This window comes from Candidatus Auribacterota bacterium (genome assembly GCA_026392035.1).
Classification (GTDB): domain Bacteria; phylum Auribacterota; class Tritonobacteria; order UBA1439; family UBA1439; genus JAPLCX01.
In genome coordinates, this window is record JAPLCX010000097.1 from 57,672 (window position 1) to 115,342 (window position 57,671).

Genomic DNA, 57,671 nt, shown 5'->3' on the forward strand with positions numbered 1-57,671 from the left:
TGGACGGAAGTAAAATTCCCTGAAGGCCTTTTTGATCCATCGGGCGTGATCGAAACCGGCTATTTTCAGCTTCCCGCCCTCTGAAGAGAGCCACGTGGAAAAGGATGTCAGCTCGCCGCGGTAATGTTCCGGATGCCACCAGTTTTCCTGCACCGTGTGATCCCTGAGGCCTTGAGTGTAAATTGCAGTGCCCGGATATGCGGTCGTGAAGAAAAAAACCGCAATGTCGGGATTCAACTTCTTTGCAAGGTCGATAGTCTGCTGTGCGGTTTCCTGCGTCTCACCCGGGTTGCCGAGCATGAAGGCGGCATACGTTTTAATGCCGGCCTCATGTGTCATCCTGAAGGCCTCAATGATCTGGCCGACCGTGGTCCCCTTCTGAAGGTTGTCGAGTATCGTCTGAGAACCGGACTCGGCCCCGTACAGTATCATGCTGCAGCCCGCCTTTTTCATTTCACCCAGCAGTTCTCGATCCACACAGTCAACCCGGCTGTTGCACCGCCAGGACATCTTGAGATTAGCCCGCTGAATTTCTTCCATGAGGTGCATGCTATGCGCGCGATTCAGAGTAAACGTGCTATCCTTGAATGAAAAATGTCGTATGCCATGATCCTGCACAATAGATCTGATCTCGTCAACGATCAAGGCAGGTGTTCGGAGTCTCAATTTCTTCCCCTGGCTTATGTAGGCGTCGCAGTACGAGCAGTGGTACGGACACCCCCGGCTTACGATCATGGAGGCTACATTCTTCCCCGGTAGATAGGGCATGGAATAGGAAATCATATCGAGCATCCGGTAACTCAGCGGGTTCAGCTCGTCAATGTCGGGAATAAAAGCTCTGTGTCTGTTCTTTTGGATTTTACCCGTGCCGTCTCTGTAGATCAGTCCCTCGACAAGAGGCCAGTGATGATTATCCGGTTTTAAGCACAATTCCCACAGCGGGTATTCCCCCTCGCCGTAGATGACGAAATCGAGCTCGGGGCAGATGGTGAGGCTCTCTTCCATGGTGGCATTGGCATGGGCGCCGCCGAGACAGGTTTTGATATTTTTTTCGAGCGACTTGATTTGCCGCGCGATGGTGAGGGCTACGGGAAGCTGTGGCGTCATCGCGCTTATTCCGATCAAATCTGGAGCTGAAGCGGCAATCCGCTGAACGATCTCATCTACTGTCAGGCCCTTGATTTCGCCGTCGATCACGCCTGTCTCGATGCCGCGCCTCTGGAGAAACGTCGCCAGGTAGAGCGCGCCAAGCGGCTGGAGGCCGTAGCGTGGTTTCTGGCCGGGAATAAGCGGGGGATAGACGAGTTGGACTTTCATTGCGCGTTATGTGTCTCCTCGTCCGCGGTGATCTTCCGGCACCAGAGGATGCGGCGGAGACATATCCAGCGCCTTATTATTTCGGGAAGCAGGTTCTCGATCCACTCGCCGGTTCGCGTGATCCAGCGCGGGCCATAGGGGATGAGCACCGTGCTCTCTTCACGATCGATTTTAAAACCGGATTCCGCGAGGGATGACATGAGCTCTTTCCTGGGGATGAAACGGTGCGGGCCCTCGCCGTGGTGTAATCCCGTCGCCGCCGCGAACGTATGGAGCGGGTCCCAGAGCACATTCGGTGTTGTGAGCAGAAGTCCCCCCCCGGGTTTGAGAACACGGCTGAGTTCGGAAAGGAACTCATGATAGGCGAAGATGTGTTCGATGGTTTCGAATGAGACAATGTGGTCAAACAGAGCGTCATCGAACGGCAGGCGCATATCACGCCAGAGAAGCACCTGGTAGGTCATTCCTTCCCGCGAGAGTCTGTCCCTGCAGATGGAGACCATTGAAGCGGAGGGATCGAGGCCGGTCATTCGTATTCTCTTCCTCTTGCCGAAGTAGAGCGTCCCGTTGCCGGTGCGGCATGCGATGTCGAGTATGCGATCGCCTTCCCTGATCTCACCGGCGCACACGCGATATCCGTCCGAAAACCGCCGCCCGTAGGAGTAGGTTTTTACATTGATCTCATCGTAGTCCTCTGTTGCATCCCAGTGCCGTCCCACATCATCGAGCGACCAGTAGCGATTCCCTTTGCCCCCGAGCCGCTTCTTGCTCCGCCCCCTGAATCCCCTCGCCAGCCAGCCCAGGGCGGTCAGGGGGAGGAGGCCGAGCATAATCCGCGCGGGGCGGCTCCTCCCGATGTGGAGTGTGACGAAGAAGAGGGCAGCAGAGATTTTTTCTGGCATCGAGAGTGGGAGATGTGGCAAATTGAATGCGGGAGTAGTGGGGGAGAGACTCAGCCGGACCGAGATCGCGCGTTTCTTGTACTGGATGAGGTGCGCGTGTGAGCGATAGAGCTGCGCGGAGGTCAGATCCTTGATTTGCAATGAGCTTCCTGCTGCTTGCAAAAGCTCCTTTCCTTTTTCTGTACGCACGATGATTGAGGAATATCCACGCTCCGCATCGTTGTCAGGCCAGTAGTCTCCGATCGAGATGTCGGCGAGTTCGGCGAAGAGGTCAGGGCAAACAGCGCAGCGCGGAGGGAGATGAGTGAGATGGAGAAAGTTGTAGCTTTGTTTGGGGATAGAGAGGATTTTCCCATCCCTTGTCGAAACCGTGAAGCTGCCCGGCCACTCCCCCCCCCGGTAGCTGAGTGAGGAGACCTTGTGGGGATCGATACCCAGTTTCTTGAGGAGGAAAGGGGTCGCCTCCGGTGTGAGGTTAAAGCCGCAGAAGAGTCCGATGGTGTGGGTGATCGGTGAGGCCGTCATGGCTCCTGACTGCTGCAATTTTCGAATGCCGTGAATGTGACAGGGAAGTCCGACAAGCGCAAGCGGGCCTCGCAGGTTTCCCGTTTCGGCGAGTGCACTGTTGATGGGAAGGAGGGTGTACTTTGACCCCGCAGCACCCGATATTTCCCCGACCGTCCTCGCAATCCTGATCTCCGGCTGGAATGGCCGCGCTTCCGACATGGCGCAGACGATGGCTCCCTGAATGAGATTGCTCCCCAGAGCGGAACAGAGAATCTCCGTCACGGCGCCGCCGGAAGAAAATGCGCCTGTGAGGGCACGACTGTCGGAACGGCCGATATACATGGCCCGGAAGCATCCGAAGTAGGGGTCGGGCACATGATCCGGGAACAAGCGATGATTCATCTCTTTGAAGTCAACGGCGATGCCGGGGCACGCTAGATAGCACGCGCCGCAATGATCGCACTCTTCGACGAGCTTCACATGACCCTCGATGTAACCAAGAGCCCTGTGGGGACATGCAGCGATGCAGGTGCCGCAGCTGTGGCAGAGAGCCTGAGGGATATCCAGGAAACTGGGCATGGCTACCTTCTCTTGATGATGATGTCGGCGAGCAACCCGAGCAGGGCTATCTGGAGGGAGAAGAGTATCAGGATGATCGTGGTCACATCCATTACCCTGTGGAACGCGAAGAGGCTGTAGAGCCCCACCGCAAGTCCGGAGATGAGCAGGATCGCGCTCACGGGGAGGAAAATCTCGAGCGGCTTGAAATATGTGGCAAGCCGCACGATAAGAAGGAGGAAGTTTAAGAAATCGCGGATGGGGCGGATTTTGCTCTTCCTGCCCCTGCTCCGGTAACAGATGGGAACGTACTCGATCTTATGGCGATTGACCAGGTACGCAACCGTGAGCGTTGTGGTGAGAGAAAAACCATCAGGGAGGAGATGGAGGTAGCGCAGCGCCGTCTCCTTGCGAAAAACCCTCAGTCCCGAATTGAGGTCCGGCACGCGAGTCCTCGTGAGCAGCCAGACTATCTCGCGGAGTATCGTCTTGGCGAGCCGGTTCAGCGGCGGGAGCGGGCTCCGGGCCCCGACGACCATTTCACACCCAGCGAGTTTCCCGAGGAGCAAGTTGATCTGTTCAGGAGGGTATGTCGCATCAGCGTCAATGAGGGCAATCTGCTCGCCGGAGGCAGCTTTGATACCGTCTTTGACAGAGCTGCCGTAACCACAGTTGGCCTCATGGCAGATCAGGGTGATGCCGCTCATTGAGCGGAGGAGTTCAATTGAACCATCATTGCTCGCATCATCCACCACGATGATTTCATATTTTTGGCCGTTGAGGGCGTGAGTAAGGCCATTGATGGTCGCCTGGAGTGTGTCACGTTCGTTGTATACCGGTACAATAATACTGATCAAGAAAACCTCCGTACATTCCACTCCATTATAGCATTACCGCAATCGATTCGCTAAGACAATGCGGCACTGGAGAAGAATCATTATAGACAAAACAATATCCAGAACATAGAATTAAGCACATAAGGGCGGGGAGGATAATAATAATGATGGGTCCGCTCATCCTAACTCCTTATCGCTGGGTGAGATAGGGCAGTTCTTGAGGATGAGTAGGGCTTCTATCTCTTCTTTGCGCTAATGAAAAGAGTGAAATGCATGCGCTATTTTTGTGATAGAGCACTCGTAATCCTTGTATTCTTCTTTATCTTGACCCGCTTGTTACTATTGCTCTTCGACTTTTCGGATCTGACCCAGGTCGAGGAACTCTATAACGGGACGCTGGCCAGAGAGATCGTGCGCGGGCCGTTCTTGCCGTTGCTGCAATTGCGCTATATCGAGTACCAGAGCGGCTCTCTTATCGTGAGTTTCATCGCCATCCCCCTTTTCTATCTCTTCGGCGAAACCTACTTCACGCTCAAGCTGGTTGCCCTGCTCTTCTCCACTGCCACATTGATTATATTCTATCTATTGCTGAAACATTTCTACTCTCAGAGGGTGGCCACATGGGGCGGGATCATGTTTGTTTTCCCACCGCGGATTTTTGCGCTGCTCAACCTCAAGGTTGAGGGCGCAAATTCGCAGGCCATTCTCATCACGTTCGTTATCTGGTATCTATTCTTTTCCCTCCTGCGCTATGAGAACGATCGTTCTCCGGGGGAAAAGCGTGAAGGGATGGGAAACGCGCGTGCGTTTCTTATCGGTCTCCTCTCCAGTTTCGGGGTATGGTTCTGCCCTGTGGTGCTCATCGCCATTGTCTGCATTGTCATCATCAGCTTTGCGCGCGATAAGCTGTTTTATTTCAGGAAGCGATTCGTATATTCATTCGCTGGGTTCTGGGTCGGCGCCATCCCTGCGATCATTGATTATCGAGCGACTGGTTATGCCGGATTGAAATACCTCCTGACACAACCCTATCAAGGCAGGACGTCCCCGTTCATCTCATTGATCACTGAACTGTGGGGGCGCGGCCTTCTCGACTCGGTTTCGTCAAAAAGCGTTCTCATTTCTGCGAGACTGATCAACATGTATTTCTACATCCTCGTGATATTTTCTATCGTCCTCTATCTTTGTTTCCAGCGGGGGCGTATAGTCTCTTTTCTGCGTGCCATGGTTTTTCCGGCGCGCTCCCATCCGCTGACGTTCGAAGTGGTGAAGGGCATTGCGTTCCCTCTGTACATCGTGGCGTTCTCGCTCGCGTACGGGGCGAGCAAGTACCATATCTCAAAGAGCCCTAGCGCAATAGACGCGTATCGATACCTCGTCTCGCTCTACCCATTCCTCTTTATTGTGGTAGTGCTTACAATGGATGAAATATGGGTGAGGGGATCGAGAATTGCCGTGGGGATTGTCACCTTAGCCATGATTCTCGGAGTCGCAGAAATTGCTGTTTCACTCAATGGAAAGGACTACGGAAGGGGATTTCGGCTAAAGGGATACGACTACGAGATGCTCGGCCTGCGACTGTATGAGCAGATGAGTACGGCGCCGAATAGCGCCCTTGCGCTCGCCTCCGATAAAATAGCCGAGTATGGTAATCGTGATGCGTGCATAGGTGGTTTTGCGTTCATGTTTACCAAAGATTGTCTCAAGGAAAAGGGTGAGGGTGATCTCCGGTCCTTTGTGAGCCGGCTTGGATCGGTAGATGAGAGATGGCGTCCTTATTTTTATCGCGCCCTCGGGCAACTGCTCCCATTTGACTTTTCGACCCGGGATGGCATCAATAAGTGGCACGCGATGCTGAATGCGATAGATGAGAAATATCTCACGTATTACTATGAAGGGGTGGGGAGCGTGGTGCGGAGTTGCTACCAGGACAATAGAGAGAAACAGATGGAGTGCGGGGGACATGTTCCTCCCCGGTTCAGCTCCGCGTTTGAGGCCGGCATGAGCATCCCGTATCCCGTTCTGTAGCGAGGGAAATCTTATGCGGAAATCACATGTGGCAGGAGTGGGTCTCCTCCTGCTTCTCCTCTACATGATTTCGAACACGGTCTGGTTCCACTGTGGAGCATCATTGTACGGCAGGGATGTCGCAGGGCACTTGCTGCTTGTCGAGAAATTTTACTATCGGATACACGATCCCATCGAGAGAAGCTGCTCTCCCGTGAAGATAGGGAAAAATATCCTTTCTTTGTTCCACGAGGATGCCCTCTCATTCCACCATACCTACATCTGGCCCAAACTGGTTCACATCACTGCCTCATTGGTGTGCTGTGTGGTGGGGCTGAGAACGTTAGTGATAATCCACTGCAACCTTGTTTTTTTCGGCATACTCCTTATATCCACCTACCTCATCGGCATGCGCTGCGCCTCCCCCCCGACCGGCATACTGGCCGCGCTGCTCGTCAGCCTCTATCCGGCGATATTCGGGCAGTCCAGGAAATTTGGCCTTGATTTCCCGCTCACCGCGATGACCGCGCTCAATATCTGTATGCTGCTCCGCACCGGCTATTTTCGAGAGCGGCGGGGCTCGCTGCTGCTGGGTTTGACCATGGGACTTGGCCTGTTGACAAAAGGCCAGATCGTGATCTACATGGCGGTGCCCATCGTGTATTCCTTGCTCAAGGGGATCCGGTCAGGCGGGGGAACGGGGAAGATACGTATGTGGAATTTTATTCTGTGTTTCCTGGTTGCGTCGGGCGTGTCGGCAATCTGGTGGTGGGGAATCGTGCGCCCTCTCTGGAGGGCATACTTTATCACGGTGACTGATTACCCGTTCTCATGGGCGTATGAGTATCAGCGCCAGCAACCGTTTACGGTCCGGTGGCTACTCTTTCACGCCGTCCACTGCGCGATAAGCGTCAGCCCGTTCTTCTTCATGGTCTTCATTATTTCCCTGGCTCCATTCTTCTGCGGTAAGGCTCGAAATAAAAATATTTTGCTGCTCTGGATCCTGAGCGCGTATGCGATCTGGACTGCATCCAATATCAAGAGGGATACCGATTTTCTCCCATGCCTCCCCGCCATTGCCCTTATCTCAGCAATTGGAATAATGTCCCTGCAGCGTGCCGCACTGAGGCGACTCGCGGTGGCGTGCTGTTGTATTTTTGGCCTGACCCAGTACTTTTGCGTCTCGTTTTCCCCCGCCGGCTACAGATTTTGGACGATGGAGAATCCGTACCACAAACCGTGCGAACCAGATGAGTACAGCACGCTGTTCCAGCCGCCATTTCCCAACAACTACAGGGAGATCATCAATGCATTTGCTGACAGGATGCAGATGCGTGGAGAATGGGAGAAGTACAGCAGGCTTGGTTTTGTGGAAACGACCGGTTCGGAACGGTGGTTGGAGTACAATCCGGCAATCCTCGAGTATTACCTTCGATTGAAAGAATCCGGGGGGATCATCTATCGGAGCCGTTACAATCCTGAGGCCTTTCTGGAGCGCGCGCGCTCTTTCAGGTATCTCATTGTGATGGACAGGCGCAACGGAAGTTCCGCGGATTGGAACGAGTTGCGCGGCTTTTTCTCTGATGCACGGTGGACCGAATTTATCACGCGCGCCTTTGGTAGTCGGGAGGAGTTACTCGGGATATTTGAATCATATGCGCGGTACCCTGTTCTGGCGCATAATACCATGTTGCCGGACAGGTGCGGTATTTTCCTCTGTGAAAAGGGGCCGATCAGGGTTACTCCGGGTGGGGAGATACCGGCGAGCGCGTACGCCCTCAGCAACCTCATTACGACGCCGCCTGTCATTGGCGCGGGCGCTGTGCCTCGCCACTCACCTCTGATACCCGAGTATGATACCTTTTTCCCGTTCTGGCTTCGGTTCCCGCTTGTGGATTCCGACATCAGGTATCCCGGCGATCCTTACTTCTGTGAGTATGAATTGGAGTTCGGGAGCGGCGGCTATGTCCTCTGGATAAACTACGCATGGGAGAAGGGGGGAGTTGTTTCGGTATCGCTGGATGGGATCTCGGCTGATGTGACGTTGGAGTCTGCGGGGGGGCCCGGCAGCGGCCATATGTTATGGAAGCGAGTCTGGGGGGGAGTGGTTTCGAGCGGCCAGCACAGAGTACGGCTTGAGGGAAGAGACAGTTTCCCTCTTCTTGCTGCAATAAGGTTTGATAAACTGTAGTGCGGCAGGGCTCAAGAAAATCGCTGCCTCGGAATTTCAATAAAGTTTGACATTAGCACTTGATTGACCTGATTTATACGCGCACCCTAAAGGGTGCGCTACAGAATATCAGGTTAAGCAGAGAAATCAGGTGCAAACAAAAAGTTGCGAAGCTAACTAAATACGCCGGGAGAGAGGCACACTCTATGATCGTGACAAGAACACCGATGAGAATCACACTCGGCGGGGGAGGCACTGACCTCCCGTCATATTATTCCCGCTTCGGATGCAAGATGGTGAGTGCCGCCATTGACAAGTATATGTTTATCACGGTGAATCGGCGCGTGTGCGATGATCTCCTGATGATAAAATACTCCCGCGTGGAGATTGTGGATAGGATCTCCACGGTAGTTCATCCACTCGTGAGAGAAGCACTGAAGCGGGTTGGAATCGAAAAGGCCATAGAGATTACGTCAATGGCCGACGCTCCGGCGGGGACGGGGCTCGGATCATCAAGCGTGTTTCTCATAGGCCTTCTCAACGCGCTCCACACGTTGAAGGGGGAACAGATCCCGCGCCATGAGCTTGCCGAGGAGGCGTGCCACATTGAGATAGATGTCTTGAAGAAACCGATTGGCAAGCAGGATCAATATATCGCATCATTCGGCGGGATAACCGTGCTGGAGATTGACAGAACCGGCAAGGTTACCGTGAGCCCCGTAAGAATTTCGCACGAGGCAATCAGGGAGCTGGAGCATAATGTGCTTATTTTTTATACGGGAATAAGGCGTGAAGAGCTGGACATACTTGGGGAGCAGAATAGCGCGACGAAGAGGGAGGAGAAAAAGGTGATTGCCAATCTTCACCACATACGTGACCTGGGATTGAAAAGCCTCGAAGCGCTGGAAGCTGAGAATCTGCGGTTGTTCGGAGAGCTCCTTGACGTCCATTGGGAAACAAAGAAGAGACTCTCCGGCAGGGTGAGCAATAAGAAGATCGATCGCTGGTATGAGACTGCAAAAAAGAACGGAGCAGTCGGGGGAAAGATCATGGGGGCGGGCGGAGGCGGATTCTTCATGTTCTACTGTGACCACAACCGCTCAAAACTGAGGAAGGCGCTCCAGGGAGCAGGCCTGCGCGAGATTCCCTATGCGTTTGACATGGAGGGGACCAAGGTTCTGGTGAATTTTTGAGGGCCCTCGCACGCACTGCAATTCCGGCCGCGGTGGGTGGGGGGGAGATAGTGCGGCAGTTTGCCAGTGAGCTGCCGGGGTCTTCCAACGGTAGATCGAGCGGCCGAATGCGATGATGTATCCCATGCCGGACTCATCCGCTCCTGATATCTCGGCCAGAACACTCACCCTGTCTCCATCCTGTAACCCCTGTGCTGATTGCCTGTCGCAGATGATAAGCACCTCCCCCTCACCCAACTTTGATGGGTGGTCGTAGGATCCGACCACAAATCTGATAAAGAGAGGGTGCGTGTCGCGAGGGCCCGCGAGCTTCCAGGCTTCCCTGTAGGGAGGCGGCTCATCCTGGAGCTCTTCGAGAGGCAGCTCCCGGATATAGGTTGCCTCTCCCGTCCAGCAGACGATTGTGCCGCGATAGCCTCCGATATCTCCCAGATGCGCCATCTGATACTGCCATACATCGTGGAAGCGAATATCCCCTCTCTGTCTCCTGTATTCGTTTGGAGCGCTCGCGGCAAAGAACGCCTGCGCTCCCTTCTCCTGAGACGGAGCCTGGCAGATTACCCGTATCTGTTCACTGTATTTCCCGATGGCATGGCGTATCGTGATAAGGAACGACAGAGCGACTATCAGGGTAACCATGAGGATCAGCGGGCAATGGGATGGGGGAGGCACCTGTCTCTCTTCATCCCTGTCTCTGAGAGGGGAGATGAGATCGATGATACTTCCAATCCCCCAGCCGGCGTAGATGATCAGAATCCACTCGAGCGGGAACCGCAGGCGATGATGGGAGTGGCCGAGCAGGCTGAAGAGAGAATAACCTGCGGTGAAAATGATGAGCAGGGAGCTCTTTCGCCAAAGGGTTGCGAGGAGCCGGAGGAGGCGGCCTCGCGCGAGTATGAGGGAGGCGATGAATCCAAAGGCAAAGATATCGAATACGCCCTCGAAGGTAAGGAGGGGGATCCATATGCCCCGCGCCATGAGCCTCTTCTTGAATTCCATAGTGACCCAGACATTATCCCTCATGTATGTCTCCGGCTTCCAGAATCTCTCATAGAAGTAGAGGATGCCGTAGCGGTTCCTGCCGCTATCGGGATAGATCGTTCCCTCACCGTCCATGACGCCTGCCGCGAGCCAGTGTTTCTTGAATCTCAGGAGTGCCATTTTGAGATTATGCAACGGTGTTTCCGTAATGAATTGTTTCGTTTGCCTTTTCAGAAGGTCGATCCATTCGCTTTCGCTGAGGGAGTAGTTATTGTAGCGGAGGAGGTTTACCTTCTCAAATCCCCGGTTGTCCACCTCGTCTCCCATCGAGGGGGTATGCGCCATCCACATGTTGACGGCCCCCATCGTCGTGGTGAGCGAGTCGTTCGGTCTGATATGCCGTGCGAAAAGGTTGTAGCAGGGCCATGGGGTAATAGTTATGATGAAGGCGCAGGTGAAGAGCGTGGCCGCGGCGGTACGCTTCACGAGGGATTGAGCGCGGTTGGTCCAGAGCCAGAGTACGAGCCACGGCGCCGCGCCGATGATATTCGGCCTGATGAGGTAGGAGATGCCGAGGAAGAGGGCGCTCACGGCCGTGGGCGCGAAGCTCCCTCTGCGAGAATCCGCGACGAGAAAATAGAGGGAGAGCATCAGGAAAAAGATGAAGATGGTCTCCGCGCGATATGTTCCCGACCAGAGTACCGATCTCCAGTAGAAGGCGGCGATGCATGCAGCGCCCCACGCCGCCCTTCTGCAGAAGATGCGAAAAGTGAGGAAGAAGAGCAGTATCACCGTAGCTGAGGAGAGGGCTATCTGAACGAGGTTGACGGCGCCATAGTTGAAACCGAGAATCGAGTAAATGCCGGCGAGAAAGAGCGGATAGCCCGGAGGCCTGAAGAGATCATACCGGTGGCCGGTGGGCCAGAGTATGGAGTAGCCGCGCCCCCTGAGGACGTTCTCCGCGAGGCGGTGGTAGTAAAAGCCGTCGGGCTGCTGGGGGGAAAGGGCAAGCGTGTCGCGATGGTAGTAAAAGCGTATGGTGAAGGCTGCGACGAAAAGTAGGAGCAGTAGAAGTTTCTCGGTCCGTGAGGTCATTGTATGAGAACCGCATTGCTATTCAAGCAATCATTATAACACAAGGCGGTGTAAGGGGAAGAGCAGCCAGTATGGAGGGGAGTTGTCGAGATAGTGATTGACTGGCATTTAGGAATTGCAGACAATCGTATCAATAATCTGTGCCGCTACGGATGGAGAGGTTCGGTTATGACGAATACCCCGCTCTGCGACAATGGAGTGGACAATCGAGCAAGGGTTTCCTTGCTCCTCGCCGGTATCCTTGCCCTGGGGGTATTGCTCAGGATGCTAACTTTGCCGGCGTCCTTTGTCTGGCTGGATGAGGCAAACTCGATATTGGGGGCTTCTCAGGGGCTGCCGGGGCTCATCCATTTTATGCGGACCCAGGAAAACGGCCCTCCTCTCTTTCAGATAATCCTCCACTGCTGGATACGCCTGTGGGGAGACCGGGATGTTGTCTGTGCGATGTTGCCGCTCATCTTTTCTTCCCTGACCCCGCTCCTCCTCTTTTTCCTCTCGCGCGACCTTTTCGGGACGCGTGCGGGGCTCTGGGCGGTATTTCTCTCAAGTGTCAACACGGTAAGCATTGAAGAGGCGACGAATATCCGCCACAACAGCCTCCTGGAGCTTCTCACCGTCCTCTCATTCCTGTTCTATTTCAGGATGCTTAAGCTGAGGAGGGCATTCTGGCCGTATCTCCTGGTCTGCGTGCTGGGAATATACACCCACTACTATTTTGCCTTTGTGATTATTTCGCAGCTTCTCCTGAGTGCCATCTTTTTCAGGAAAAGACTGTTGCTTTCATGCGGGAGCCTTTGTCTCGTGGGCATCGTTTTTGCGCCTTGGATCCCATTCCTCCTGTCCCAGCTCGGTAACGGGGCCAATAGCTGGTTGCCGGTGGTCAGCGATCTTCGGGTGCTCGGAAGATTCCTCTATGAGGCGTTCATCGAGGATTCCGGCATGTTCGCGCAGCGGGATATCCCATTGATTAAGCATCACGGAATTTCATTTTTATTGGCGCTACCGCTGTTCTGCATTGCATTCACGACTATTGTTCGGGGCATGCGATCACCGCTTGAAGAGCGGAAGAGGGTATACGCACTCATTGTGGCCTACATTGCATCGGTGTGGGTGCCGATTGTCATTTCGATGGCCAAACCGATTTATGCCCCGCACAGGTATGACATTATCGGACTTCCCATGATCATCTTGTTCTTTTCATGGGTATTCTCAAGGGTAAACACCAGGTCGCTCACTCTCCTGGTTGCCAGCTATTATCTTATCAACGCTATGGCATTTCTGCTGAGAGACCCGGCCCCTCATACATACCACGACAAGGAAAACGCTAGCCGACTGGCGAGCATCATGAAGCCGGACGATGTTCTGGTATTCATCGGTCAGGGAAAGCTGGGGACAGAATATTATCTGAAGCACTACGGCATAACGATCAAGGATAGCTTTGTATTCCCTCTTCAGGTGGCGGAGCACCCCTGCTGGATAGATCGAGATAGGCTATGGATGAATGCGGGCAAACTTGGTGAAGAAGCACATTCTATAGCTGAGGCGGTTCAGCATGCGGCGATCTCCAGGATCTTTCTTTTTAACCCTGGACAAGAGTGGTTCCCAAAGGCGCTTTCCAAACAGATGCTGCAGCAGATGGACAGCAGGTTCGGACATGAGACCACGCTGCCCCTGAATGGTTTTTATTACGACGAGATTCGCGTGTATACGGTAATACCGAGTTCGTGAAAGAATTGATGATCGGTAGCCGTGAACAGGGGGCGCAGGCTATTCCTTTATCCCCAGGGTGAGATAAAAGATCGGCTTCAGGTTGTTGAAGAGCTGCCAGGGCTTCGCCTTGGTGTAGGAGCGGTAATCCTTCATCCTGACCGTTTGGTACGTCTTCGAGACGGGAACCTCGGTCATCCTGTAGCCGAGCCTGATGACCTGAACGTAGAGGTAATACTCGAGTTCCACGCCATCGAGCCAGTCCTGCCGGAGATTGATCCTCGTGTTGTTGAAGAGGGATGTTTTGAACGCCCTGAATCCGTTGGTCCCCTCCGTGGCCGGGAAGCCGAGCATGAGGCGGATGAGGTAGGGGTACAGCCTTGTGCAGATGACCCGGTGGAGGGGGAGTTTCCCCGGATCGCCGCCGGGTAGGTAGCGCGATCCCTGCACGTAGTCATAATCTTTCTCGATGATCGGACGCAGCAGGCGGTGTGTCTCATCAGGGTGGTCTTTGTTGTTTCCTGAAGCCGTGACGATAATATCGAAACCGTTTTTGATAGCATATTCGATCCCGGTCCTGTAGGCTGCGCCCGTCCTCACCCTGGTGCCCACGCCCGGTGGGCGCTCCTTATTGATGATGGTCGCGCCGGTGCCCTCTATCTCTGCGAGGGTGCCGTCGGTCGAGCCGTCGTTCACGACCACAACTTCGTCGATCTCCTCCACTGAAAGGAATCCGCGCGCCGCCTCTCCGATTTTTCCTTCCTCGTTGAAGGCAGGCAGAATGCAGATGATCCTGTTACCCTGTTTGTTAAAAATGGAATTGTCGGCGCACATCGGATCAGCGGATCTGCCCCTTCTTTTTCATATCCCGCCAGATTGTGTTGAATTCGGCTACCGTCATTGCGGACGATGGATTCCAGAGCATCTTCTTGAGAATCGGGGGTGTGACCGTGACGATGTGCGATCCCGCGAGAAGCGCCTCGTTCACATCCATGAGGTGGCGGATGCTCCCTGTGATGATTTTCGCCTTGAGGTTCTCGTCATCGATCATCTCACGCGTTGATGCGATGACTTCTTGGGGGTCGTAGCCCATGTCCTTGATCCGCCCGAAGAAGATGCTCACGTACGTCGCGCCGGCCAGCGCGGCGAGGTAGGCCTGGTTGAACGACATCATGCAGGTGACATTCGTTTTAATTCCCGATTGATGCTCCAGCTCATGCACAACGCTCAGCGCATCCTCGCCGATAGGCACCTTGATGACGATGTGTTCTTTGTCCCACGACGCGAATTTCTTGGCCTGCGCCACCATCGCGTCATAACCCTCCTCCGTGAGTTCGACACTCACCGGGCCCTTCACCAGCTTCACGATCCGCGTGATCACTGTCTTGATCTCGCCGCGGATACCATCCTGGCTGAAGATCTTTGGGTTCGTGGTTGCGCCACTGATAATCCCCCAACGGACTATCTCCTCAATCTCCGCGATGTTGGACGAATCGATAAAAATGGCCATAGCCTCCTCCATTCACCCCGCGGTTCCTGCGAGGATCTTTGTGATGAGCCTTGACGCAGCGGGAAGATCGGGAACTATATGATCCGGCGTGCGCTTCTTCGCTTTCATGAACCTGCACACGTCGCACTTCCAGTTTCCGATAAATACCGTTGTGCAGCCGACCGCCTTTCCCGCCTCGATATCGGTGAGATTGTCTCCCACCATGAACGAACGACGGAGTTCGATATTCAGTTCCCTCGCCGCTCTCCCCAAGAGCCCCGGTCTCGGTTTGCGGCATTGGCAGCGAATCCTGTAGCGGCGGAGCGCCGCCCGTGGATGGTGGAGGCAGTAGTAGATCCCGTCGAGGCGAGCGCCGGAGCGTCGGAGCCCTCTCGCCATCTTCGCTGTCATTTCCCTGTGCGCCGCTGTGGTGAAGTTACCCTTAGCAATCCCTGGTTGATTTGATACCACCACTACCTTGAGCCCGGCGCGGTTGAGCCTTCTTACCGCTTTTCCCACTCCGGGCAGCAGTTTGAATTGTCGGCCAGAGAAGGGCGAATCAATAATGCCGATTTCCCTTTGGTACACGAGACGATTGAGCACCCCATCCCTGTCGAGGAACACCGCGCGGTGCTTTTTCATATACAGTTGGCGATGAGGTGACATATCACTGCCTGCCACCCCTCGGCATGCGGAGTGACCCGCTCGTCTGAAATCACGGGAATCAGGAGAGCTGCATCCGACAGCTCCTTTGCCTTTCCGCCATCGCGGCTCACAATGGAAAGGATCGGCGTTCCAACCTTTCTCGCGTATTCCATGGCGCGCACAAGATTGAGCGATGCCTTCTCTGACCCGCCCCCCACGGAGAGGATGAGCAGCGCATCGCTGGCCTCAATCCTGGAGCCCTTCAGCCAGTTCACGAATACACGCTCCCATCCGTCGTCGTTAGTCCATGCCGTGAGCTCGGAGACGTTATCAGTAGGGGCATATGCTTCGATGCCTGCGATCTTCCGGAAGTCGTTGACCGCATGGGAGGCATTCGCGGCGCTTCCGCCGACACCGAGGATGAAGAGCCTGCCGGACCTCTCCCGGAGCTCCCGGATCATCCGGATCATCCGGACGATCATCGTCTGGTCGAGATCGCCCGCGATCCGGCTCGTCTCACGCAGATACTGCTGCGCGTACTGTTCAGGATTTTGTTCGCTCATTGCTCTGCTGCCTCTTCTCGCTTTTCCCTCACCGTGAGCACCCCGGTGCGCAATTCCTCTAAAAGGTTGCGGTACCGCTCGGGGGTATCTATCCCCCGCACGTAGCCCTCCGCCCGGTAGCAGTAGAGCGCCTCTCCAGCCCGCAGGAGCTCGGGGAAGATATCCCGGGCGAAATCGCACGGTCTGTCGCCGGGGATGCAGTCAATAATTTTTGGTTCGAGGACGTAGATGCCGCCATTCTCCAGACGCTCCCCTGAGGTTGTGGCTGACGGCTTCTCCATAAAACTCACAACACGCCCCTCCTTATCACAGCCGACAACACCTCCCGCAAGATCATCGTATCTCTCGGAGACGAGTATCGTCGCGAGTGCCCGCTTCTCTCCATGGAAGAAAACCATCTTCGTCAGGTCGCACGAGCACAGGTTGTCTGCATAGTATACTAAAAAAGTGCCGTCGAGTTCGCCCCGGAGTTTTTTCACCGCCCCCCCTGTTCCAAGGAGTTCAGGTTCAAAGGAGTAATGAATCTCAACGCCCCAGCGCCGCCCGTCACCGAAGTATCTCTGTATCGCCGAGGGATGATAGTGAAGGTTGATATATAACTGAGTTATGCCATGCTCCCTGACATGCTCGATGGCGCGCTCGATCAGAGGTTTCCCCGCCACACGCACCATGGGCTTGGGGATCCCGGTGGCTTCTTGGGCGCCGAATCTGATACCACAACCCGCAGCGAGGAGCAGTGCTTTCACGCAGAGTGCGCCTTCATGATTATCTTGCTGCACCTCATCTCTCGATCAGCATCCCGGTAAAATCCCCCCATCACATCATTCTGGCCGGCGAGCCACTCGACGTAGCGCTCCACTGTCTCTTCAAGCGAGCGGCGCGGTTTCCAGCCCAATGGCTTCAGTTTGGATATGTCGGACACCGTGTGCCGGGTGTCGCCGAAGCGGAAATCTCCCGGGATCACAGGCTCAATTGTTTTCCCCATCGCGCGAGAGAGGAGACTGGCGAAATCGATCACGCTCACCGCGCTGCCTCCACCCACGTTGAAGATTTCCCACTCCGCCCGCGGCTCATCAAGCACGAGCAGGTTTGCACGCACAACGTCTTCTACGTCAATGTAATCCCTCTTCTGCGTGCCGTCCTCGAAAATAACCGGAGCCTCGCCGTTCATGAGGCGCTGCGAAAAGATCCTGCAAATGCCTGAGTACGCGTTGTAAAAGGAGTTGCGGGGGCCGTGCGTGATCGAATAGCGGAGGCCTACGGTGGGGATGCCGTAGCGCCTGCCGAGGTTGATGAACGTGAGTTCGGAAGCGTATTTCGAGATTGCGTAGGAGGTATGTGGGCTGACCGCAGCTTCATCGGTGGGTTGCCACGCGGCCACCCTATTGCAGACAGGACAGTGCATCTCCCAGTCTCCTCTCTCCAGTTGTGCGAGGGGTCGCGGGGGGGGAGAGAACTCACCATGACTGTCACACCGGTACTTCCCTTCTCCGTACACCGCTTGCGAGGAGGCGAAGATGATCTTCCTGACAGGATAGCCTTTTGTCACAATGAGCTCGAGGAGAAGCGCCGGAGCGACCGCATTCACATGAAAGAAAGTGCCGAAATCGGTCATGTAGTCCTGGTAGGCAGCGAGGTGGTACACGACGTCGATCCCCTTGAGGGCACTCTCCCAGTCGCAGCGTTCGCGGACATCTCCCTTGATAAACTCGACATCCGGCGATACGTAGTGTGGCATCCCTCTAGGATGCACGCGCGGCTGGAGGTTATCCAGTATCCGCACGCGGTGGCCTGCTGAAATGAGTGCATCGACGGTATGGGAGCCGATGAAGCCCGCCCCGCCTGTGACAAGGACTCGTGGTAGGCTCATTGGTTCCACCTTGTTGAAGAAGTATTTCTGATCATTTCAATGCCAAAGCAATTTCATGGCACCTTTTAGACTTCCTAGAAGATTGGTTGCAGACCTTAAGTCACGGAGTCTTTTTAACAATACTTTTGGACGAAAATAAAATTCCCGACATGCCCTGCGATGAATCTGTAAAAGTTGATCTCTATCCAATCCTTTTGGCACATAAGCCGGTTCACGCGGAAAACTAATCTCCGATAGTATGGTATGCCTCCAGTAGTAAGGATCAAACTGACCTTCTTTTTTGGCTCGTTCGTAATCTTCTGTTCCCGGCAAAGGCACGAGCAGTGAAAAAGTAGCAAAATCCAAATCTAATTCTTTCGCGAACCGAATAGTCTGTTCCATTTCCTGCAGGGTCTCTTGAGGAAAACCAAACATAAAATATCCTCGTGCTCTTAAACCGGCTTGGCGAGTCCAGACTATTGCCTTTCTGATCTCGTCACAGCTTAGCCAGCTTTTGTTAATCCTTTTAAACCCCCCAGCGTATCCCGTCTCGATGCCATAAGAAACACCAAAACATCCCGCGTGGCGCATTTCTTTAAGTAGATCCGGCTCCACCTGCGGTATAGTTGCCTCGCATTCCCATGGGATTGTTAGTCTATTTTTGTGTATAAGCCGGCAAATCTCGTACACCCTTTCTTTATCAAAGACAAAACAATCGTCCCAGAAGTGTATCTCTTTTGCGCGGAAATCCTTAGCCAAAACAGTCATTTCTTCAACAACTCTCTCTGGTGAATGCAAGCGTAATCTACAGCGATGCGTAATCTTATTGCTACAGAAACTGCAATTATAAGGACAACCGCGGCTGCTCATCATATGTAACGCCGGATGCCGCTTAGCTCTAACTTCACTACTCCTATATAAATGCATCGGGAGAAGATGTCTCGCGGGGAGGGGAATCGCATCCAGATTATCTTCGGTGGGCCGCAGTTCATTGATACGCGTACCATTGTCTTTTCTATATCCGATGCCTTTGATAGTTCCCGCATTCCTTTTTCCTGCAAGCGATTCCACTAATTCAGAGAATGTTGCCTCGCCTTCTCCGATAACAAGATAATCAATATTTTCATCTCGGAGTACGTCTTCAGGCACAACACTCGCATGGGGACCACCCATAACCACAGGCACTTTCTTATTTTGCTTTTTCACCGCCTTGGCTACATTGTGTGATAAAAGAGCCAAAAAAGTGATTGAGCTGATTCCCACAATATCAAAAGATTCCGAAATCTGTGCTATTTCTTCAGGCGAAATAATCTGGGCCATTCCTTCAATAATGCGAACGCGATGGCCATGTTTCTCCAGCATACTTGCGATATATGCCAGACCAAGCGGAGGTAACTTAGGCCTTACCCCTTGATATCCATCAAGATAATTCCCTTGCTCAGTCAACATCGGCGGATTGACCAATAATACCTTTGCCATAACCTATCCTTGTACTACGCATGATCGGTTTCGTCTCTAAGAATGGGCGCCCTACAACATTGAATTCTACCCCCAAATAGAGACCTCTGCAACAGAATAGCACGATACTGCGTAGGTGGATTTGAACTCGACTAACTGAACGGCAAGATGATATACTTATTTACTAAAGCCGACTTCTGTTGTCCTCGGTCGTGCAACCCCCAGGTCGTCAGGAATGACGGCGGTTCCTAACATCACCGTTGGATGGCTGGCCGGAGCATTAGGGAGAACTCTCCATGAGGGTAGTTTTTGTAAATACGAAGAACGAGATGCCCAAGTTGAAATACAGCAGGAAGGTGCAGCGGCAGTACAGCGACCGCGGGCAGGTGTTCCCGAACCTGAGCCTCTGTTACCTGGCTGCGTTGCTCGAACGAGAGGGGCATGCGGTTGCGATAGTCGATTCAAACGCACTTGGCCTTTCTATTCACGATACCATCAGGCAGGTGGAGGGGTTTCTACCAGATGTAGTCGGTTTCAACATTCTCACGGAGTCTTTCCATGATACCCTCGGGTGGATAAAGCCGATTAAGGAAGCTCTGAGAGTGCCCGTTGTTGTGGGTGGCTTCCACATCAAGCTCTATCCGCGCGAGACAATGACGCACCGCTGCATTGATTACGCGGTGATAGGGCCGGGCTGGAAGACGTTGCCGGAACTCCTCGCGGCTATCGAAGATGGCGCCAGGCACATCGACCGCGTGAAGGGTATCGCATATAGAGAGGATGGTGATGTCGTCTTCACTAAGCCCAGGCAGGATCCCACGACATTGGATGATGTTCCTTTCCCCGCACGGCATCTACTCCCGAACGAACATTACACAACTATCCTCACCCGTCACTGGCCTATCACCGTGATGCTCACTGGCGTGGGATGTCCCTTCCGCTGCCTCTACTGCGACATGACCGGTTTTTCGCAGCTCCGCGACCCCATGAACGTGGTTGATGAGATGGAAGAGTGTGTGAAGAGGTTTGGTTTCAGGGAGATCTTCGTTCAGGATGAGACGTTCACCGTTGATAGGAGGAGAGTGGCCACCATATGCGAGGAAATCCTCCGTCGGGGGCTGAAATTCGATTTCGCCATCCGCACGCGGCCCGATTGCGTGAATAAGGAAACGCTCACAATGTTGAAGGCTGCAGGGTGTGTCCGGGTGAATTACGGTTTCGAGGCAGCTGACAATGAGGTCGCGCGGAGAATAAAAAGGAACATACCGATCGAGACAATGCATGACGCGGTGAGGTGGGCAAAAGAGGCCGGGTTGACGACGCTGGGGTTTTTTCTCCTTGGGTGCCCCGGGGAAACTGTTGAAACGATAAAAAAGAACATCGCGCTGGCAGTGGCGCTGGACACCGATTTTGTTTCGATCAGTAAGCTCGTCCCGGTGCCCAACAGCCGCTTGTACGAGATAATAAAGGAAAGGACAGGGGTCGATTACTGGAGGGAATTCACGCTCGGGAACAGGGAGATTATCACCCAGATCGCCTATTACGATTCCACGGTGCAGGGTGACGAGCTTGATTACTGGCTCACGCGCGCCTACAGGGCTTTCTACCTGAGGCCTGCCTCCATCGTGCGCTCATTGAGGCGCGTGCGTTCGTTGAGGGAACTGGTCAACCTGGTCACCTCCGCCTGGTCAATTCTCTGATGAAGGCAAAATCTCTTTTGGGCTATCTGAGGAAATTCTGTTTATCCACGGCGCAGTACCGGAAGCGTAACATCATCTGCGCGCAGCTGCCGGTAAGGCTATGGATTGAGCCGACGAACATATGCAACCTGCGGTGCATCATGTGCCCTACCGGGCGGGGACGGCTACAGAACCCAGGGCGTATGTCGCTTGATCTCTACCGCAAAATTATTGACGAGGCAGCAGCATTCGCGATCGACGTCAACCTCATCGGGAGAGGGGAGGCGTTTCTTCACCCTGAGATCGGGGAGATGATACGGTACGCCCATCAGAGAGGGCTCAATGTAAGGATTGAAACCAATGCGACGGTGCTGTCGCCGGAGAAATCAGAGGAGGTGATTGCCGCAGGGCTCGATTTCATTTCCTTTTCTTTTGACGGATACGGGAAGGAGTCCTACGAGCATATACGGCGTGGCGCAAGCTTCGATGCGACACTCGGGAATATACTTCAATTCCTTCAAGTAAAGAAGAGGCTCGCGGCGGAAAAACCGTACACAGTCCTCCAGTTTATCGAGATGCTGCCGTTTCGCGAGAGGGCTACCCCCGAAAGCGAGCGTCAGTTCAAAAGCCGCTTCAGGGGGTTGCCGCTCAATAGCTATCGCTACGTGACGCCCCATCGCTACGTGGGGGAAATCGAGGAGGGATTGACGGGCACCCGCTACGGGTACATGAAGGGAATGAAACATTGGAGATGGTTGCGAAAGCTCAAATACACCCCCTGCGCTTACCCATGGTTCAGCATGCATATTCTCTGGGATGGCACGGTGATGCCGTGCTGCATGGATTTCCATTCACGTTATGTGCTGGGGAATGTGCCTGAGTCGAGCTTACGGGAGATGTGGAACGGAGAGGCGATGAAGGCTCTAAGAAGGAAACTCGGATCGGGGAGTTTTGCGGACATGCCGCTGTGTAGCCGGTGCGATATGCTCCACCAAACGACGATACTCGGGATTTCTACCAAGAACATCAGGGATTTTAAGATTTTTCTCCAGGAGAACCTGCTGTGCTGACCGTACGGAGGGATTTGAACAGGTTTGGACAAAAAACGTTGACGCTCAATGCATGATTATATACGCTATGTGCATGGCATAAGGAGTATTCTTGAAAATTCCCATAGCGCGAGAGGGCTTCCCCTATATTCTGCCATTGCTGGCGTTTGGAGGGGCGCTCCTCTATTTTAATCCATGGTACGCCCTTGTTCCCTGCGCGGCAGCAGCATGCCTTGCGTGGTTCTTCCGCGAACCTCAACGTGTTCCGCAGGGCAGCGAGGCGGATGTGATTGCCCCCGCAGACGGCAAGGTAATGCGCATTGATGAGGTGTTGGAGCACGGCTATTTCGGGCGCCGGGTACAGAGAATCAGCATTTTTCTCTCCATTTTTGATGTGCATATCAACTATGCCCCTGTGAGCGGTACGGTGGACTACATGCACTATCGGAGGGGATCGTTCAAGAATGCGATGAGGGATATCGCCTCCGTGGTGAACGAGAACAACACCATCGGCATCAAGTGCAGAGACGCGACGATGGCCATCCGGCAGATCGCGGGCATGATCGCACGGCGCATCGTGTGCCGATGCTCGGTAGGAGATTGCGTCAGGGCGGGCGATACGATCGGCATGATCAAATTCAGCTCGCGCGTGGACGTCTTTTTACCTCTGGAGTCATGCATCCTGGTCAGCAGGGGGCAGCGGGTGAGGGGCGGCGAATCGGTTATCGCGAGGATGAAATGAGAAAGGTATCAATTATACCCAGCTTGATCACCACCGGAAACTTCTTCTGCGGGATACTGGGGATGGTCTTCGTCACTCACGGCCAGTATCTCTACGCGGCTGAGGCGTGTCTCGTGGCCATGCTCTTTGATTTCGTTGACGGCCAGGTCGCCCGCGTCCGGGGCGCCACCACGCGTTTCGGCATCGAATATGATTCGCTGGCCGACATGCTGAGCTTCGGCATCCTCCCCACGTTTATGGGGTACTCGAAGGTCTTGAACGGGATGGGGCGTTTCGGGATTGGAATCGCCTTCCTCTATGCCGTCTGCTGCGCCCTGAGGCTCGCCCGTTACAACGCCCAGTTGTACCGGGAAGAGCGCAGGAGCTTCACGGGGTTGCCGACCCCCGCGGCCGCCGGCCTCATCAGCTCGGTGATCGTGCTCGAGGGGCGTTACGAGATCTCCCTTATCGTTAAGGCGCTCCCCTTCATCATGCTCTTTCTCGCGTACCTCATGGTGAGCACCCTCCGCTATCCGGCGTTCCAGGGAGCGAATGCCAAACAGAAAAAGCCATTCCTCAACCTCGTCGGCATTGTGATCACGGCGAGCATCGTGGTATCGTATCCTGAGATATCCTTCTTCATCCTTTTCGCGGTGTACACGATGTTCGGCATCCTCGCACATTTTCGGTTCAAGACCTGCACCTCGTGGCTCCGTTCGTTTCTCCTCACCTCACCCCTCCCGGGGGACCACGAAAATCCTTAATTGCACCTCCGTTATTATGTATAATGTCGAACACCCCTGACGCGCGTGCGCCCAGTCACGCAGAGCTTTACTATCCGACCGCACGGCTAACTGCTCGATGGCTCAAGCGGTGTGAAGGGAATCGCAGAGATGGTATTCGGCAAAAAGGCGGCGATACTCTTTTTCTCGGCCCTTCTGGCTGCGGGAATATACCTTGCCTATACCGCCTGGCATTCGCAGAGCGGGAGCGATATGTACGCGGCGGCCATGCGCCTCTACGCGGACAGGAAGTATGCCGAGGCTGCCGATGCCCTGCGGGCGGTGGCAGGGGCCCACCCGCGCAGCCCGGAAGGGGTCGAGGCCTTTTATTACTATTGCCTGTGCCTTGAGTTGAGCGGGCAGAGAGATAAGGCGAAGGAGGCGTGGCAGAAGATTGTCGCCGACCCCGCATCCAGGGCGTTTCATCCCCATGGTACCTTCGCGCTCGCCCGGATATCGCTCCATGAGAACCGCGCTGATGATGCGAAGAGGAGCCTCGATAAGTTGTTTGAGGCGTATCCGGATTCACCGGTGTGCGCTGACGGCTTTCTTTTGCGCGCGGAGCTCCTTGAGAGAGAGGGTGATGCGGCGGGGGCGGCTCGATCCGCGCAGAAGGTGGTGGATGAGTACCCCGGCAGCGGCGCGGTGAGCAGGGCGCAGGAAAAGGTGTGGGGGCTCAACATCAAGCTCCTCTTCTCGCGGATGCTCACGCCGGGGACGGAGGAGTACGTGGTCCGGGAGGGGGACTCGCTCGAAGCGATTGCCAGGAGGTTCGGCACGACCGTTGAGCTGCTCAAGGAGATGAACAAAGGAACGATTAAGGGTGACTCGATAAAACCACATGATCGCCTCAAGGTATGCACGGAGAAGTTCTCTCTCCTGGTGGATAAGTCAGCGAACACGCTCACGCTCAAGGCGGGTGAACGCGTGGTGAAGGTGTACGCCGTGGGAACCGGCAAAGAGGGATCGACGCCGGTGGGCGAGTTCAAAATCACAAACAAGATGGTTGAGCCAGAGTGGTTCAAGCCCGGCGGGGGCGTCATTCCCTATGGGGATCCGAAGAATCTCCTCGGCACGCGCTGGATGGGGATCGATTCGCCCGGTTACGGCATCCATGGAACCTGGGAGCCGGAGACGGTGGGCACACAGGCCAGTGCGGGCTGCATTCGTCTGCTCAACGCGGACGTGGAGGAGCTTTTTAAGATTGTCCCGATGGGGACGAAGGTAAAGATAGTGGACTGACCGAGACGGTGAAACGGCGAGAGGGCGCATCGGCGAAAAAGAGACGATGTAAGGAATAATTGTATTGCGCAGATTATTAGAATGTTGGACGATGCCGACAAATGGATTATCGCAAAGAAATAATCGTGGATATTTGTATCGCGGTATACAGCCATTCGCGGGTTCATTTCATGAGTGGCGTTTGTTTCGCCGGCGCGCCGTTTCGCCCATTCGCCGGTTCGGGTAGACGGAGTCAGTAAGATGAACGGCGGATTTGATTTTGAGAAGCCCATCCTCGAACTTGAAGCGAAGATCGAGGGGCTCAAGAAGCTCTCCGAGGAGCAGCAGGTAGACGTCTCCTCCGAGATCGCGAGCCTCCAGAAGAAACTGGACCGTGCCCAAAAGGAGACATATAGTAACCTCACGCCGTGGCAGCGCGTCCAGATTGCGAGGCACCCCCAGCGTCCGTACACGTTGGACTACATCAGGTTGATGATGGAGGGATTCATCGAGCTCGCGGGGGACCGGCTCTTCGCGAACGATCTCGCCATCGTCGCCGGTCTCGCGCGGATGGACGGGCGCACCCTGGCGGTCATAGGGCATCAGAAGGGGCGGGACACGAAGGAGAATCTGATGCGGAACTTCGGGAGCGCCCACCCGGAGGGCTACCGGAAGGCCCAGCGGATCATGAAAATGGCCGAGAAGTTCAAGTTCCCCGTCGTCTCGTTTATTGATACACCGGGCGCGTATCCGGGGATAGGGGCGGAGGAGCGGGGGCAGGCAGAGGCGATTGCCTCCAATCTCCGGACGATGGCCGTGCTCCAGACGCCCATCGTGGTGGTGATCATTGGAGAGGGGGGGAGCGGCGGCGCCCTCGGGATCGCGGTGGGGGACGAGGTGATGATGCTCGAGAATTGTTACTACTCGGTCATTTCCCCCGAGGGGTGCGCGGCGATTCTCTGGAAAAATCAGGGGAAGGCCGCGGAGGCGGCGAGCACCCTCCGCATCTCCCCAAAAGAGCTCCTGGAGCTGGGGGTGATCGACAGGATAATCCCCGAGCCGCTCGGCGGCGCGCACGGGAATTACGAACTGGCCGCGGGCGAGGTGAAGCGCGCCCTGGCGGAGTCCCTGGATCGCCTGACGCGTATCCCGGTGGAAGAACTGGTGAGCGCGCGGTATGAAAAATACAGGGCGATGGGCAGTTTCGCGGAGGGGTGAATGAGAGTCCTGATCACCGGGGGAGCGGGGTTTATCGGCTCCCATCTCGCGGAGGCGCTGCTCGGCCGCGGCGCTGAGGTCGATGTGATTGATGATCTCTCCACGGGGAGCATGGCGAACATCGATCACCTCAGGGCGAACGAGAGATTCAGCTACACGATCGACACCATCATGAATTGTCCCTTGGTGGCTGAGCTCGTCGATCGCTGCGATCTCGTCTATCACCTCGCGGCGGCGGTGGGTGTGAGGCTCATTGTCGAGAGCCCCGTGAGGACGATCTCCACGAACATACGGGGGACCGAGATCTGCCTGAACGTGGCGAGCAAAAAGGGCAAAAAGGTGGTGCTCGCGTCCACGTCGGAGGTTTATGGCAAGAGCGACCGCATCCCTTTTCGCGAGGACGATGACATCGTGCTCGGGCCGACGGTCAAGTCGCGCTGGAGCTATGCCTGTTCGAAGGCGATCGATGAATTCCTTGCGCTCGCGTATTGCAGGGAGGGGAAGCTCCCGGTGGTCATCTGCCGGCTGTTCAACATCGTCGGCCCGCGTCAGACGGGGCGCTACGGCATGGTGTTCCCGAGGCTCATCCGCCAGGCGCTCGATGGGGATGATCTCACCGTCTATGGCACGGGGGAGCAGACGAGGAGCTTCCTCTATATCTCGGACCTCATCGACGCGCTCCTCGCGCTCGGCGAACTCCCCGAGGCGGAGGGGCAGGTGATCAACATCGGGAGCGAAAAGGAGATCAGCATCGGAGCGCTCGCCCGGAAAATTATCACGGAGACGGGAAGCCGCTCAACGATCACCTATGTGCCCTACGAGCAGGCGTACGAGGAAGGCTTTGAGGACATGGGTCGGCGGGCGGCTGACACCACGAAGCTCAAGCGGCTCACCGGATTCAGCCCGGCGGTGGGGCTCGAAGAGATGATCCGGCGCATTGCCGACTATTTGAAGACGCACAAATGTTAGCGATCGAGCTATCAAGCTATCGAGTGATCAACTATATTGAGGAATTATGAAAATCAGAAAAGCGATTTTGCATGACGTGCCGGAGATTCAGAAGCTCATCAATTACTTCGCCAAGAAGGACTGGATGCTCCCGCGTTCGCTCAACTACCTGTACGAGAATCTGCGCGACTTCTGTGTCGCGGAGGAGCGAGGGAAGGTGATAGGCTGCTGCGCCCTGCACATCGTCTGGGAGGATATCGGAGAAATCATGTCCCTCGCGGTGAAGGAGACACACAAGGGGAAGGGCCTTGGCAGTAAACTGGTGCTCACCTGTCTCGCCGAAGCGCGCAAACTCGGCCTCACGCGCGTGTTTGCGCTGACATACCTCCAGAAATTTTTCAAAAAGTGCGGCTTTGTGCGTTACCCGAAATCCAAGCTGCCGCACAAGATATGGGGCGACTGCATCAACTGCCCCAAGTTCCCCGACTGCGGCGAAGTCTCCGTGGCGATTGAGCTGTAGCTGTATTGTCCCGCCGGCAGGCAGGCGACCCCTATACTAACCGCTATTTCGGCATACTGAGTGCAATTGATTTTTGTAGTGGTTATGCTACTATCAACCTAGGTACTCCTATTTACTCAAAAGATATGACTACTCATCGTACTATATTGGCAATTGTGTTCGTTGTAATGGCAGGGGGGCTTGTCTCATGCCATGAAACGAGGAATGTGGAGAAAACGGCCATGAAAAAGGAAAACACCGAGCAGGTGGTCAGGCAACCCGCGGTGGCGGGGCAGTTTTATCCGGGGAGTGAATCAGAGCTCAAGAGAGAGGTTCAAGAGTATCTCAGCGCGGTTCCCGCCCAGAAGATTGACGGGCGGATCGCGGGGCTCATATCGCCGCACGCGGGATACAGCTATTCAGGCAGAGCCGCGGCATATGGCTATAACCTCCTCAGGGGCAAGGGATTCAAGAGGGCTATTGTTCTCGCCCCCTCGCATCGCGCGGCTTTCCGTGGCGCCGCCCTCAGTGATGCGGACGCGTTCAAGACGCCCCTCGGCCTGATCCCGCTTGATAAAAAGGCGTGTTCCGAGCTCCTCTCGCATGAGCTCTACGCGAAGCTTCCGCAGGCGCACGAGTACGAGCACTCCCTCGAGGTGCAGCTCCCGTTCCTCCAGGAGGTGCTGGGGGATTTCACGCTCGTCCCGATCATCATAGGACAGCTCAGGCGGGGAGATGTTGAGACGATCGCTTCACCGCTCAAAAAACTGCTCGACGGGAAGACGATCATCATCGCCAGCTCTGACTTTACCCACTACGGATCCGGCTTTGACTATCTGCCATTCACCGATAACATAAAGGAAAATCTCAAGAAGCTCGACCTTGGCGCGGTCGAAATTATCGAAAAGCTGGACGCGCCTGGATTCAACGCCTATGTGGAGAAGACGGGCGCGACGATCTGTGGTCATTACCCGATCCAGATTTTGATCGAGGCGCTTCCCAGGGACGCGCGCGGGCATCTCCTGAAATACGAGACCTCCGGTGACCTGACGGGCGATTTCAGCCACTGCGTCAGCTATGTGTCCATGGTCTTCACGGTACCGCAGAGCAAATGATGGTAACCACTGAAGACACTGAATCCACTGAATAAGTGTGCTAATAGTTCAGAAGTGATGAAATCAACTGAAGACATTGAAGATACTGAATACACTGAAAAGGAATATCCCTATTCGACGATAACGGACAAAATCATTAAGTGCGCTATTGAAGTCCATAAGATTTTTGGACCTGGCTTCGTGGAGGGTATTTATGAGAATGCGCTCATTTACGAACTTAAGAAGAATGGGCTAAGGGTCGAGCAACAAAAACTGATAGATGTAAAATACAAGGGAGAGTGCGTAGGAGAGCACCGGCTTGATCTATTGGTAGAAGACACGGTAATTGTGGAAAACAAGACAGTAACAGAGTTCAATGATATCCATTTTGCCCAGATACTGTCTTACCTAAAAGCCACTGAGAAAAAGATCGCACTGTCGTTAAACTTTGCGGATACTAAAATTCAGGTAAAGCGGGTTATATTGTAATTTCAGTGACTTCAGTGGTTCAAAACGAACTTTATGGTAGGGGGGGCAAGGATGAAGAATTTATTAAATACTGTTGCATTTGGAATAGCTCTCGCCGTGGCGTGCAGCTGCACGGGTACGAAGAAATCTGCCGAGCCACAGTTCGGTCAACGCGCCGGGGCAACAAAGGAGGGGGAAGTGAAAGCGAAGGCTGCGGATCGGAGTTCTCTCTCTCGGGATGAGCAAAACACGCTCCTCAAGATCGCGAGGGATACAATCGAGGAATATGTGAAGGAAAAGAAAACCCCTGACTTGAAGAACTATATCCTCACCGACCGGCTGATGGAAAAGCGCGGCGCGTTTGTCACCATCACCAATGCCACCCAATCGAGCCCGGTGTATCCGGAGGCGCTCAGGGGATGCATCGGAAACTTCATCTCATCGAGCCCGCTCGCCGAGACCGTCAGGGAGATGGCGGTGTCGGCGTGCAGCAGCGACCACCGGTTCCCGCCGGTCTCCGAAAAAGAGCTCGGGGACATAAAAATAGAGATCTCCGCCCTGTCACCGCTGATGCCCGTTGCAGACCCGCTCTCGATACAGAAAGGGGTCCACGGCATATATATTAGGGACAGACACGGATTTGACGGCGGGACATACCTGCCCCAGGTGTGGAGCGAGCATTTTCCCGACAGAGACGCCGAGTTTTTCTGGAACCATCTCTGCCAGTACAAGGCGGGGCTTCCCGCTGACGCCTGGCGGCATCCGGATCGGTACGAGGTGCTTGTGTACACCGCCGATGTGTTCGGAGAGTGATAAACAACAGAGACGGCGAATGGGCGAGCCGGCGAAACAGAGAAAAAGTGAAACAGCGAGACGGCGATAATATAACGGGAGATAATGACCACTATTAAGAGCTATAAGGAGCTCGATGTTTACCGCAGAACAATGGATGTCGCGATGGAGATATTCCAAATCACAAAGGCTTTTCCTTCGGAAGAAAATATTCCCTGGTAGATCAAATTAGGCGATCTTCGAGATCGACGTGCGCAAATATTGCGGAAGCGTGGCGCAAAAGGCGATATGTAGATGCATTCATCAATAAACTGAGCGATGCTGAGACAGAGGCGTGCGAATCACAGGTCTGGATTGAGTTCTGTAAGCGATGTGGTTACATCAACGAGCGTGATGCAACTCGATTGGATGACCAATATGACCATATAATGGCTCAATTAATAAAGATGATAGAGAATTCAGATAAGTGGACCATCAAAAAGAAAATCGATTAAGATTTATTATTGTCGCCGGTTCGCCAGCTCGTAGTGGACAAGTGTACTATCGTGAATAACGCATACTATCCCAAGAGGATAGAAAAGAAATGGCAGCGGCACTGGGCCGAGAGCGGCCTCTTCAATGCTCCTGATAATTCTAAGAAACCAAAGTACTACTGCCTCATGATGTTTCCGTACCCCTCAGCGGCACTCCACGTCGGCCATGGGAGGAACTACATCATCGGCGATGTCGTCGCTCGCTACAAGCTCATGCGCGGCTACAATGTGCTCACACCGATGGGGTGGGACGCGTTCGGGCTCCCCGCCGAGAACGCCGCGATCCAGGGCGGCCTGCCCCCGTGGGAGAGCACGATGCGCAACATCGCCACCATGAAGCGCCAGATGCGCGACTGGGGGGTATGTTACGACTGGACACGGGAAGTAACCTCCTGCACTCCGGACTACTATCGTTGGACACAGTGGATTTTCCTCAAACTGTACGAGAGGGGACTTGCGTACAGGAAATTGGCCTCGGTGAACTGGTGCCCCTCCTGCCCGACGGTTCTCGCAAACGAACAGGTGGTTGATGGGAAATGCTGGAGGTGTTCCAGCCCCGTCACCCAGAAGGAGCTGGAGCACTGGTTCTTCAAGATCACGGCGTACGCCCAGAGGCTCCTCGACGATCTGGATCAGCTCGATCACTGGCCTGAGCGGGTGAAGACGATGCAGCGGAACTGGATCGGCCGGAGCGAGGGCTGCGAGATTGACTTTCGCCTCGTCTCAACCGGCGAAACGGTCACCTGTTTTACCACGCGCCTCGACACGATATACGGAGCGACATACATGGTCCTCGCGCCGGAACACCCCATGGTCAAGAAGATCAGCCGGGGAAGCCCGCGCGGGAGGGAGATCGTGAAGTTCGCGGAGGAGGTGAGCAGGCAGGATCGTTTCATGCGCTCTGCCGATGATACGGAGAAGGTAGGCCTTTTCACCGGGGAGGAAGTGTTCAATCCATTTACCGGAGAGAAGATTCCGCTCTGGATATCGAACTATGTGCTCATGGAGTACGGCACGGGGGCGGTGATGGCTGTCCCCGCGCACGATCAGAGGGATTTTGAGTTCGCACGGAAGTATGAACTCCCGATCCGCCTGGTGATCCAGAGCCCGGAACGCAGCCTCGACGCGGGGGAACTCGATCGGGCGTACGAGGGGGACGGCATTCAGGTGAACTCAGGCGCGTTTGACGGTCTGCCGAACAGGGAAGCGATGGAAAAGATGGCCGATCTCATGGAGACGGAGGGGTTCGGCAGGCGAACGGTGCACTACCGCCTTCGCGACTGGCTCATCTCCAGACAGCGCTACTGGGGCGCACCGGTGCCGATTGTCTATTGTGATCCCTGCGGCATCGTGCCTGTTCCCGAACGAGAACTCCCAGTGGTGCTCCCCCAGGATGTCCACTTCAGCCCCACGGGCGAATCCCCGCTGGCGGGCTGTGCTTCCTTTGTGAACGCGAAGTGCCCGCGCTGCGGTGGGAAGGGGCGCCGGGAAACGGATACGATGGACACCTTCATAGACTCGAGCTGGTACTACCTGAGGTACATATCGCCGCGGGACAGCGCCCGGCCATTTGACCCGGCGCTTGTCAACCGATGGCTGCCGGTGGATCAATACATCGGCGGCGTCGAGCACGCCATACTCCATCTTATGTATTCACGCTTCATTACCAAGGCGCTGCAGGATATGGGATATGTGAGTTTCGCCGAGCCGTTCACAAACCTCTTCACGCAGGGCATGATCATCAAGGATGGAGCGAAGATGTCAAAGTCAAAGGGAAACACGGTGAGCCCGGATGCCCTGATCGAGAAGTATGGAGCTGACACTGTCCGCTTTTATACGCTCTTCATAGGACCACCGGAGAAGGATGCCGAGTGGCGCGATGAGAGCGTGGTCGGGGCGTACCGCTTCCTGCGCGGTTTCTGGGAGCTCTTTTTCTCCGTGCTCGACGAGGTCAGGGGCGCGGCGGGGAACGGGCAGGCATCGCCCTCGCCCGAGGCAGCAGCGTTGAGGCGGAGCACGCATAAGACCATTCAAAAGGTGACGTCCGACATAGAAGAGGATTTTCACTTCAATACCGCGCTGGCATCGTTGATGCAGCTCGAGAACATGGTGAGGGATTTCCTGCGCAGGCCGGAGGCGAGGAGCCGTGAGGAGACGGCAGCGCTCGGGGAGGCATTGAGAACAATGGTGGTGCTCCTCGGGCCGTTTGTGCCGCATATCGCTGAAGAACTCTGGGAGGCGCTCGGTGAGAAGGAAAGCATCTTCACGCACCGGTGGCCGAAGTGCATCCCGGAGCTGCTCGAGGAGCCGGAGCAGACAATCGTAGTGCAGGTGAACGGGAAGGTGCGTGGGAGGGTGACCGTCCCGGCGGGAACTGGAGAGGAAAAGGTCATCGAGCGCGCGCTCGCCCATGAGCGGGTGCGGGCGCATGTTGAGGGGAAGCGGATGGTGAAAACCGTCGTGGTCCCGGGGCGGCTGGTGAACATCGTGGTGGAATAGCGTGGGAGCCGCGGATTAATGAAACAATAGATGACACTGCTGTCCAAGATAAATGACTTTTCGGTGGACCCCCCTCAAATATAAGGGCTAAAACGGCGTTTTGGACGATTTTGCGCCTGGTTCATTTTGAGGTCTCAGAAAATGCTGTCCAAGAAATCAGTCCCAAAGATCGAGTTGTACCCCTCCAGGTTCAGCAATCGGCGTCTGGAAGGGTGCATTCAGCCACGCCCACAAATCCCGATAGGTCAACAGGTTGAACCGAAGCATTGCTGCCAGGTTCGACAGACTCCATCTCCAGGTCGCCTTCATCTGGAGGAACTTCAACAGCAGCATCGCGATCAATGCTGTCCAAATCTGCACCTTCACGGCGTTCTCGCTGGTCCCCACGAAGGTCTTGACCTTCAGGTACTGCTTCAGCGCCTTGAAAAAGATCTCGATCTGCCACCGTTCCTTGTAGATGGTGGCTACGGTGCTCGCTGCCAGGTGAAAGATGTTTGTCAGCAGCTCGATCTCCCGTTGATGCTCTTCATCCCAGACCACAATCCGCCGAAGCAGAAAAGGACATTTATCCTGTGCTCCCACCCCCGTCAGCCGGATTGTCTCATCCCGCAGGATGTTTCTCTTTTCCGACTCCCGATGCCGTCGCACCACCCTGTACCGGGCATTCTCCTTCATGCGGCTGACAAAGAGCACTCCCTCCCGCGTCCAGGCTGCAAACAGCCGGTAGTCGTTGTACGCCATGTCCATCGCCACAATCGTCCCCGGCTTAAAATGCAGGTTTCTCGCGGCATTTACCTCATGCGTCTTCCCCTCCGTGACCCATGCCCAGCACGGCAGATACCCTTGATGATCCAGAAGCAGGTGAAGCTTGATCGCCCCCTTTGTCCTTCTGAACTTCGCCCAGTCGAAGGCACTCAGACACAAATCAATAACCGTGGCATCCAGGCTGCGCAACGGGTTCTTGAACCGGAACTTCCGCTTTTGCCCGGCGGCAAGATCCCGGCATTGCGTCAGCAACTGATAAAACAGCGCCTCATATATCCGCCAGGTGCGATGCTCGTTCGCATAGGCAAGGGTCGACCGATGCGGCGCCTTCCTCAATCCCAGATGGACCACCTTCCCCAACGATGTCGCCAGTCCCCCGCATATCTCCCGCAGCGTGTGGGCCGCCCCCATCTGACAAAACAGCATCGCCACAAACTGATCCCAGCACGAAAACCCTTTCGCCCCTCGTTCCCCCTGATGCGCTCGAACAATCCGCTCAAAGTCATATCGGGGGATCAAAGACAACACTTGCGCAAAACAGCTTGCCACCCGTATCATGATGACGCCTCCTTGATGTGGTGTTGCGGTGCGCGTGCACCGCTCCGATGGTTGTGTGAGAACTCCATCTTACCTCATCATGGAGGCTTTTTATCTCAGGTTATTTGACTCCTATTTTGGACAAGAGTGGTATTATATTGTGAGAAAAATCAAGGGAAACGCGGCGAAATAGAACGAGTCAGCTATGGAGGGTACCAATCTGTAGGCGTTCGATTTATCGAACCCGGGCGCGATAAATCGCGCCCCTACGCCACAAGATATTTTACGTTTCCCTCATAATCAACCCATTCCCGAAACAGCATGAAACTGCTCTGTATATCACGGAAATATCCGCCCTCCGTCGGCGGGATGCAGCGGATGAACTATGAGGTCATCCGCAGGCTCGCCGCGGCGACGAATGCGATTGTGATCAAGTGGGGAGGGTCGCAGCTCTACCTCCTGTTCTTCATCTACTGGGCGCTCATTCGATCTCTTCTTCTTCTGCCGAAGAGGAAGAGGCCGGACGTCATATATCTTGGAGACGCATTACTCTCCCCCCTCGGTTTCACGCTCAAGAAAATCCTGCGCCGCCCCGTCGCCGTCACCGCCCACGGACGCGACCTCACATTCCGATTTCCCCTGTACCGTAGGAAGATCGGCTTTTCCCTGAGGAGGCTCGACCTGGTCATCGGCGTCAGCAGGCACACGACAGAGCTCTGCCGTGCCATGGGAGTTCCGCCGGAGAGATGCGTCACCATCAACAACGGGGTCAATCCGGAAGAGCATGTTCCCACGCCGGAGGACATCAGCGCCGCGAGGGAATGGCTCACGGCACGGGGAATTGAACCTGGCATACCCATCATCATGACGGTGGGGCGACTTGTGAAACGGAAGGGAATCGCGCGCTTTATCAGTGAGATATTTCCCCTCCTCACTGCCTCCTTCCCGAAACTCCTCTACATCGTTGTGGGAGAGGGCAAGGAGAGGAAATCGATCGAGAAGGCAATCACAGAGCACCGCTTCGGTGGCAACGTGATCCTTGCCGGTCGGCTCCCCAATCACCTTGTCAGAGGGCTGATGGGCGTTTCCAAAGTTTTCGTGATGCCCAACATAGCCGTGCCGGGCGACGTTGAAGGATTCGGCATCGCAGCACTTGAAGCGAGCTGTGCGGGGCTCCCCGTCATAGCCTCAGACCTTGAGGGCATCAGGGATGCGGTGACCGATGGAGAGAACGGGTTTCTCATCCCCCCTGGCAATCCCAGAAGATTCGCCGCTGCTATTGAGATGCTTCTAACAAATGAGCGAAAGAGGCAGGAGGCCGGGGAGCGCGCCAGGAAGTTTACCGCTGAGCACTATAGCTGGGACAAGGTGGCCAAGAACTATCTGGTGAAGCTAGAGAATATTACTAAAACTCGAAACACTAAACCATAAATCCCAAACAAACACAAAACACAAATTTTCAAAAAAGTTGTTTTGGTTTTGGATTTTGTATTTTGGATTTATTTAGAGTTTCGTGTTTCGAATTTCGGGTTTCATGGGTAGTGAACAACAGGTTAGCAGTGCAATATCTGTGTTCAACTCTGGTCCACATTTGACACTATCCTTGAAATGACTTGCGCCACTCCTCTTCCAGTGCCGCCATGTCGCGCGAGATCGTCTTGCTCAGCGCCTTGTCAATGCCATCACCCGCGTCGATGTTGTCGAGGATCCTCCTGACATTATAGACGCCGTAGCGGTCGGCAATGAACTTCACAACCGACAGGGCCTCGCAGTATGCCAGGCCGAGTTGCGCCGACGAGGTGTTTTTCAATACTGCCGACAATTCCTTGAGCGGAATAAATGTTCCCTTCTGCAGGGCCTCGCTGATCTGGGCCTCCTTATTTTTTTCCCAGGCCTCTGACTCATACTCCGCGATCCCTTCATTGAGCCAGAGCGGGCAGCGGTTGTGCGTCAGGAAGTGCACCGCGCCGTGGGCGTACTCGTGCATGAGCACGCGCCGCAGCATATCCCTGTCCCTGTCGGTGTCCAACCCGCCCACGGGCACCCGTATCTTCCCGTCGTAGACACCGCCGACATTTTTAGGCTTGTCGAGCAGGTCGCGGAACTGGCCCCCCGAGTAGATGACCACCGCTATTTTCTGGCGTGGATAAAAATTCAAATCAGAACCGACCTTCCCCCGCGCCTCTTCGAGCGCGTCGATCACCGCCCTCCCGACGCGATAGTCCTTCTTGCCGTCAAAGCTCACCGTGAAATTCACGTGGCTGTCCACGTCGAACTCTTTCTCCACGGAATACTCGCGCTCGATCTTCTGGAGCACCGACTGGACCTCCGTATCGGAGGGGATGAGTCTGGCCGCGATCCTGAGCTCGTCGAGCGCCTCCTTCATCTGCCCCTTCCAGTAGAGGATGAGCCCGCTCATCTTCCGCGCCAGGGCGTTGTCGGGGTCGCTGCTCAGGGCGCCCCTGAACTCGTCCAGAGCCTCTTCGCGGCGATTGTCCTTATAGAGCGCGATCCCGAGGTTGTTCCTCAACACCGCACTCCCGGGCTTGAGGCTCACCGCGGTTTCCAGGACTGAGACAGCCTCGTTGTATCGCCCGGCGCGTATGTGGACGTTGGCGACATCGTTGTATGCCGCCGCCAGGTTGTTTTTGAGCGCCTCGTCCCCAGCCCCTAGGCTGATCGCCTGATCAAGCCAGTGCACCGCATCCTGCAATTCACCCCGCACGATGAGCTCCTCGGCCTGCCTCAGGTATGCACTCGCAAGGTTCACGGCGATGGTGCCGCTCTTCGGGTCAATGCGCCTCGCGGCCTCAAGCTTGGCGACCGCCTTCTGGAGCTCACCCTTGTTGATACACTCCACTCCCTCATTGTTGAGGATGAGGGCGTCATTGCCCTGAGCGCGCCCGTCCACCACAAACATTGTGGTGAGCGCGAGAAAAATACCGGCACCCGCGCTGAGGAGAGCGAGTCTAGTCTTTCGAGTCATAGCTGTACTCCAGAATCTCTATTTTGAGGGCCCCGATCAGGTTCAATAGTTTCGCCTGCGAGAGGAGATCGCCGCTCGCGAATTTGATGTGCGTGGCGTCTGCCTGACTCTGGCCGAATGTCGGATCAACAGCAACCCATTTCCCCACGAACGCCTCCGCCCACTGGTGATAGTAGAAGCCGCCATCTTCCCCGCTGCAGATAATACCCGAGACCTCCCGCGCGGGGAGACCCGCAGCCCGTGCGAGCGCGACGTAGAGGACGGAGTGCTCGGTGCAATCCCCCCCGCGGCTTGCCAGGACATCGAGGGCGTTGGAGAACGAAGCGCTGAAACGCTTTGTGAGATTCTCATATACCCATTTCACGATCGCATCGCTCGCCTTGAGGGCGTCGCACTCATCGCCGACAATGGCGCGCGCCCGGGAGACAATCTCGGGGGCGTCGCTCTGGACAAATATGCTCGGATCGAGATCAGATGAAAAATCCGCTTTCTCAAGTGGGAGCTGCGGTATCTCTATATCAGAGAGATCCTCAATGTTCACGACGAGCAGCGCGTCGCCGCGTGGCTGAATGTCATATCGCTGCCTTTCGGATTGTATGAAAAGTGAGCGGTCTTTGACACCGCTCAACCGCGCCCTCATCTCCGTTACTTCCGAGGGATCTTCGATAGGTCTGTTCGGCGTGATCACCGTGGAGAGGATGATGTCGCTCCGGTAATCTATGTTCTTCGCTGTTTTTTCATCCTCCAGACGCATGATGAATCCGCCCCCGACCTCCGTCTGGAGCACTTCCCCATCTGATTGCAGCAGCGAGGTTGAGGTGACCCCCATCTCCTTGAGCGTCGTCTCAACCACGTAGGTCTCAGCGGGTACGCCCTGCATGATTTTCTCTTGGATCTCTTTAATACGGCTCACCGCCGTGATGGTTTTCTGGAGCGCGGGCTGGTACTGAGAGAAGCTGATCTCATCTCCAACCGTCGCCCCTTCCTTGACGAGGCGCTCTTCTGCGATGTAATCCTCGAAGCGCTCTCTAGGGATCTCCACGGTGGATGAGCGCTGCTTTCCCCCCACAATAGAGGTCACGTGCATTGTGCCATTCTTCATCCGGCCGATGAATTTCATCCTGCTCTCACCGGCATTCGTGTCACTGATAAAAAACGCGAGGCCCTCGCCGAGAACGTACGTTCGCTTCTCCGTGATGGTCATTTCCTGGGGGACGCCGAGCATTTTCACCTGTGCGTGAAAGGTGAACGCGACGGTGATAGCCGGCTTCCCCTCATAATGCTCCTGGCTGATCTCGCTCCTCGCGTAGCCTATCTTCTGCTCCTTGAAGTATACTCCATACCACCGTTCACCCAGATAATTTTTAACATTTTCCGCCGTAAGCGAAGGCTTGTAGACCGGCCTGCCGCCCGGGCGGGGCGGCGCGGCGCATCTCACGCCGGACAGGCATATGATTGCAAGGGCCGCGATAAAAGGCCTCGTAAATTTATTCATCTCATTTATTCCGGTTATTCCGTATATGATAAACTATTCAGCAGCGTATTACTCGCGAAAAATTGCATCGGCGTGATCATCGCCAACATACGCGCGCTCACCTCTCTATCTCCTTAACCAACCTCACTGCGAGACACCCATTGCCTGCTTTCCGGAGTAAAGCGTGACGGATAGAGATCAAGATAGCCAGCAACAGGAAGGGCGCTGAGGGGATGTGCGTGATATCTTTGAGGAAGACAATGTGTGAGAGGGTTACGCATTGTGTTTCCTCATTCTACCCCATGGATTCAGCCCGTTAAAAATAGCGCCCCATAATCCCACGACGAGAAACGCCAGCCCGCCCCAGCGCTGCCAGCGGGCTAACGCCCCACTATCCGGCTCGACGTAGTATCGGTCGGGCTTCCCCGGATTGTAGTGCACCGTTACGCGTTTCCCTGCGGGATATTTTGCGGCATACCGCTCGGCTCGCGACCTATTGCCGAACCTTTTGAGCGGAAGGACACTGATCCTGTTTCCCCGATACGGCATCCCCTGCACCTCATATGAAACAATTATCTTCGGGGCATATCGCCTCCCATGCCTTCCTCGCTCAGCTTTCACCCCTGAGTTGAGAACTATCCCCTCTGTCACAGGCCAATTCTCGGCTCGCCGGGAGGCATGATCAACCCATGTGGCAAGGAGCGAGATAGCAACACCAACAGCGAGCACATTGATGAAATAGGGACGGAAGCCGGTGTGGGCATCGATCACGTGGAGGCCGTGAAACTCGCCTTTCTGAAAAGGCTCTCCAGTATGATTCTCCACAGCGTATAGATAAAGAGCCGCTTTCCAAATAAAGCTCAATGTTCTGAAGCAAATGAGTAGAAATACAAGATACACACCGAGCACAATTCCGATATAGACGACGAACGGCTCACCATATCCATGCAGTTGCGCGAGCGGCATAATGGAGAAGACCATGAGCGGGAATATCAACGCGACCAACAAAGCTCCGACGGAGAACTGGCCGGTAAATGTTTCTCCCCATTTTTGCCGCACGATCTCAATAGAGCGCGCGATAACCTTCTTCGGCCCCCCTCCCTCAAATACAATCACGGGAAGCGCAAACAACGTCACGACATCCCATGTCAATCCACCCAACCACGCAAGCATCCTCTTCCTTTTCTTGAGGACGCTCATAACTACCGCTACAATCGCAACTACTGCCGACCATTTGAGGATGGACAGCATCCGTGCACGGGCCGCGTTCAGGCCGTCCGTGATAGTGGCCCTTCCAGTCTTTATACTGTCATAGGTGCAACGGATCAGCGCGGCCCCGAAGAATGCATCGGTGAAAAAGAGACCGAAGCAGAAGATGAACAGGCCCACAACATAGCAGCCCGACATGGAAGCAGCCGAACATTTCAGACTATCCAGGAATGGGAGCAACTGACCATTCCCCTTTATGCACAAGAAAAGGGAGATGATCGAAAAAAGAAAGCCTGCGATAAATAAAAGGCTGAAAAAGAGCGAGAGCAGCGGGAAGACGATGAGTTTTTTGTGCGCTAGTAGAAGCGCGTAGCTCTTGTAAAAAATTGCCAAGCCGCGACTAATACGCCCTTTTCTGGGGGAGGGTCCTCTCTCATAGCCATTACTTCTGATCAGTTCCACGCCTAACCTCCTTTCAGGCACCTACCGCTTCCCATGGGTCCGCGACCGGCCCCTGAGAGCACGATGGCCATGACGACTCCTGAATAGCCCTCTTTCGCACGCGACGACGAACCCTTCCGCAACACCCTTAAGGCCCTCCCACTCTTTTCGTATCCTTGCTGCCTCGCCCTTATCAATAGTGCCATCGTCAACGGTGCTTTTTGACACCTCTTCTAATATAGACCGGTGATGGAAAAAGGCCCAAGTCGGCCGCGATGGATTTTACCCCGATCTTGCCGATTGCCCTTTTGAGCGCCTCGTACGATTCCATGCCATACCCTCTCTCATTGTCATCATTTTACTGTAACAAGCTCCGGCGCGGAGATGACATTACAAAGCGATGCTATTTTTATAACGCTCCAGTGGCGGCGCGTGATTCTCACACATGTCAAACATGAGCCCCTACAGCCTATTGTGCGCAGAAAGGGATGGAATTCCTGATTTTTTCACACCTTCTGTCCTATTACGCAGGCCCGGGTTTTCGTCCAGCCCCCATGCGCGAGATTATGCTATAGTGTCATCCTCAGGCAACGAGGGAATTCCTTCGGTCAATCCACTAAGAACCGGACACAATGGCCATCACCCACCACCCTATCGCGATCATCGGCGCCGGCCCTGCCGGCTCGTCGCTGGCATTCCTCCTCGCCCGCGGAGGACTCCCGACTCTCCTCTTCCATGCCCCGGGAGAGGAGAAACACTGTGGCGGGGGGATCCCCGCGCGCACGCTTGACGAATTCCCGTGGCTTAATGAATTGACGTTCCCCCGCAGGGAGATTTGCCGCATCACACTGATATCGCCCAATGGCGTATCCTGCGACCTTGAACTCACAAGGCCTATAGGAATCGTTGCGCGCTCCAGTTTTGACGAGGAGCTCCGTCAGTGCGCGCGGCGTTCGGGCGTACGCATACTCAACGAGAGGGTGCGCTCACTGCAGCGAAATGGGCGGGGCTGGCTCATACGCACGGATATTGCTGAATACCACGCCGCGTTCCTGGTCGGGGCCGATGGGGCGGGGAGTCTTGTGCGCCGCACGCTCTCGGCTCGACTCCCTACCTCTTCGCTTTCCCTCTGCGCGGGATACTATTTCACACCCCCTGATGAGGAGAGGATCACCATCGGCTTCCTCAAGAGAAGGGCTGCCTATGCCTGGGTTTTCTCGCGGACTGGCTCTGCCTCCGCCGGGATCGTCGCACCGCTCGCCGGGAGCGACAGGAACACACTGCTCGGAGAACTGCGGTCGTGGCTCGGCAGGGCATTCCCCGCCTATCGATTCGACTACTCAACGCCCTATTCAGCCCTTGTGCCGACCTACACGCCCGATACCGGCGCACCGTCCGGCAACGGATGGGCGCTCGCCGGCGACGCAGCGGGCGTCGCGGATCCCCTCACGAGGGAGGGAATATATTTTTCCATCAAATCAGCCGAGATCCTCGCCACCGCCTTCCTGAACGGCCATCCTGAGGATTACGGGAGAATGCTCACCGCACTCCTTGAGAAGCGCCACCGTGCCGCGCTTTTCCTGAGGAGGTACCTACTTATGCTATTCTTTACCGAGCGCGCTGTGAGACTGATCAGGAAACGTCCTTTTGCCCAATGCGCTATGGAGCGATTTTTCTCCGGCTCGCTCAGCTATGGCATATTAAGCCGCGATATGCTCACATCTCTCTTCAGATAACTGAGATTGTATCATACAGACCCGTTGCTAATTAAGGAAATACCGCGCTCTGACGCTAAAATTCATGCGGTTTCTGGTTGATTTCTCTTTGGTTGATTTCTCTTGAAAAAGTCTTGCTCTTTTAATAATATGGCCCCGTAAAGGAGGTAGTGTTATGAAGATCAAGCAGGGAGACGTGCTGGTGTGCGGCCCCGAGGCCGGTTGCGGTATAAAGGTCGTCGTCATTGAGGCATGCGAAGAATTAGATTGCGATCTGAAGTGCTGCGGAAAGAATATGGTACTTGCTCAGAAACAAGAGAATCCTGATGTCTGGAAGCAGTATCGCAAAGAAATCGAGACCGAGGGATGGCAGAAGCACGCCACGCCAAAGAAGAAATAGCTTCTGAAGGTTTAGCTATATCGCATCAGTAAAAGAGGCTCTTCAAAAGAGCCTCTTTTATTTTGTCCCGCCGCGTCCATCCGATCGCTTATGATCGCCGAATACTATTCTATTCTTAATGGAATTCACATTTGTTATAGTCTGACGTGCCGGTTTGCCGGTTGATACGATAGCCCCTCCATGAACTACGAATAATATAGAAATGTTTTGCCCTGGCGTATGAACACATCTATCCGCTCCGTCTCCATGCAAGGCATCTCAAAAAGGGCTTTTATCCTCTTCATGCTCCTATGGGTTGTCTTCCTCGCCGTGCAGCAGGGGGATAACTTTGACGAGTCCGAACACGCGCACGACGCCTGGCTTATGGGGTGTGCAGGAAAACGACCGTACAGGGATTTCTTTCAGCATCATAACCCCCTTCTATGGGATCTGTTGAAGGCATACTACCTCCTCGGGGGGACAGGCCCTTCAATTCTATATTACGGCCGGGCGCTTGTGGTGATCAGCGCGCTCATCTTTGCTTATGGTCTCACGACGCTCGCAAAGAGATGGTCATCATAAGGCGGATTATTTTGGGGAAACATGTCAGGTGTTTTCACCATTGCGTTTTTTTCCTGTTTATTCCCCAGGTTGTTTGTAATAAGATCGGAAATCGCCGGCTTGATGTTTTTCACAGGTTCGCTCATTCTATGGATTCGCCCACAGGGTGGTTCAGGAATGGTATAAAAAACGTACAAATCCCTTAAAGGATTTTCTCTCCGGTATGTTCTTCGGCGCGGCGCTCTACGCGAGCCCTCGCTTCATACCGCTGTGTGGCGTATTTGTACTATTCCCCGCTGAGAGTCTCACGTCACTTGAATTGAATCTGAAGCGCCTGATAAATCTCCTCCTCGGGTGCGTCGTATTTATCATCGGTTATAGCGCGGTCATGGGGTATTCTCTTTCTCAGCTCTGTTTTAATATCCTTTTCACTGTTGTATTGGGGAAAGTTGGAGACGGCTATTCTGGGCTCGTGACCAACATTCTATGCCATGCCGATGGTGGATTACGAGAACCGGGTGGGCACCACGGTGCATAAGGTAAAAGAGAAGTGGGGATTCGATCTTCCCGAGTGCAATTATCTCAACGATATTGTCACTCAGCGACCCGTGCTACTTGACTTCATAATGGTTTATGTCCTGCCCAGGAGCGACCGGCCTGAATTTATCAAAATAATGAACCGGGACTACTATCCCTGTCCGCATTTCCGAGACATCGGCATCCTCAAGAACAGGCCAGCACCTGACATCCACTGAGAATACCAGCCGCACTCCCATCGGCTGCAGCCAGGGAGATGGGATTATTGAGCCTCGTTAAAAACACAGGAGACCGAACTGCGCCCGGGCTTTCTCTTAAAGAGAGGCCCACTTTTGAATGTGCGGGGACCTGAATCGCTACTGGCTGGTGATTGTATTCTCGAGGAATGTGGCGAGGTGTTCACCCATCATCGAATACGGGAGGATGATCTCCGTGGCTCCCGCGTGCTTTAGTTTCTCAACCTGGCCGGGGGAATCGGCAATGGCGACGATTTGCGCCTCCGGCGCGAGCGCGCGGCAGGTCTTCACGAGACGGAGGTTATCAATCAGGAGAGTCCGCGGTTACTCATTGTTTGTTCATGAGTAGTTCAGGCTAAGCGAATTGGAGATTATTCTGCTAAACCCGGGCCGCTTGCCTGTCGCACAGCCCCGCCTGTCACGCGCATAAAAAAAGCCCTGGTCTCAACGACGAGACCAGGGCCTTCATTCGCCAGTTCAATGTTACGATTTCTGTCGAACAACATTTACTGCCTGTTGGCCTTTACGACCAGGGGCGATGTCAAATTCCACAACCTCACCTTCGTTGAGGGTTTTGAAGCCCTCTCCGGTAATTGAGCTGTGGTGCACAAACAAATCTTCACCTTCCTCGGGCGTGATGAAGCCATAGCCCTTGCGGTCGTTAAACCACTTTACTGTACCCTTAGCCATTACAACCAGCTCCTTTCCTACAAGCCTGTACTCCCTACCGTCATGCACCCGCGTGCAACCCCAGGTATCACGAGGCAGGTTTTCATGGCTTACCTTGCCCTGGCTCAAAAAAAAGACCGCGAGTTGAGTACTACCATCACGGTCAAAGGCTACGCTCCCCATTTGAACCAAGGCGATACCCTAACTTTAATAACTGATAGTTTATCAAACCGATTAATCCCGTCAATAGAAAAATTGCATTTTTCACCCGCGGTTCTCACCACGAATAGCACGAAGAAAAAGTAGGTTAATAAGCCTATTCCTCTCTCTTCGTGACCTTCGTACTACAAGTGTGCAAAACTTTTTAATTTGAGAAAGTTTTTCGCTTGGTATTCGTAATTTTCTCTACCGTAGAATGTTGTGTTCAGTGAATTCAGTGTCCCTGCCCGCCGGCAGGCAGGTTCAGTGGTAAAAATTGGGGAATGTCCCCATGTCCCCCCCATTTTCCGCATTGACGAACGGCACGGGAATGACTATACTGTTTTCCCGCGACGCTCACTTATACAAGAGAGGTGAATCGCCATGAGAGCATATGAAATTATTCTCAAGAAGAGAGACGGCCGCACGCTCGACAGCATGGAAATCGAATTCATGATCTCCGGGTACACAAAGGGGACCATCGCCGATTATCAGATGGCGGCATTCCTCATGGCGGTCTTCATCCGCGGGATGGACTCCCAGGAGACCACCGCTCTCACGCTCGCAATGCTCCACTCGGGAGACACTATAAATCTCAGCGCTATCGGGAAAAAGACGGTTGACAAACATTCCACCGGCGGCGTGGGAGACAAGACGAGCCTCGTGCTCGCGCCGGTGGTGGCTGCGAGCGGCATCCCGATCCCCATGATGAGCGGGCGCGGCCTCGGCCACAGCGGCGGCACGCTCGACAAGCTCGAATCGATCCCCGGTTTCCGCACGAATCTCACCGAGAGCGAGTTCGTCGCGGCGGTGAAGACGGTGGGGCTGGCAATCATCGGCCAGACGAGGAGTCTTGCTCCCGCCGATAAGAAGATCTACGCGCTCCGCGATGTCACGGCGACGGTGGACAGCATCCCCCTCATCTGCGGGAGCATCATGAGCAAGAAACTCGCCGCGGGACCAGACGCGTTCGTCTTTGACATCAAAACCGGCGGGGGCGCGTTTATGAGCACAATGGAGTCCGCGGAAACGCTCGCACGTACGATGAACGCGGTGGCGCACAACATGAAAAAGGATGTGGTGACGCTCATCACCGACATGAACCAGCCGCTCGGCTACGCGGTCGGCAACGCACTTGAAATCCGCGAGACACTCGCCGCGCTCGAAGGCCATCCCCCCGCCGACCTGAAAGAACTGGTCCTCGGTCTCGCGAGCTGGATGATGGTATTCGGCGGCGCGGCAAAGACGCCGGAAGAGGGATACCGGATCGCCGAGGGGAATCTCATGAGCGGCAAGGGGCTTGAGAAGTTCAGGCAGATGGTGGCCCAGCAGGGCGGAGACCCCGAAATCGTGGATGATCCCGATATCCTCCCGACTGCACAGCACACGGAGGAGATTGCCGCCGCCAAGGACGGTTATATCACCGCAGTCAATGCCCTCGAAATAGGCCTATGTAGCGTGGCCCTTGGCGCGGGGAGGGAGAGCGTGGATTCGAAGATAGACATGGCGGTGGGATTTCTTATCAATAAGAAGATCGGAGACAGGGCGAAAAAGGGAGAAAGCCTCATCACCGTGCATTACAACGACCGGAAGAAAATGGAAGCGATCAAACAACGCCTGGAAAAGGCCTTCACGATAGGCGAAAAGGCCGTGAAAAAGCCCCCGATGATCTACAAAGTGATAAAGCCATAATTCAAACGATGCATCCCTCTGCCGCAGAGACAATTGCGGTGCGGCAATGCCTCAGTCTTAGGGGGTATGATAGAGTATATGTCATACCCGCGAAAGCCTGTCTATGCCGAAGCGGTCGCTGACGCTCCAGAGCTTTAGCGACGGGGCGCTTCGCGCAGGCAGGCGGGTATCCAGCACTAAATCCTCTCATAACCTACTCTTGGCGTTATTTTTCTCTTGCGCGCATAAGACCGAAATGATAGAGTTGCACAATCTAGGAAAGGAGGTGTGTAGATGAAGTGGCTATCAGCAGTGGTGGTACTCCTGGTGGCGCTGCCCTTGGTGTGCTGCTCGACCCTCTACGCTAAGGGTAAAAAGGGAGCACTCAAGGAGGGAGAGAAGATTGACATTAACACAGCGAGTGCGACTGAGTTAATGAGGCTCCCGGGGGTCGGCGAAGTGAAATCGGAAAAAATCATTTCCAACCGTCCCTACAGTAGCGTTGAAGATCTTAAAACAAAAAAGATCGGTGTGGGAGACAAAACGCTCGAAAAGTGGCGTCCTAATTTGACCTGCAGTGGAGCCGCAGCACCCGCAGCAGCAGAAGTGAAGGCAGAGCCGGAGAAGAAGGTTGAGCCGAAAGAGGCTGCGCCGGAGATGCCGAAAGAGGAGATGCCGAAGACGGAATAAGTTCTTCCCGCTTTAGCACAAAAGGGGAACCCGCAAGGGTTCCCCTTTTTTCTTCTCTACGCATACGCTCACGACGAGGTCGCGCGAGAACATCACTGTAACTTAAATCGCGAGAGTAGTCCCGTCGGGAATACAAAGTTTTTCGCGCCGAGCATCTCTGCGCCTTTTTCAGTGAGTATTGCGAACATCAGGCGGCTCCGCGCAACCGCTCTCTCCCCGCAGCTTATGAGGCACTCCACGCTCGCCCCTTCCTCGCGCAGCTCTTCCACTCCGGCGTGGATAATGAGCCTGTCGCCGGGGCGGGTGATCGCGAAAAATTCCGCGCTGTCGATCTTGGCGAGGATGACATCTCTTTTGAAATTGACGCTCTTCCCGACGAGGATGCCGGCGGTCTGCGCCATTGATTCTATGAGGAGGCTGTGCGGCATGATCGGGAAGCCGGGATAGTGGTACTCAAGGTAGTCCGCGTTGGAGGGGACTGTTTTTACCGCCCTGGCGTACTCCCCCTCCTTGAGCTCGAGTATATCGTCAATGTGGATCCAGCGCATAAAATGACAGGATTACATGGTAAGGATTAAGTAGTAAGCACTTATTTCTTACTGCTTAGTGCTTAATCCTTAATCCTGGCTGTTATTTTGAATTTCCCCATATGAATGCCTGTGCGATGGTGTGGTTCCCCGCCGTGGACACGCAGGCTTCCACGCGGGAACCGCCCAATGTCCTCAGCCTTTGGAGAGCCTGACCGCGCAGGGTTACTGACCACCGGCCGTTCTCTCCCCTCGTGGCGCACACCTCGCTCCATCTCATCCCCTGGCCCCATCCTCTTCCCAGTGATTTAAAAACGGCCTCTTTTACTGCAAACGCGCATGCCATTCTCCTGATGAGGCATCGGCTGGCATTGAGGGGAGCTGCACTCCGCGCATTCCCGGCTCTCGCGAGTTCAGGAGGACCAAATACACGATTCAGCCGTAGCGGTCCGTAAGAAAGCAGCGTGCGCACCTTGCTGATCTCTACAACATCAATGCCAATGGCGACAAGCTCACTTGAGCACGTTCGCGACATAACGGTTGATGAGATCAACGGTGAAAAGGCTCGAAAAATTGCTTACGCGGGGGTCTTTTTCAAACGCGGCGAGATTCGCGTACGGCATGCGCTTCCTGAGTTCCTCTAGCCCCTGCGCGGTGACTTTCCCGTCTTTCACAAAGGTGCTATTGGCGAGGATGTTGTCAGGGAAAAGCCCTCCACGGGGTATTTTGATACCGAAGGCCTTTTCCAGCCTGAAGACAATGTCAAGAAAGTCGATTGATTCGGCGCCGAGGTCGTCCATGATTCTCGCCTCGGGCTTGATTTCCTCTTCATCAACGCCAAGCGCCTCCACCATACAGGTTTTGACCTTTTCATACACCTCGTTCTGATTCGCCATTGTCGCCTCCTGAAATTGCAAAACAAGCGTCAGTATTTTACCGCAGAGCCCAGTCCACCGTCTACATCTATTACTTGTCCCGTGATGTACGAGGCTGCGGGAGAAGCCAGAAAGAGGACTATCCCGACGATATCCTCCGGCACCGCGAAGCGGCGCATGGGGATGGATTTTTTGAGCCCATCGCCCGCGAGCCCCCTCACCGTCGCGCTCATGTCCGTGATCACCATCCCCGGCGCCACGGCGTTCACGGTGATATTTTTGGGGGCGAGTTCCAGGGCAGCGGCGCGCGTGAGGGCATTGAGACCCGCCTTTGATGCGGCATAGTTCGCCTGCCCCCTTCCCCCGCAATTCCCTGAGATGGATGATATATTGATGATCCTCCCCGTCCGTCTCAGCACCATCCCTTCGACCACTGCTTTCATGCAATGGAACGCGCCGGTGAGGTTTGTTTCCACCACTGCGCGCCAATCTTCGACGGGCATTGAGGCGAGAAGGGAATCTCTCACGAGGCCGGCACAGTTGATCAGGATATCAATTTCCCCCAGCTGATCCTTGATCTTCGCCACCGCGTCATTGACCGATTTCCACGCGCCGATATCGCAGCAGAGCGCCATCCCGCGAGATCCCCTCGTTTTAATTTCCTCCAGCGTGCGGCGCGCGGCGTCGTGATTTTTTTCGTATACAAGCGCCACTGAAGCGGCGCGCTCAGCGAATGCCAGGGCAATCGCCTTCCCTATCCCTCTGGATCCTCCGGTGACCACCACTACCTTGTTCTTGAATTCGGCTTCCATCAAAGGCCCCAAAAGGAAGTCTCCATTTCCATAAACGGTAATATATATTCCCAAAAGAGCAGAAGCTATACAGAGGTCTCTTTCCCCTCGTGCACCCCCTGTTGAAGCGCCTTAAAGCTTTCTCTCGCACTCCATGAGGGCCGCGAGACGCCCCTCGAAGAAGCGTGATATTTTCTCGTCAACCTCATTCAGGCGAGGACATAACTCGCTCAAGGGCTGAGACTTGAGGACGAACCGGCCTACCACGGCGTTCCGGCCCTTCACCTTCCCGCTGCCCTTGAAGACGACACCATTCCCGCTGCGATTCACAACGGCAACCTCAAGCCGCAGCTCGTCTCCCGGCCTTACCACGCTGCCATAGCGCACCGCTCTCACTTCGCGCAGGAGAAAGACCGAGTGCGAAAATCCCTCGCTCAACCGCAGCAGCCACGCACCCGCCTGTGCCAACGCCTCAAGCATCAGCACCCCCGGCATGATCGGAAACGCCGGGAAATGATCAGCCAGGTACCCCTCGCAGAGCGACAGTGTCTTGAGGGCCGTAATGTGCTTTCCCTTCTCGTAACTTACAATGCGGTCGATCATGGAGAAAAACATAAAAACCTCTCAAATGACAAATACCAAATGACAAAATAATTTACTTCGCCACGGTTTTGTCATTTGTCCTTTGGTATTTGTCATTTGGATTCCGGTATTTGTCATTAGTGCTTTGTCATTTGCACTGTATCATCTGCCCTTTTCTTCCCGTGCCCCTTGCCAAATTTCACCGATACCACCTTTGAAACACCGGACTCCTCCATGGTGATACCGTACATCACGTCCGCCATGCTGATGGTGCGCTTGTTATGAGTCACGATAATGAACTGAGACTCTTTCAAGAAGTGACCAATGAGCGCCAGGAAACGATTGATATTCGACTCGTCCAGCGGCGCATCAATCTCGTCCAGGACACAGAAGGGGCTCGGCCGCACCTTGAAGATCGCGAACAGCAGCGCGATTGCGGTCAGGGCTTTCTCCCCGCCGGAGAGAAGGGAGATGTTCTGCAGATTCTTCCCGGGGGGGCGGGCGACGATGTTCACCCCCGCCTCAAGAATGTTCACCCCCGCCTCCAGAATCAGATCGGTGTTGCCCCCGTTGAAGAGCTCCTTAAAAATCTCTTTGAAGTTCGCCCTGATCGCCTCGAACGTCGTCGTGAACATCCGCGTCGTCTCGACATTCATCTTGGCAATTGCCTTCGCCAGCGAATCTTTTGCGGTGAGCAGGTCATGCTCCTGGTCGGTGAGGTATTTCAAGCGATCTTCGAGCTCCTTGTGCTCATCGATGGCGACCATATTGACAGGCCCGATACGCGCGAGCTTCTCTTTCAGCTGGGCGATTGTCCCCGCTACCTCAGTCCAGTCGCTGATCTGCTGGTCGATCCCGGCACTGGTCAGATCCTCCCCATACTGTTCGCTGATCCTCTCAATGATACCCCTGCGCGCCGCCCCGTCTTCGGCCAGTGCCACCTCGAGCCGCGAGATCTCATCTTTAATGTCGTTAAGCGATGATACTTGCTCCTTGAGCAGTTCGTCAATCTGTGTCTGCCGCTGGTACGCGGCTGCCTTCTTTTCTTCCCGCTGCTGTGCATCTGTATCTGTCGTTACTCTTTCATCGATAAGCGATTCGACCTCACCGCGCAGTGTTTCTATTTCCGCAGCGAGCTCGCGGCGGCGGGAAGCCGCTCTGAGCTTCTGGTCCTCCCTGGTCTTGAGGAGATCCCCTGTCTTCTCGATCTCCCTCGTCACCCGTTCGAGGTTTGCGCGCCGACTATTCTCTTTTTCACGCGCCGCGGCGAGGAGCATCTTCAATTCGGTCACCGACACCTGGAGCTCCTCCTGCTCCTTTGCGTAGGCATCCAGCGCCCGCTGCTGGGATCCCAGCGCCTCCTGTGTATCCGCCTCTCTCTTCTCATTGGCGGCAATCTCTTTCCCGAGATGCTGCCGCGTGAGCGATGATTCCCGCTGTACCGCCTCGATCTCAGCAGCCTCTTCCTTCGCCGCCACACGTTCGCCCTCAAGATGTTCGAGAACCGCGGTCGTACGCAGCTCCTCTGTCCGTGCCTCTGCGAGTTCGATCTCGCTCCGATGCAGCTTCTCGCCGGCGCTCGCGAGCGTGCATTCCAGCTCACGCCGGCTCTTTTCAAGTTCTTCCGCCCGGCAATGGGTTTCAGCGCTGCGCGCGCGGAGCGACTCAACCTGCGCCCGTACCTGTTCGATCTCGTGCTCCCTTGTGACAATGGGCAATGCCCCGCGTGTGCGGTTGCGCACGCTCACCTGCCCGCGCGCAACGAGCAGCTCTCCTGAACATGTGGCGAGCTTCACACCGGGACAACACACCCCGAGGATTCTCAGGGCATCGTCAAAGGTGGAAACAACATAGATGTCCCTGAGGAGATACCTCGCGACAGTGATAAAATCGTCATCGACCGCCACAAAATCAAGCGCGCTCCCCCGCAGCCCTTCCCCATGAGGCGCCTCCGCAGGAGGGCTGTCGAGGAGCTCGGCAATGGGGAGGAAAGAGGCATCAGCGCTCCCCTTCAAGAACGAGATCGCCGCACACACGTCTTCCATCGAGCGTGCGATGATACATCGCAGCGCGTGGCTCAGCGCTGCTTCCAGAGCCAGTTCGTAACCTGGGTGAGCGCGTATTTTTTCCGCCACCACCCCCATGATGCCCTCGAGCGCTCCCCCGCCACGGTTCACCTCGCGCATGATGATCCGAACACCCTCGGGAAATCCCTCGCGGGCATCCCTGTACCGCTCGAGGAGCTCACGCTGCGATTCCGCGTGCGCGAGGGCCTTCTCGTTCTTCAGCCGCTCCTCGCCCATTTCAACTTCGGCTCGTCGCGCGTCGCGCATGCGCTCCTGCGCGCGCTCCAGTTCCTTTGCCGCAGCCGCTCGCGCGGCCTCCAGCCCCCTCCGGCTGGCCTGTTTTCCCTGGGACTCCTTCCCCGCCAGTTCAATCTTTTCCGCGAGTTCCCGCTCCTCGACCTGCAGCCGCGTGGCACGGAGCGTGGCGTTCTTGGAATTGAGCGTGCTGCTCGCAAGTTCATTCTTGCACCGCGAGCTGAGGTTGATGATATCGATGAGTTCGGCCCTCCGCCGGTTTTCTTCCGCCTCACCCTCGCGCAGATTGTTTCTGACCCGCTCGAGCTCGCCCATCGCCGCCTCGAGATCGGCGCTCGCGCTCTGGTACCCACGCGCCGCTTCTTCAAGCGCCCCCCTCAGATCCCCTTCCTCTTTTCGCAGCGCCTGGAGCGCCCCGTTGAGTTCCTCAATCTCTCTCCCGTAGAGCTCCTCATTTTCCCCAAGCTCCTGGATCAACCGCTCGTTTGTCTCGATCCGACTGCGGTTGTGCTCGATGCTGCCGCTGACCCCCGCGCGCCGCGCCTGCACCGTGCCGAGCTCCCGGTCAATCGAGTGGAGGTGCTCCCTGAGAGAAACCTGCTCGGCTTCGAACTCCTCAATGCGCTTCCGGATCTCCTCCTCCCGCCGCTTCGCCGAGTCGCGCGATCCTTCGGTTCCCCGGATCTTCAGGTCAATGTCCGAAAGGCGCTTCGCGCCGAACTGGATCTCGAGCCCCTTGAGCGCATCTCCGACCTCCTTTGCCCTCCGCGCCCTGGCCGCCTGCCGCTCGACGGAGGCGAGCTGCCTCCTCACCTCCTTGATGATGTCGCTCAATCGGAGAAGGTTTTCCTCCGTCGACTCGAGCTTGCGGAGTGCTTCTCTCTTTTTTTCTTTATACTTGGTAATCCCCGCAGCCTCCTCAAAGATGAATCGCCGGTCTTCAGGCTTTGAGCTGAGCACCATGTCCATTTTCCCCTGTTCGATGATCGAGTACGCACTCAGGCCTATCCCGGTCCCCATGAAGAGATCGTCAATATCTTTGAGACGGCAGGGATTCTTGTTGATAAAGTACTGACCCTCGCCCGACCTGACCACGCTGCGGGTAATCGTGATCTCGCTGTAGTCTACGGGGAGTCGCTTATCGATGCCGGAGAGCGTGAGAGAAACCTCCGCGAGGCCGAGGGGTTTGCGCTGGTCGGTCCCGCTGAAGATGACGTCCTCCATCCTGAGCCCCCTGAGCAATCTCGCGTTCTGTTCACCCATGACCCACCGGATCGCGTCAGCGACGTTGCTCTTCCCACAGCCATTGGGGCCCACGATCGCCGTAACCCCCGGTTCGAAGTCAAAGCGGGTCTTCTCAGCGAAGGATTTAAATCCGACCAGTTCGAGGGATTTGAAGTACATAATAAAAACAGCCGAAAGTTTAAAGTTTAAAGTCGAAAGTTGAAAGCACCGTTGCCCTCTGGCCTTACACTTTCAACCCTAAACTGTTGTTAGCCTGCGGGCGTTAATCTCTTTGGTGAGGCGGGGGACAATCTCAAAAAGATCTCCGATCAGCCCGTACGTGGCCACCTTAAAAATCGGAGCTTCCGCATCTTTATTGATCGCGATGATCATATCCGAGGATTGCATCCCCACGAGGTGCTGGATGGCTCCGGAGATTCCACAGGCAATGTACAGCTTTGGCTGCACGGTTTTTCCCGTCTGCCCGACCTGGTAGGCATAGGGAACCCACCCTGCGTCCACCGCGGAGCGTGAGGCCCCGACCGCTCCTCCCAGCGCCTTGGCGAGATCAAACAGGATGGAAAAATTTTCCGGACCGCGCATCCCGCGCCCGCCGGAAACGATGGTGTCCGCCTCAGCGATGTTGATCGTCTCCAGGGCCTCCTCGACGCTCTTGAGCACCGTGCTGCGGCTCCTGAGCTCCTCTTCGCGAGGCTGAATCTGGATGATCTCGCCGGTGCGTCCCTCATCGGGGGGGAGCGCCCTCATCACTTTATGGCGGACGGTTGCCATCTGCGGCCGGTGGCGATTGCAGAGGATTGTCGCCATTATGTTTCCGCCGAAGGCGGGACGCGTCTGCGCAAGATGGCCGGTCTCCTGCTGGATCTCTAGACCGGTGCAGTCCGCCGTGAGCCCCGTTTTGAGCTCCACCGCCACACGCGGGATGAGCGAACGCCCGATACAGGTAGCGCCCGCGATGACGATCTCCGGTTTCTGCTCCCTGATTATGCGGCAGAGTACGTTCGCGTACGCCTCGTCATTGAAGGATTCCAGCTTCTCAGACTGTGCAAGAATAACCCTATCGGCCCCGTAGGCGACCAGGCGCTTCGCCTGCTGCGCGACATCCTTGCCGATGAGCACCGCACTGAGCGCGCCGCCCGTATCCTCCGCCAGCGTCCGCCCTATCCCCAGCAGTTCGTAGGAGACACTCTGTACCACACCCCGCTTCTGTTCCGCCACAACGAGCACACCCTTATACCCGCTCAATCCATCGCCGGCCCCCGGCACGGTTTTTCTCAACACGAGGGCCTCGTAGGGGCATGAATCGATGCACGCCCCGCAGAGCGTGCAGCTTTCCTTGACCACCGCGAGCTTATCCTCGAGCTCGAGCGCGTCATAGGGGCAGGCCTTGAGGCACGCCCCGCACCCAACGCACTTCTCGGCTACTACCTCCAACCATGCCATGATTCACCGTTACATGCTAGTTTTACACCACGGAGGACACGGAGCAACTTAATTTCCACAAAAAGCGATCAAGATTAAATCACCCTCGTTTATCTTTTTCGGTTCTCTCACTCTTTATGGAAACAAAACATTACCTTTGTTCTCCTCATTATCGCTCCGTGCTCTCCGTGCCTCCGTGGTGAACAATTACACTATCTTCAGCTTCTCCAGTTCACCCACGAGCCGCTTCACGAGATCGGCCGCCTCCCCATGCCAGATCTGGCCCGCCTCACGCTGGGGCGGGCTGAAGACCTTTTCTACCCAGGTCGGCGACCCCTCCAGTCCAACCCGTCCAGGATCAACACCGAGCTCCTGTACCCCCCACGTGCGGATCTCCGCCTTTTTGGCTTTCATCTTGCCCCTGAGGGATGGCAGCCGGGGCTCGTTGATCTCTTTCACCACCGTCACCACGGCCGGCAGCGGCGTCTCCACCAGATCGAATCCCTCTTCCGTTATCCGCTCCGCGGTGAGGCGCCCCTCCCACATTTCAACGATCTTGCGCACGAACACGACCTGCGGCAGATCGAGCTGGACCGCGATTCCGGGCCCGACCTGGGCCGTGTCACCGTCGCTTGCCTGCTTGCCGCATATGATGAGGTCAAATGTCCCTATTTTCTTAATACCCGCGGCGAGGGCATGCGATGTGGCGAGGGTGTCCGAACCCTTGAACGCGGCGTCACACAGGTGAACCGCCTCATCCACCCCGAGCGATATCGCCTCACGCAGCGCCGCCTCCGCCTGCGGGGGGCCCATGGTGAGGACGGTGACCCTGCCGCCATGCTTCTCCCTGAGGCGGAGCCCCTCCTCGATGGCGTACATGTCAAACGGATTCACGATGCTCGGCACCCCCTCACGGACGAGCGTCCGCGTCTCGGGGTCTATCCTCACCGCGGTGGTATCAGGCACCTGTTTGATACAGACGATGATTTCCATAACGTGTAAACTCGAAAGTAAAAACGCAAAAGTCAAAACCACAATTCAAAAGTGAAAATCTTTTTAAGTTTTAAGTTTTGGTTTTGCCTTTTTACTTTCGACTTTTGATTTTCTTCTATTCTCTCCTTGCCGCTTCCTCCTTGACCAGGTGAGAGGCGATGATCGTGCGCTGGATCTGGTTCGTCCCCTCGTAAATCTGCGTGATCTTCGCGTCGCGCATCATCTTCTCCACCGGATACTCTTTCATGTAGCCGTACCCGCCGAGGACCTGCACGGCATCGACCGTGACCCGCATCGCCACATCCGACGCAAAGAGCTTGGCCATCGCCGATTCCTTGGCGATCCTTTTCTCGCCGCGGTCTACGGCGCGGGCGACGGCGTAGACGAGGGAGCGGGCCGCCTCGATCTGGGTGGCCATGTCCGCGAGCATGAACTGTATCCCCTGGAATGAGATGATCGGCTTGCCGAACTGTTCCCTCTGCCGCGCGTAGGTCACCGCCTCGTCGAGCGCCCCCTGGGCGATGCCCACCGCCTGCGCCGCGACTCCCGGCCTCGACGCGTCGAAGGTCTTCATGGCGACGATGAACCCCTGCCCCTCCTTGCCGAGGAGGTTTCCCGCGGGAACGCGGCAGTCCTGGAAAACGAGCTCGCGCGTCGCCGAGGCCCTGATACCCATCTTGTTCTCTTTCTTGCCAAACTCAAAACCGGGCATTCCCTTTTCCACGATGAACGCGCTCGCGCCGCGGCTGCCGCGCGCTTTATCGGTCATGGCGACCACCGTGTACACGGCGGCCTCCCCGCCGTTGGTGATCCACTGCTTCGTCCCGTTCAGCACGTAGCTGTCGCCGTCCTTGCGGGCGGTCGTCTGAATCGCGCCCGCATCGCTCCCCGCGTTCGATTCCGTGAGGGCAAAAGCGACGATGCTCTTCCCCTCAGCGATATTCGGCAGATATTTCTTCTTCTGGGACTCGCTCCCGAAGAGGATCAGGGGGAAGGTTCCCAGGGCTGTTGCGGCGAGGCAGAGGGCAATCCCGCCGCACACCCGGCTGAGCTCCTCAACCGCGATGCAGAGGTCCAGCACCCCGCCTCCCGTCCCGCCGTATTGTTCCTCGATGTATATCCCGAAAAGATTTGACTCGGCGATGACCTTCACGATATCCCAGGGGAACTCCTGAGATTCATCCAGCTCGGCCCGACGGGGCAGGATTTTTTCTCTGGCGATCTTCGCCGCGATCTCCTTGATGAATTGCTGCTCCTCTGTGAGGAAGTAGTTCATGGCGCATTCTCCATAGTCAAACAATCAGACATTGCTCACACACACGTGATGAGGAAAAACAGAATGAGAAGCGATCCTCCGCTGAGAGGCAGGATACTGTGGCGCACACCCCCCACTAGCCTTCAAACTTCCGGACCACGAGTGAGGAATTGTGACCGCCGAATCCGAACGAATTGGACATGGCAACCCTGACGCTCTGTTCCCGCGCGGTATTGGGCACATAATCCAGATCGCACTCCGGATCGGGGTACTCATAGTTGATGGTGGGTGGAATAATGCCATGTGTGAGGGTGAACACGGTGCTGATGAGCTCAACTCCCCCCGCGGCGCCCAGGAGGTGCCCGAACATTGATTTGTTGGAGCTCACCGCCAGCTTTTTGGCATGATCTCTAAAAACATCCTTGATCGCCATGGTCTCATACTTGTCATTGAGGTTCGTGGAGGTGCCATGCGCATTGATATAGTCGATGCCGTCAGGGTTAACCCCCGCATTTTTAACGGCCATTCTCATGCACGCTGCCGCTCCCTCGCCTCCGGGCGCGGGGGCGGTCATATGGTAGGCATCGGCGGTTGAGCCGTAGCCGATCAGCTCGGCATAGATGCGCGCATCCCTTTTCCTGGCGTGCTCCAGCTCCTCGAGAATGACGACTCCCGCCCCCTCGGACATGACGAATCCGTCCCGTTCCTTGTCAAAAGGCCTGCTCGCCTTCTCGGGAGCGTCATTCCTCGTCGAGAGCGCTTTCAGGGCGCAGAAACCCGCGATGCTAAGGGGGGTCACTGCCGCCTCGGTC

The 57,671-nt window shown here is 55.4% G+C and carries 51 protein-coding genes and 1 pseudogene (2 of these 52 cut by a window edge); 24 read left to right on the forward strand and 28 right to left on the reverse strand.

The features are described 5' to 3' along the window. The 3 genes in view from NTX71_10550 to NTX71_10560 are tightly spaced (at most 2 nt apart) and all read right to left on the reverse strand, a layout consistent with a single transcriptional unit that may run on beyond the window. Positions 1 to 1,317, reverse strand: the 5' portion of a protein-coding gene (locus NTX71_10550) for a radical SAM protein (protein MCX6340335.1). It extends 132 nt beyond the left edge of the window; only the first 1,317 of its 1,449 coding nucleotides appear in the window; it begins with the start codon at positions 1,315 to 1,317; the stop codon falls past the left edge of the window. Then, on the reverse strand, positions 1,314 to 3,305 hold the full coding sequence (locus tag NTX71_10555; protein ID MCX6340336.1) for a Coenzyme F420 hydrogenase/dehydrogenase, beta subunit C-terminal domain: 1,992 nt from the start codon (positions 3,303 to 3,305) through the stop codon (positions 1,314 to 1,316). Before NTX71_10555 ends, NTX71_10550 begins: the two co-directional genes overlap by 4 nt. 2 nt (positions 3,306 to 3,307) lie before the next feature. Next, the gene (locus NTX71_10560) at positions 3,308 to 4,141 is read right to left on the reverse strand and encodes a glycosyltransferase family 2 protein (protein MCX6340337.1); all 834 of its coding nucleotides are present in this window, start codon (positions 4,139 to 4,141) and stop codon (positions 3,308 to 3,310) included. A gap of 252 nt (positions 4,142 to 4,393) precedes the next feature. Here NTX71_10560 and NTX71_10565 point away from each other — a divergent pair, with 252 nt between their 5' ends. The 3 genes from NTX71_10565 to NTX71_10575 all read left to right on the forward strand — a co-directional run bounded on the left by NTX71_10565 (position 4,394) and on the right by NTX71_10575 (position 9,490). Then, positions 4,394 to 6,148 (forward strand): hypothetical protein, encoded by a 1,755-nt coding sequence (locus NTX71_10565; protein MCX6340338.1) that lies wholly within the window; start codon positions 4,394 to 4,396, stop codon positions 6,146 to 6,148. 13 nt (positions 6,149 to 6,161) lie between these two features. Continuing rightward, positions 6,162 to 8,318: a glycosyltransferase family 39 protein gene (locus NTX71_10570; protein ID MCX6340339.1), complete on the forward strand. Its 2,157-nt coding sequence runs from the start codon at positions 6,162 to 6,164 to the stop codon at positions 8,316 to 8,318. Positions 8,319 to 8,503: 185 nt separating this feature from the next. After that, entirely contained in the window at positions 8,504 to 9,490 is a 987-nt protein-coding gene (locus tag NTX71_10575; GenBank protein MCX6340340.1) for a galactokinase, read from the forward strand. Here the strand turns inward: NTX71_10575 and NTX71_10580 are convergent. Next, positions 9,398 to 11,566 carry a glycosyltransferase family 39 protein gene (locus NTX71_10580; GenBank protein MCX6340341.1) on the reverse strand — a complete coding sequence of 723 codons (2,169 nt, stop codon included), beginning with the start codon at positions 11,564 to 11,566 and terminating at the stop codon, positions 9,398 to 9,400. The two genes, NTX71_10575 and NTX71_10580, sit on opposite strands and share 93 nt — an antisense overlap. Before the next feature lie 168 nt (positions 11,567 to 11,734). On the opposite strand from NTX71_10580, the gene NTX71_10585 reads away from it, so the two are divergent. Then, complete coding sequence (locus NTX71_10585; GenBank protein ID MCX6340342.1) at positions 11,735 to 13,294, forward strand: glycosyltransferase family 39 protein; 1,560 nt, start codon at positions 11,735 to 11,737, stop codon at positions 13,292 to 13,294. A gap of 39 nt (positions 13,295 to 13,333) precedes the next feature. Here the strand turns inward: NTX71_10585 and NTX71_10590 are convergent, their stop codons facing one another. From NTX71_10590 to NTX71_10620, 7 genes are read right to left on the reverse strand one after another with little or no spacing between them, the layout of a single operon-like run. After that, entirely contained in the window at positions 13,334 to 14,107 is a 774-nt protein-coding gene (locus tag NTX71_10590) for a glycosyltransferase family 2 protein (protein ID MCX6340343.1), read from the reverse strand. Positions 14,108 to 14,111: 4 nt separating this feature from the next. Then, positions 14,112 to 14,783, reverse strand: a complete 672-nt coding sequence (locus tag NTX71_10595) for a transaldolase (GenBank protein ID MCX6340344.1) — start codon at positions 14,781 to 14,783, stop codon at positions 14,112 to 14,114. A 12-nt stretch (positions 14,784 to 14,795) separates the two neighbouring features. After that, positions 14,796 to 15,404, reverse strand: coding sequence for an HAD family hydrolase (locus NTX71_10600; protein ID MCX6340345.1), 609 nt, complete (start codon positions 15,402 to 15,404; stop codon positions 14,796 to 14,798). After that, on the reverse strand, positions 15,401 to 15,970 hold the full coding sequence (locus tag NTX71_10605) for an SIS domain-containing protein (GenBank protein ID MCX6340346.1): 570 nt from the start codon (positions 15,968 to 15,970) through the stop codon (positions 15,401 to 15,403). The genes NTX71_10600 and NTX71_10605 overlap by 4 nt, the downstream gene beginning before the upstream one ends. Then, a complete protein-coding gene (locus NTX71_10610; GenBank protein ID MCX6340347.1) occupies positions 15,967 to 16,716 on the reverse strand; it encodes a nucleotidyltransferase family protein in 750 nt (249 codons plus the stop codon). Before NTX71_10610 ends, NTX71_10605 begins: the two co-directional genes overlap by 4 nt. Beyond that, positions 16,713 to 17,840 carry an NAD-dependent epimerase/dehydratase family protein gene (locus NTX71_10615; protein ID MCX6340348.1) on the reverse strand — a complete coding sequence of 376 codons (1,128 nt, stop codon included), beginning with the start codon at positions 17,838 to 17,840 and terminating at the stop codon, positions 16,713 to 16,715. The genes NTX71_10610 and NTX71_10615 overlap by 4 nt, the downstream gene beginning before the upstream one ends. 36 nt (positions 17,841 to 17,876) lie before the next feature. Then, positions 17,877 to 19,298 carry a radical SAM protein gene (locus NTX71_10620; GenBank protein MCX6340349.1) on the reverse strand — a complete coding sequence of 474 codons (1,422 nt, stop codon included), beginning with the start codon at positions 19,296 to 19,298 and terminating at the stop codon, positions 17,877 to 17,879. A gap of 275 nt (positions 19,299 to 19,573) precedes the next feature. On the opposite strand from NTX71_10620, the gene NTX71_10625 reads away from it, so the two are divergent. The 13 genes and pseudogenes from NTX71_10625 to leuS all read left to right on the forward strand — a co-directional run bounded on the left by NTX71_10625 (position 19,574) and on the right by leuS (position 32,780). After that, positions 19,574 to 20,977, forward strand: a complete 1,404-nt coding sequence (locus tag NTX71_10625; protein MCX6340350.1) for a radical SAM protein — start codon at positions 19,574 to 19,576, stop codon at positions 20,975 to 20,977. After that, the gene (locus NTX71_10630; protein ID MCX6340351.1) at positions 20,977 to 22,026 is read left to right on the forward strand and encodes a radical SAM protein; all 1,050 of its coding nucleotides are present in this window, start codon (positions 20,977 to 20,979) and stop codon (positions 22,024 to 22,026) included. Before NTX71_10625 ends, NTX71_10630 begins: the two co-directional genes overlap by 1 nt. A 91-nt stretch (positions 22,027 to 22,117) precedes the next feature. Beyond that, positions 22,118 to 22,747: a phosphatidylserine decarboxylase family protein gene (locus NTX71_10635; GenBank protein MCX6340352.1), complete on the forward strand. Its 630-nt coding sequence runs from the start codon at positions 22,118 to 22,120 to the stop codon at positions 22,745 to 22,747. Then, entirely contained in the window at positions 22,744 to 23,490 is a 747-nt protein-coding gene (pssA, locus tag NTX71_10640; GenBank protein ID MCX6340353.1) for a CDP-diacylglycerol--serine O-phosphatidyltransferase, read from the forward strand. The genes NTX71_10635 and pssA overlap by 4 nt, the downstream gene beginning before the upstream one ends. Before the next feature lie 111 nt (positions 23,491 to 23,601). Next, a complete protein-coding gene (locus NTX71_10645) occupies positions 23,602 to 24,750 on the forward strand; it encodes a L,D-transpeptidase family protein (GenBank protein MCX6340354.1) in 1,149 nt (382 codons plus the stop codon). A gap of 240 nt (positions 24,751 to 24,990) precedes the next feature. Continuing rightward, positions 24,991 to 25,947, forward strand: coding sequence for an acetyl-CoA carboxylase carboxyltransferase subunit alpha (locus NTX71_10650; GenBank protein MCX6340355.1), 957 nt, complete (start codon positions 24,991 to 24,993; stop codon positions 25,945 to 25,947). Beyond that, positions 25,948 to 26,916 (forward strand): GDP-mannose 4,6-dehydratase, encoded by a 969-nt coding sequence (locus NTX71_10655; GenBank protein MCX6340356.1) that lies wholly within the window; start codon positions 25,948 to 25,950, stop codon positions 26,914 to 26,916. Positions 26,917 to 26,962: 46 nt separating this feature from the next. Then, positions 26,963 to 27,415, forward strand: a complete 453-nt coding sequence (locus NTX71_10660; GenBank protein ID MCX6340357.1) for an N-acetyltransferase — start codon at positions 26,963 to 26,965, stop codon at positions 27,413 to 27,415. Positions 27,416 to 27,636: 221 nt separating this feature from the next. Further along, the gene (gene amrB, locus NTX71_10665; protein MCX6340358.1) at positions 27,637 to 28,509 is read left to right on the forward strand and encodes an AmmeMemoRadiSam system protein B; all 873 of its coding nucleotides are present in this window, start codon (positions 27,637 to 27,639) and stop codon (positions 28,507 to 28,509) included. Positions 28,510 to 28,566: 57 nt separating this feature from the next. Continuing rightward, the gene (locus NTX71_10670; GenBank protein ID MCX6340359.1) at positions 28,567 to 28,977 is read left to right on the forward strand and encodes a GxxExxY protein; all 411 of its coding nucleotides are present in this window, start codon (positions 28,567 to 28,569) and stop codon (positions 28,975 to 28,977) included. 51 nt (positions 28,978 to 29,028) lie between these two features. Continuing rightward, the gene (gene amrA / locus NTX71_10675; GenBank protein ID MCX6340360.1) at positions 29,029 to 29,769 is read left to right on the forward strand and encodes an AmmeMemoRadiSam system protein A; all 741 of its coding nucleotides are present in this window, start codon (positions 29,029 to 29,031) and stop codon (positions 29,767 to 29,769) included. Between the two features lie 84 nt (positions 29,770 to 29,853). Next, a pseudogene (locus NTX71_10680) lies at positions 29,854 to 30,242 on the forward strand (four helix bundle protein). A gap of 51 nt (positions 30,243 to 30,293) precedes the next feature. Further along, entirely contained in the window at positions 30,294 to 32,780 is a 2,487-nt protein-coding gene (leuS, locus tag NTX71_10685; GenBank protein ID MCX6340361.1) for a leucine--tRNA ligase, read from the forward strand. A 156-nt stretch (positions 32,781 to 32,936) separates the two neighbouring features. On the opposite strand, the gene NTX71_10690 is transcribed toward leuS, so the two are convergent. Continuing rightward, entirely contained in the window at positions 32,937 to 34,103 is a 1,167-nt protein-coding gene (locus tag NTX71_10690; protein MCX6340362.1) for an IS4 family transposase, read from the reverse strand. A 300-nt stretch (positions 34,104 to 34,403) separates the two neighbouring features. On the opposite strand from NTX71_10690, the gene NTX71_10695 reads away from it, so the two are divergent. Next, positions 34,404 to 35,513 (forward strand): glycosyltransferase family 4 protein, encoded by a 1,110-nt coding sequence (locus NTX71_10695; protein MCX6340363.1) that lies wholly within the window; start codon positions 34,404 to 34,406, stop codon positions 35,511 to 35,513. Positions 35,514 to 35,679: 166 nt separating this feature from the next. Here the strand turns inward: NTX71_10695 and NTX71_10700 are convergent, their stop codons facing one another. The 4 genes from NTX71_10700 to NTX71_10715 all read right to left on the reverse strand — a co-directional run bounded on the left by NTX71_10700 (position 35,680) and on the right by NTX71_10715 (position 40,523). After that, on the reverse strand, positions 35,680 to 37,068 hold the full coding sequence (locus NTX71_10700) for a tetratricopeptide repeat protein (GenBank protein ID MCX6340364.1): 1,389 nt from the start codon (positions 37,066 to 37,068) through the stop codon (positions 35,680 to 35,682). After that, a complete protein-coding gene (locus NTX71_10705; protein MCX6340365.1) occupies positions 37,052 to 38,563 on the reverse strand; it encodes a transglutaminase-like domain-containing protein in 1,512 nt (503 codons plus the stop codon). The genes NTX71_10700 and NTX71_10705 overlap by 17 nt, the downstream gene beginning before the upstream one ends. 252 nt (positions 38,564 to 38,815) lie before the next feature. Then, positions 38,816 to 40,213: a DUF6159 family protein gene (locus tag NTX71_10710; GenBank protein ID MCX6340366.1), complete on the reverse strand. Its 1,398-nt coding sequence runs from the start codon at positions 40,211 to 40,213 to the stop codon at positions 38,816 to 38,818. Positions 40,214 to 40,400: 187 nt separating this feature from the next. Further along, a complete protein-coding gene (locus NTX71_10715) occupies positions 40,401 to 40,523 on the reverse strand; it encodes a hypothetical protein (protein MCX6340367.1) in 123 nt (40 codons plus the stop codon). A 301-nt stretch (positions 40,524 to 40,824) separates the two neighbouring features. On the opposite strand from NTX71_10715, the gene NTX71_10720 reads away from it, so the two are divergent. The 4 genes from NTX71_10720 (at position 40,825) to NTX71_10735 (ending at position 43,602) form a co-directional block, all read left to right on the forward strand. Continuing rightward, positions 40,825 to 41,928: an NAD(P)/FAD-dependent oxidoreductase gene (locus NTX71_10720; protein MCX6340368.1), complete on the forward strand. Its 1,104-nt coding sequence runs from the start codon at positions 40,825 to 40,827 to the stop codon at positions 41,926 to 41,928. Positions 41,929 to 42,082: 154 nt separating this feature from the next. Next, complete coding sequence (locus NTX71_10725) at positions 42,083 to 42,307, forward strand: hypothetical protein (protein ID MCX6340369.1); 225 nt, start codon at positions 42,083 to 42,085, stop codon at positions 42,305 to 42,307. A 219-nt stretch (positions 42,308 to 42,526) separates the two neighbouring features. After that, positions 42,527 to 42,868, forward strand: coding sequence for a hypothetical protein (locus NTX71_10730; GenBank protein ID MCX6340370.1), 342 nt, complete (start codon positions 42,527 to 42,529; stop codon positions 42,866 to 42,868). Positions 42,869 to 43,338: 470 nt separating this feature from the next. Further along, positions 43,339 to 43,602, forward strand: coding sequence for a hypothetical protein (locus tag NTX71_10735; GenBank protein MCX6340371.1), 264 nt, complete (start codon positions 43,339 to 43,341; stop codon positions 43,600 to 43,602). A 138-nt stretch (positions 43,603 to 43,740) separates the two neighbouring features. On the opposite strand, the gene NTX71_10740 is transcribed toward NTX71_10735, so the two are convergent. Further along, positions 43,741 to 43,929, reverse strand: coding sequence for an NAD-binding protein (locus NTX71_10740; GenBank protein ID MCX6340372.1), 189 nt, complete (start codon positions 43,927 to 43,929; stop codon positions 43,741 to 43,743). A gap of 174 nt (positions 43,930 to 44,103) precedes the next feature. Next, positions 44,104 to 44,310: a cold-shock protein gene (locus NTX71_10745; protein ID MCX6340373.1), complete on the reverse strand. Its 207-nt coding sequence runs from the start codon at positions 44,308 to 44,310 to the stop codon at positions 44,104 to 44,106. A gap of 561 nt (positions 44,311 to 44,871) precedes the next feature. Here NTX71_10745 and NTX71_10750 point away from each other — a divergent pair. After that, positions 44,872 to 46,179 carry a thymidine phosphorylase gene (locus NTX71_10750; protein MCX6340374.1) on the forward strand — a complete coding sequence of 436 codons (1,308 nt, stop codon included), beginning with the start codon at positions 44,872 to 44,874 and terminating at the stop codon, positions 46,177 to 46,179. 273 nt (positions 46,180 to 46,452) lie between these two features. Beyond that, positions 46,453 to 46,848, forward strand: a complete 396-nt coding sequence (locus NTX71_10755; GenBank protein ID MCX6340375.1) for a helix-hairpin-helix domain-containing protein — start codon at positions 46,453 to 46,455, stop codon at positions 46,846 to 46,848. Between the two features lie 92 nt (positions 46,849 to 46,940). Here NTX71_10755 and NTX71_10760 read toward each other — a convergent pair whose 3' ends face one another. The 10 genes from NTX71_10760 to fabF form a co-directional block, all read right to left on the reverse strand. Then, positions 46,941 to 47,396, reverse strand: a complete 456-nt coding sequence (locus NTX71_10760) for a beta-hydroxyacyl-ACP dehydratase (GenBank protein MCX6340376.1) — start codon at positions 47,394 to 47,396, stop codon at positions 46,941 to 46,943. Positions 47,397 to 47,478: 82 nt separating this feature from the next. After that, entirely contained in the window at positions 47,479 to 47,910 is a 432-nt protein-coding gene (locus NTX71_10765; GenBank protein MCX6340377.1) for a 4'-phosphopantetheinyl transferase superfamily protein, read from the reverse strand. After that, on the reverse strand, positions 47,888 to 48,271 hold the full coding sequence (locus NTX71_10770; protein MCX6340378.1) for an acyl carrier protein: 384 nt from the start codon (positions 48,269 to 48,271) through the stop codon (positions 47,888 to 47,890). Before NTX71_10770 ends, NTX71_10765 begins: the two co-directional genes overlap by 23 nt. Before the next feature lie 29 nt (positions 48,272 to 48,300). Next, positions 48,301 to 49,062, reverse strand: a complete 762-nt coding sequence (fabG, locus tag NTX71_10775; protein MCX6340379.1) for a 3-oxoacyl-ACP reductase FabG — start codon at positions 49,060 to 49,062, stop codon at positions 48,301 to 48,303. Positions 49,063 to 49,173: 111 nt separating this feature from the next. Further along, positions 49,174 to 49,656: a beta-hydroxyacyl-ACP dehydratase gene (locus NTX71_10780; protein MCX6340380.1), complete on the reverse strand. Its 483-nt coding sequence runs from the start codon at positions 49,654 to 49,656 to the stop codon at positions 49,174 to 49,176. A 104-nt stretch (positions 49,657 to 49,760) separates the two neighbouring features. Further along, positions 49,761 to 53,348, reverse strand: coding sequence for a chromosome segregation protein SMC (gene smc, locus NTX71_10785; GenBank protein MCX6340381.1), 3,588 nt, complete (start codon positions 53,346 to 53,348; stop codon positions 49,761 to 49,763). 78 nt (positions 53,349 to 53,426) lie between these two features. Beyond that, complete coding sequence (locus NTX71_10790) at positions 53,427 to 54,632, reverse strand: electron transfer flavoprotein subunit alpha (GenBank protein ID MCX6340382.1); 1,206 nt, start codon at positions 54,630 to 54,632, stop codon at positions 53,427 to 53,429. A gap of 186 nt (positions 54,633 to 54,818) precedes the next feature. Next, positions 54,819 to 55,604: an electron transfer flavoprotein subunit beta/FixA family protein gene (locus NTX71_10795; GenBank protein ID MCX6340383.1), complete on the reverse strand. Its 786-nt coding sequence runs from the start codon at positions 55,602 to 55,604 to the stop codon at positions 54,819 to 54,821. A gap of 115 nt (positions 55,605 to 55,719) precedes the next feature. Continuing rightward, a complete protein-coding gene (locus NTX71_10800; GenBank protein ID MCX6340384.1) occupies positions 55,720 to 56,880 on the reverse strand; it encodes an acyl-CoA dehydrogenase family protein in 1,161 nt (386 codons plus the stop codon). Positions 56,881 to 56,995: 115 nt separating this feature from the next. Continuing rightward, positions 56,996 to 57,671 carry the 3' portion of a beta-ketoacyl-ACP synthase II gene (gene fabF, locus NTX71_10805; protein MCX6340385.1) on the reverse strand. The gene runs 563 nt beyond the window's last position, so only the last 676 of its 1,239 coding nucleotides appear in the window; its start codon lies beyond the right edge, outside the window; its stop codon occupies positions 56,996 to 56,998.

What these genes read in the sequence shown, in the direction of transcription:
- NTX71_10720 (MCX6340368.1), top strand. Translation starts at nt 40,825, where the DNA reads ATGGCCATCACCCACCACCCTATCGCGATCATCGGCGCCGGCCCTGCC.
- smc (MCX6340381.1), bottom strand. Translation starts at nt 53,348, where the DNA reads ATGTACTTCAAATCCCTCGAACTGGTCGGATTTAAATCCTTCGCTGAG.
- NTX71_10585 (MCX6340342.1), top strand. Translation starts at nt 11,735, where the DNA reads ATGACGAATACCCCGCTCTGCGACAATGGAGTGGACAATCGAGCAAGG.
- NTX71_10650 (MCX6340355.1), top strand. Translation starts at nt 24,991, where the DNA reads ATGAACGGCGGATTTGATTTTGAGAAGCCCATCCTCGAACTTGAAGCG.
- NTX71_10575 (MCX6340340.1), top strand. Translation starts at nt 8,504, where the DNA reads ATGATCGTGACAAGAACACCGATGAGAATCACACTCGGCGGGGGAGGC.
- NTX71_10765 (MCX6340377.1), bottom strand. Translation starts at nt 47,910, where the DNA reads ATGTCGCGAACGTGCTCAAGTGAGCTTGTCGCCATTGGCATTGATGTT.
- NTX71_10605 (MCX6340346.1), bottom strand. Translation starts at nt 15,970, where the DNA reads ATGAGCGAACAAAATCCTGAACAGTACGCGCAGCAGTATCTGCGTGAG.
- NTX71_10630 (MCX6340351.1), top strand. Translation starts at nt 20,977, where the DNA reads ATGAAGGCAAAATCTCTTTTGGGCTATCTGAGGAAATTCTGTTTATCC.
- NTX71_10745 (MCX6340373.1), bottom strand. Translation starts at nt 44,310, where the DNA reads ATGGCTAAGGGTACAGTAAAGTGGTTTAACGACCGCAAGGGCTATGGC.
- NTX71_10715 (MCX6340367.1), bottom strand. Translation starts at nt 40,523, where the DNA reads ATGGAATCGTACGAGGCGCTCAAAAGGGCAATCGGCAAGATCGGGGTA.
- NTX71_10660 (MCX6340357.1), top strand. Translation starts at nt 26,963, where the DNA reads ATGAAAATCAGAAAAGCGATTTTGCATGACGTGCCGGAGATTCAGAAG.
- NTX71_10725 (MCX6340369.1), top strand. Translation starts at nt 42,083, where the DNA reads ATGAAGATCAAGCAGGGAGACGTGCTGGTGTGCGGCCCCGAGGCCGGT.
- NTX71_10760 (MCX6340376.1), bottom strand. Translation starts at nt 47,396, where the DNA reads ATGCGCTGGATCCACATTGACGATATACTCGAGCTCAAGGAGGGGGAG.
- NTX71_10655 (MCX6340356.1), top strand. Translation starts at nt 25,948, where the DNA reads ATGAGAGTCCTGATCACCGGGGGAGCGGGGTTTATCGGCTCCCATCTC.
- NTX71_10755 (MCX6340375.1), top strand. Translation starts at nt 46,453, where the DNA reads ATGAAGTGGCTATCAGCAGTGGTGGTACTCCTGGTGGCGCTGCCCTTG.
- NTX71_10750 (MCX6340374.1), top strand. Translation starts at nt 44,872, where the DNA reads ATGAGAGCATATGAAATTATTCTCAAGAAGAGAGACGGCCGCACGCTC.
- NTX71_10800 (MCX6340384.1), bottom strand. Translation starts at nt 56,880, where the DNA reads ATGAACTACTTCCTCACAGAGGAGCAGCAATTCATCAAGGAGATCGCG.
- NTX71_10690 (MCX6340362.1), bottom strand. Translation starts at nt 34,103, where the DNA reads ATGATACGGGTGGCAAGCTGTTTTGCGCAAGTGTTGTCTTTGATCCCC.
- NTX71_10620 (MCX6340349.1), bottom strand. Translation starts at nt 19,298, where the DNA reads ATGGCAAAGGTATTATTGGTCAATCCGCCGATGTTGACTGAGCAAGGG.
- NTX71_10555 (MCX6340336.1), bottom strand. Translation starts at nt 3,305, where the DNA reads ATGCCCAGTTTCCTGGATATCCCTCAGGCTCTCTGCCACAGCTGCGGC.
- amrB (MCX6340358.1), top strand. Translation starts at nt 27,637, where the DNA reads ATGAAAAAGGAAAACACCGAGCAGGTGGTCAGGCAACCCGCGGTGGCG.
- NTX71_10770 (MCX6340378.1), bottom strand. Translation starts at nt 48,271, where the DNA reads ATGGCGAATCAGAACGAGGTGTATGAAAAGGTCAAAACCTGTATGGTG.
- NTX71_10700 (MCX6340364.1), bottom strand. Translation starts at nt 37,068, where the DNA reads ATGACTCGAAAGACTAGACTCGCTCTCCTCAGCGCGGGTGCCGGTATT.
- NTX71_10730 (MCX6340370.1), top strand. Translation starts at nt 42,527, where the DNA reads ATGAACACATCTATCCGCTCCGTCTCCATGCAAGGCATCTCAAAAAGG.
- NTX71_10590 (MCX6340343.1), bottom strand. Translation starts at nt 14,107, where the DNA reads ATGTGCGCCGACAATTCCATTTTTAACAAACAGGGTAACAGGATCATC.
- NTX71_10615 (MCX6340348.1), bottom strand. Translation starts at nt 17,840, where the DNA reads ATGAGCCTACCACGAGTCCTTGTCACAGGCGGGGCGGGCTTCATCGGC.
- NTX71_10570 (MCX6340339.1), top strand. Translation starts at nt 6,162, where the DNA reads ATGCGGAAATCACATGTGGCAGGAGTGGGTCTCCTCCTGCTTCTCCTC.
- NTX71_10625 (MCX6340350.1), top strand. Translation starts at nt 19,574, where the DNA reads ATGAGGGTAGTTTTTGTAAATACGAAGAACGAGATGCCCAAGTTGAAA.
- NTX71_10795 (MCX6340383.1), bottom strand. Translation starts at nt 55,604, where the DNA reads ATGGAAATCATCGTCTGTATCAAACAGGTGCCTGATACCACCGCGGTG.
- NTX71_10600 (MCX6340345.1), bottom strand. Translation starts at nt 15,404, where the DNA reads ATGAAAAAGCACCGCGCGGTGTTCCTCGACAGGGATGGGGTGCTCAAT.
- NTX71_10790 (MCX6340382.1), bottom strand. Translation starts at nt 54,632, where the DNA reads ATGGCATGGTTGGAGGTAGTAGCCGAGAAGTGCGTTGGGTGCGGGGCG.
- NTX71_10780 (MCX6340380.1), bottom strand. Translation starts at nt 49,656, where the DNA reads ATGTTTTTCTCCATGATCGACCGCATTGTAAGTTACGAGAAGGGAAAG.
- amrA (MCX6340360.1), top strand. Translation starts at nt 29,029, where the DNA reads ATGAAGAATTTATTAAATACTGTTGCATTTGGAATAGCTCTCGCCGTG.
- NTX71_10735 (MCX6340371.1), top strand. Translation starts at nt 43,339, where the DNA reads ATGCCGATGGTGGATTACGAGAACCGGGTGGGCACCACGGTGCATAAG.
- NTX71_10565 (MCX6340338.1), top strand. Translation starts at nt 4,394, where the DNA reads ATGCGCTATTTTTGTGATAGAGCACTCGTAATCCTTGTATTCTTCTTT.
- NTX71_10705 (MCX6340365.1), bottom strand. Translation starts at nt 38,563, where the DNA reads ATGAATAAATTTACGAGGCCTTTTATCGCGGCCCTTGCAATCATATGC.
- NTX71_10580 (MCX6340341.1), bottom strand. Translation starts at nt 11,566, where the DNA reads ATGACCTCACGGACCGAGAAACTTCTACTGCTCCTACTTTTCGTCGCA.
- NTX71_10595 (MCX6340344.1), bottom strand. Translation starts at nt 14,783, where the DNA reads ATGGCCATTTTTATCGATTCGTCCAACATCGCGGAGATTGAGGAGATA.
- NTX71_10670 (MCX6340359.1), top strand. Translation starts at nt 28,567, where the DNA reads ATGAAATCAACTGAAGACATTGAAGATACTGAATACACTGAAAAGGAA.
- NTX71_10695 (MCX6340363.1), top strand. Translation starts at nt 34,404, where the DNA reads ATGAAACTGCTCTGTATATCACGGAAATATCCGCCCTCCGTCGGCGGG.
- fabG (MCX6340379.1), bottom strand. Translation starts at nt 49,062, where the DNA reads ATGGAAGCCGAATTCAAGAACAAGGTAGTGGTGGTCACCGGAGGATCC.
- pssA (MCX6340353.1), top strand. Translation starts at nt 22,744, where the DNA reads ATGAGAAAGGTATCAATTATACCCAGCTTGATCACCACCGGAAACTTC.